Here is a 56786-nt window from a genome sequence, read left to right on the forward strand (position 1 = left end):
GGATCCAGGAGCCACGAAGAAGGTAACGGGGGGGGAGGGGCCGTCGTCGGGAAGCGGTCGCCGCCTAGACTGAGGGGCATGTCTGCCCTCCGTGCCGCCGCCGCCCTGGCCGGAGTGCGCCGTCGGCCGCGCATGGTGGCCACGGACCTGGACGGCACGGTGATCGGCTACGCACACACGCGCACCGGGTGGCTCTCCCCGCGGACCATAGGGGCGTTGCAGGCCGCCCACGACGCCGGGATCACCGTGGTGTTCGTGACCGGCCGGCCGCTGCGCTGGCTGGGCCCGCTGCGGGAGCAGCTGGGCACCGTCGGCCCGGTGATCTGCTCCAACGGCGCCGTGGTGGTGGACCCCGCCACGGAGGAGGTGCTGCTCTCCCACGGGATGGAGCGGGCCGCCGTGGTGGAGGCGATGGCGCGGCTGCGGGCCGAGGACGAGTCCGCCAGCTTCGGTGCCGAGACCCTGGAGGGCTTCGTGTGGGAGCCGGCCTTCGGCAAGCGGGCCGAGGGCGTCGCCGGGGCGGCCACCGGGGCGTCCCACCGGCTTGAGCGGCTGCTGGATGAGGATGCCACCGTGGTGAAGCTGATGGCCCGTTCCGCCCGGCACGGCGCGGACGAGCTGCTCCTCCGGGCCCGCGCCCTCGTGGCGGACATCGTCTCCGTGACCCACTCAGCGCCGGACCTGCCGCTGGTGGAGATGGCGCAGCACGGGGTGCACAAGGCCGCCACCCTGGAGGAGTATGCGGAACAGCGGGGGATCGCCGCCGCGGACGTGGTCGCCTTCGGGGACATGCCCAATGACATGGAGATGCTCCAGTGGGCCGGCCTCGGCCTGGCCGTGGCCTCCGGCCATCCTGAGCTGGTGGCCGCCGCGGACGCGGTGGTCGGCACCTGTGACGACGACGGCGTGGCCGAGGCGATCGAGCACCTGCTCACCCTGCCCGAATGAGCGGCGCCCGGCCTCAGTCCAGCGACCGGGACAGGTCCGCCTCCTCGTAGCGGACCATGCGGGACGCCGTACCGGTGACCAGGCGGTGCACCAGCCACAGCCCCAGGAACAGCGGCAGTCCGATGTACGCGGTGGCCGCGGCCAGCAGATCCACGCCGCCGGAGCCGGTGAAGGCCTCCACGTTCTGCCCGAGGATCACCACGGCGCACAGCACCAGGGCGACGATCGGGCCGACCGGGAACAGGGCCGCCCGGTACGGCAGCTCCTTCGGGTCACGGCCCTGCGCCACGAACGCCCTGCGGAAGCGGTAGTGGCTCCACGCGATGCCCATCCACACGATGAACCCGGCCAGGCCGGAGGCGGAGACGAGCCAGACGTAGGCGGCGCCGTCCCCGATCAGGGTGGTCAGGAAGCAGCCGGCGCCCACCACGGTGGTCATGATCAGCGCGTTCATCGGCACGCCGCGGCGGTTCACCTTCGCCAGCACGGCCGGCGCCTTCCCGGAGGCGGCGAGGGCGTAGAGCATGCGGGTGGAGGCATAGAGCCCGGAGTTGCCTGCGGACAGGATGGCGGTGAGGATCACCGCGTTCATCACGGAGGCGGCGGCCAGCACACCGGCGTTCTCGAACACCAGGGTGAACGGGGAGATGGAGATGTCCTCCACCTCGGAGCCCAGCAGGTGGGGGCTGGTGTAGGGGATGAGGAAGCCGACGACCGCGATCGCACCCACGTAGAACAGCAGGATGCGCACGAACACGGTGCGGATGGCGGTCGGCACGGTCTTCTCCGGGTTCTCGGCCTCGCCGGCGGCCACGCCGACCAGCTCGGTGCCCTGGAAGGAGAAGCCGGCCACCAGGAAGATCGCCAGGATGCCGGCCCCGCCGTCCACGAACGGGGCCTCGCCGGTGGTCCAGTTCTCGAAGCCCGGGGAGCCGCCGCCGATGATGCCCAGGATCATCAGCACGCCCAGGACCAGGAACACCACCACGGTGAGCACCTTGATCAGGGAGAACCAGAACTCGGACTCGCCGTAGGCCCGCGTGGACAGGGCGTTCAGCCCGAAGAGCAGGGCCAGGAAGAGCGCGGACCACACCCAGGAGGGCACCTCCGGCAGCCAGTACCGCATCACCAGTGCGGCGGCCACGAGCTCGGCGGCCACGGTGATCGCCCAGTTGTACCAGTAGTTCCAGCCGATGGCGAAGCCGAACGAGGGGCTCACGAAGCGGGTCGCGTACTCCTCGAACGCGCCGGAGACCGGCAGGTAGGTGGCCATCTCGCCGAGGGACTGCATGAGCAGGAACACCATGAACCCGATGACCACGTAGGCCAGCAGCGCACCGCCCGGACCGGCCGTGGCGATCGTGTTGCCGGAGGCCACGAACAGGCCGGTGCCGATCGCACCGCCCATCGCGATCATCGTCAGGTGGCGGGAGGCCAGGGAGCGGCGCAGGCCGTTCTGCTCGGCCCCGCGGCCGGGGTCGGAGGAGGCGGCGGTGGCGGAGCTCGGCGTCGGCTCGGTGGGGGCCACGGCGGGACCTTTCGGGAAGAGGGAACGTTGCCGTCCCGGCCTCCGCGCATGCGCGCTGCGCAGGGGGCGTGGGGACCACACGTCCCGAGCGGGCTCCCTCGGGACGTCGGCCCCCGAGCATAGCCCCGTCCTCTGAACGGGGAGGATTCACCGTGTCATGTCTCACCCGGGCGGCGCCGGCGCGGCGCTCAGAGGAACTCGAACGGGTCGAAGTCCTCGATGTCGATCACGCGCATGCGCGGCAGCGGGGCGTCGAAGGCCTGGACGTCGTGCTCCATGTCCCAGACCTCCACGCCCGGGATCTCCCGCAGCCCGCCGGCGATGAACTCGTTGAAGCCCATGAGGGCCACGCGCCGGTCCTCGTCCTCGGCGAGGGCGGTCATCTGGGGGAGGAAGTCGACGTCGTGGCTGGCCAGGACCACGTCCCCGTCCCGTTCGGTGAGGGCCTCGGCGGTGCGCTGGATGCCGATGTCCACCACCTTGCCGGCGCCGCGCAGCATGACCGGCTGGTACCCCATCGCCAGGAGCGCCTGCACGAAGGCCAGCGGGACCTCCCCGTCGATCGCGAGGAAGAACAGCGCCGTGACCGGCTGCTCCCATTCGTCCTCGATGAACTCGCGCACCCGGTTCCAGCGCGGCCGCTCCTCCGGGTGGGGGCGCCGCTGGAGGATGGAGGTGCCGAGGGTGGCGTCGATGTTCTCGCCGTCGACGAGCAGGTAGGTCTGGCGTTCAGTCACGCCGTCGAGCCTACCGCCGGGTGCGCGGGGCGGGGCAGGGCCCCGGCACCGCTTCCCGACGACGCCCCTCGCCTCCGCCGGCCCGCCCACCGGGCGCGCGGGGCGGGGTCGGGCGTGGCGATGGGGCGTCGGCCGTCCACCGAGGCAGTGGACCGAGGCAGCCCCGCGGGGCGGTGGGGCGCGTCGTAGGCTCGTGCCGTGAGCCTGACCTCCCGCCTGACCTCCGGACTGTCCTCCGCCCGTGACGCCGCCGGGCGGGTCCGCGCGTCGGTGCAGCGCGCCGTCGAGCGTTCCCGCCGCACCCCGCCGCCGTATCTCACGGACTCGCTGCCGGCCCGGAACGGCTGGCCGGTGGGGTTTGCGCACCGCGGCGCGGACGTCCGCCGGGAGAACACGCTGGCCGCCTTCGAGGCCGCCGTAGACGCCGGGTTCGGGCACCTCGAGCTGGACGTGCGCACCACGGCGGACGGCGAGCTCGTCGTGTTCCACGACGACACTCTGGACCGCGTCAGCACGGGCCGCGGCCGGCTGCGCGACCACACGTGGGAGCAGCTGGCGGACGTCACGGTCGGCGGGGAGCCGCTGCTGCGCTTCGCCGAGCTGCTCACGGCGCTGCCCGAGGCACGCCTGAACGTGGACCTCAAGGACCGCGCCTCAGCCCCGGCCCTGGCCCGCATCCTCGCCGAGCACGACGCCTGGGACCGCGTGCTGGTCGCGTCGTTCCACGACTCGCGGCGCCGCCTCTTCCGGCGCGCCCTCGCCGACCTCGGCCACCCCGACCGGGCGTACGGGCCGGAGCAGGTGGCGACGTCGGGCGGGGCGGCCGCCATCGCGGCGCTCGTGCTGCTGGGTCCGCTGGGACTGACCGGCTGGCTGCGCCGGTACGCCCTCGACGTCGACTGCGTGCAGGTGCCCGTCCGGCACGGCCTCGTCCCCGTGGCCACCGCCGACTTCGTGCGCCGCTGCCGTGCGGCGGGCCTGCCGGTGCACGTATGGGTCGTGGACGAGCCCGATCAGATGGAGCGGCTGCTGGAGATGGGCGTGGACGGCATCATGACCGACCGTGCCGACGTGCTCGCCGAGGTCTTCACCCGCCGCGGGATCTGGCCGCAGCGCTGACCCGGCCCCGTACACGACGCGACGACGGCCGCCCGCGGTGGGCGGCCGTCGTCGTGAAGGGGGGCGGGTTTGGGCTCAGAGCATCTTCGGCAGGGCCTTGCGCTTGAACCAGGTGTACGGCGGGTAGGCCACCTTCAAGGTGTCCACCTGGTCGGTCTTCGCCAGGGACGGGCGCATGTGGGAGAACGTCTCGAAGCCGGTCTCCCCGTGGTACGCGCCGATGCCGGAGGCCCCGATCCCGCCGAACGGCAGGGTGGTCAGGCCCGCGTGCAGCAGGGTCACGTCCGTGCACACGGCGCCGGCCTGCACCTGCTCCTCGAACGCCCGGTGGAAGCGCGGACGGTCCGTGAACAGGTAGGCGGCCAGCGGATGCGGGCGCGCGGTGATGAAGTCCAGGGCCTGCTGGAACGTCTCCACCTTCAGGATCGGCAGGACGGGCCCGAAGAGCTCCTCCTGCATCAGCGCGTGGTCGGCGCGGACACCGGTCACCACGGTGGGCGCCATGTAGCGGTGGTGGGCGTCCACCCGGCCGCCGACCAGCAGCTGAGCCCCGTCCTGCAGGTCCGCGGCCAGCATGTCCTGCAGGCGGGCGGCGTGCTCCTCGGAGATGAGCCGGCCGTAGTCGTTGGAGGTGCGCGGGTCCTCGCCGTAGAACTCGCGGATCACCTCCGGCAGGGCCTTCACCAGCTGCTCGTGGGCGGCGTCGCCGACGGCCAGCACGTAGTCCGGGGCCACGCAGGTCTGGCCGGCGTTGGTGAACTTGCCGAACGCGATGCGCCGGGCCATCGCCATGACGTTGCGGGACTCGGTGACCACCACGGGGGACTTGCCGCCGAGCTCCAGGGTGACCGGGGTGAGGGTCTTCGCCGCCGCCTCGTAGACGATGCGGCCGACGCGCTCGCCACCGGTGTAGAGGATGTGGTCGAACGGGTGGGTGAGCAGCTCGGTGTTGCAGTCCTTGCCGCCGGCCACCACGGAGATCAGCGCGGAGTCCAGGTACTTCGGCAGCAGATCGCGCAGCACGGCGGCGGTGGCCGGGGCCTTCTCGGACGGGCTGACGATCACCGTGTTGCCCGCCGCCACAGCGGCCACGAGCGGAGCCAGCGTCAGCTGCACCGGGTAGTTCCAGGCGCCGATGATCAGCACCAGGCCCTTCGGCCGCGCCTGCACCTCGGCGGTCGCCGGCTTCAGGGACAGCGGGGTCCTCACCGGACGCTTGTCCATCCAGTCCGTCAGGTGCAGCAGCGCGTGGTCGATCTCCGCGCGCACCGGCATCAGCTCGGTCAGCAGGCCCTCGGTGGGGGACTTGCCGAGGTCGTGGCCGAGGGCGTCCAGGAAACGCGACTCGTTCTCCTCCAGCATGCGCTTCATGGCGCGCAGCTGGTGCACGCGCATGCGGCGCGGATGGGCGGCACGGGACCTCGCCGCGGCGCGCAGGCGCTCCACGGCGGCGGTCGGGTTCTCCGCCCGCGGGCCGATCGGCATGATCGGCAGCATGGACGTGTCCGCGGGGACGTGGAGGTCGGCGTACTCCTGCTCGTCGGCGTCGTCGAGGGGCTGCTCGTGGAAGGTCATGGCACCACCGTAGTCTGCGCAGGTCTCCGCCGCCTCTGTACTTTCGGCGGGCGCCCGCGGGCGTCGGCCCGGAGCTGTGCGACGACGTCTGGGCCGCCCCGTCCGCCACGGCGCCACGCCTTCCCGTCCCCACGCGAAGGCCCCCCACCCGCGAAGGGTGAGGGCGGAGAGGGCGCCCAGGGAGGCTGTGGCGCGGGAAGGCCCCCCGCGGAGGGTGAGGGCCGTCGTCGGGAACCGGCGGCGCCGGTCAGCCGATGACCGCGTCCACGATCCTCTGGGCCTCCGCCTGCACCTGCGCGAGGTGGTCGGCGCCGAGGAAGGACTCGGCGTAGATCTTGTAGACGTCCTCGGTGCCGGAGGGACGGGCGGCGAACCAGGCGTTCTGGGTGACCACCTTCAGGCCGCCGATGGGCGCGCTGTTGCCCGGGGCGTTGGTGAGCGCGGCGAGGATCGTCTCCCCGGCGAGCTCGGTGACCGTCACGTCCTCCGGGGACAGCTCCTTGAGGCGGGCCTTCTGCTCGGCGGTGGCCGGGGCGTCGATGCGCGCGTAGACCGGGGAACCGTGGAGGGCCTCGAGGTCCCGGTACAGCTCGGAGGGGGAGCGGCCGGTGACCGCGATGATCTCCGCCGCCAGCAGGCACAGCAGCATGCCGTCCTTGTCCGTGGTCCACGGCTCGCCGTCCAGGGTGACGAAGCTGGCGCCGGCGGACTCCTCGCCGCCGAACACGCCGGAGCCGGTGAGCAGGCCGGGGACGAACCACTTGAAGCCGACCGGCACCTCCACCAGTTCGCGGTCGAGGGACTCGGCCACGCGGTCGATCATGGAGGAGGACACCAGGGTCTTGCCCACGCCGGCGGCCTGCGGCCAGTGGCTCCGTTTCCGGTACAGGTAGTCGATGGCCACGGCGAGGAAGTGGTTCGGATTCATCAGCCCGCCGTCCGGGGTGACGATGCCGTGGCGGTCCGCGTCGGCGTCGTTGCCGGTGGCCACGTCGAACGGGGCGTTCCCCTCGGCATCCGGGGTCATCCGCTCGATCAGGGAGGCCATGGCGTTCGGGGAGGAGCAGTCCATGCGGATCTTGCCGTCCCAGTCCAGGGTCATGAAGCCGAACCGCGGGTCCACCTCCGGGTTCACCACGGTCAGCTCCAGGCCGTGGCGGGCGCCGATCTCCGCCCAGTAGTCCACGGAGGCCCCGCCCATGGGGTCCGCGCCGATGCGCACGCCGGCCTCGCGGATGGCGTCCATGTCCAGGACCTTCGGCAGGTCCGAGACGTAGCGGTCCAGGAAGTCGAAGCCGTCCAGCCTCGGGTGGCCCTCGACCTCCTCCGGGGCCAGGCGCCGCACACCGTCCAGGCGTGCGGTCAGCAGCTCGTTGGCGCGGCGGGCGATCCAGCCGGTGGCGTCCGTGTCCGCGGGGCCGCCGTGCGGCGGGTTGTACTTGAGGCCGCCGTCCGACGGCGGGTTGTGGGACGGCGTGATGACGATGCCGTCCGCCAGGCCGGCGTTGTCCCCGTCCGCGGAGAAGCCGGCGGGGGTGAGGTCGCGGCCGGCGTTCAGGTGCAGGATCGCGTGGGACACCGCCGGGGTGGGGGTGTAGCCGCCGCGGGAGTCCACCATCACGGGCACGTCGTTGGCGAGCAGGACCTGCACGCAGGTGTCCTGGGCCGGGGCGGACAGCGCGTGGGTGTCCTTGCCGACCAGCACGGGGCCGGTGATGCCCTGCGTGGCGCGGTACTCCACGATCGCCTGGGTGATCGCCGCGATGTGCGCGTCGTTGAAGCTGGTCTTGAGCGAGCTGCCGCGGTGGCCGGAGGTGCCGAACACCACCTTCTGCGCGGGGTCCGACGGGTCCGGGACGCGGTCGGTGTACGCGGCGAGCAGGGCGTCGACGTCGATGAGGTCTTCCGGCAGGGCGGGCGTGCCGGGGCGTTGGGCGGCAGGGACGGCGGGCGTGTGCATGGTCTCGCTCATGCCCCTACTCTTCCACTCCCGCATGATCGCGGGAAGACCGGGGGGTTCCGCGGTGGTGCGGGAGTGTGGGGTGTGGGGCGGGGTGGGGTGAGGTGCGGGGGGATGAGGGGCGGGGCGGGATCGTCTGTGTGCCACGGGTCGGAATCGGCGCCGTGGGGGCCGGAGTTCCGACGCTGCGGATACAGAAGGTCGGTCACCTCCGGCATCGGGGACGCCACGGGACAGTGGACGCCTTGGGACGGTGGACGCCATGTCGCCTTGGCATCGCCGGTCACCTCCGGCAGTCGGCGCGTCACCCACGACGACGGCCACGCACCCCCGGTGCGTGGCGCACCGGGGCGGGTGTCGTCGTCGGGAATCCGCCGGACCTGGCGGAGAGAGCGGGTCGGCGTCCCCGCCAGACCAGGCGGAACGAGCGGGGACGGCACCGTCCCCGCCGGACCCGGCGGAACGAACGGGGGCCGGCACCGTCCCCGCCAGACCCGGCGGAAAGAACGAGGGCGGGGTCCGACCGGAACGCGCAGCGAACTCCGGTCGAACCCCGCCCCCGAACCCCTTCAGGGAGGGGTCAGCGGATCAGCCGGTCACTTCCGGTTCTTCCGCTGCACGTCGTAGCGGTCGGCGTCCATGATCTTGGTCCACGCCTTGACGAAGTCCTTGACGAACTTCTCCTTGGCGTCGTCTGCGGCGTACACCTCGGACACGGTGCGCAGCTCGGAGTTCGAGCCGAAGACCAGGTCGTTGCGGGTGCCGAAGAGCTCCTTGCCGTCGGCGGTGACGCCCTTGTAGTGGCCCTCGGACACCTTCTCCCACTGGGTGTCGATGTCCGTGACGGCCTGCAGGAAGTCGTTGGACAGCACGCCCACGTTCTCGGTCCACACGCCGTCCTTCGAGTCCCCGTAGTTGGCGCCGAGCACGCGCAGGCCGGCCACCAGCACGGTCATCTCCGGGGCGGAGAGTCCGAGCAGGTTGGCGCGGTCCACGAGGGCGAACTCGGCCGGGAACTCCTTGTTGGAGCGCGGGTCGTAGTTGCGGAAGCCGTCCACCTTCGGCTCGAGGTAGCCGAAGGACTCCACGTCGGTCTGCTCCTGCGAGGAGTCGCCGCGGCCCGGGGTGAAGGGCACCTGGACGGGCACGCCGCCGTCGGCGGCGGCCTTCTCGATCGCCCAGTTGCCGGCCAGGACCAGGGTGTCCGCGAAGGACACGCCCTGCTCGGCGGCGATCTTCTCCAGGGCCTCGATGACCGGGCCGGTGACGGCCGGCTCGTTGACCTCCCAGGAGCGCTGCGGCTCGAGGCGGATGCGGCCGCCGTTGGCGCCGCCGCGGAAGTCGGAGCCGCGGTAGGTGGAGGCGGCGGCCCAGACGGTCTTCACCACGGCCGGGACGGAGAGGCCAGCAGCGGCCACGGCGTCCTTGACCGCCTTGACCTCCGCGTCGCCGGGCACGGAGGCCGGGGCCGGGATCGGATCCATCCAGACGAGCTCCTCGGTGGGCACCTCGGGGCCGTAGTGGCGGGAGATCGGGCCCATGTCACGGTGGGTCAGCTTGAACCAGGCGCGGGAGTAGGCGTCGTGGAAGGCCTCGAAGTCGTCCTTGAAGCGACGGGCGATCTTGTCGTACTCGGGGTCGAAGCGCAGGGCGAGGTCCGAGGTCAGCATGCGCGGCTCGCGGCGGCCGCTGCCGTCCGCCTCGGGCACCATGTCCGAGCCGCCGCCGTTGACCGGGCGCCACTGGTTGGCACCGGCCGGGGACTGGAACAGCTCCCACTCGTAGGCGTAGAGGATGTGGAAGAACTCGTTGTCCCAGCGGGTCGGGTGGTAGGTCCAGGTGACCTCGAGGCCGGAGCCGATGGTGTCGATGCCCTTGCCGGACTTGTAGGAGGACTTCCAGCCCAGGCCCATCTGCTCCATCGGGGCGCCCTCGGGCTCCGGGCCGACGTGCTCCGGGACGGTGCCGGCGCCGTGGGTCTTGCCGAAGGTGTGGCCGCCGCCGATGAGGGCGACGGTCTCCTCGTCGTTCATGCCCATGCGCTTGAAGGTCTCGCGGATGTCGCGGGCGGACTTGACCGGGTCCGGCTCGCCCTCCGGGCCCTCCGGGTTCACGTAGATCAGGCCCATCTCCACGGCGGCGAGGGGGTTGTCCAGCTCGCGGTCGCCCCTGTAGCGCTCGGCGCCGCCGTTGGTCCACTCGGTCTCCGGGCCCCAGTACACGTCGTCCTCGGGCTCGTAGGCGTCGATGCGGCCGCCGGAGAAGCCGTAGGTCGGCATGCCCATGATCTCGTGGGCGACGTTGCCGGTGAGGATCATCAGGTCCGCCCAGGAGAGGTTCTGGCCGTACTTCTTCTTGACCGGCCACAGCAGGCGGCGGGCCTTGTCCAGGGAGACGTTGTCCGGCCAGGAGTTCAGGGGGGCGAACCGCTGCTGGCCGGTGCCGCCGCCGCCGCGGCCGTCCTGGGAGCGGTAGGTGCCGGCGGCGTGCCAGGCCATGCGGATCATGAACGGGCCGTAGTTGCCGAAGTCGGCAGGCCACCAGTCCTTGGAGGTGGTGAGCACCTCGGCGATGTCCTTCTTCACCTCGGCCAGGTCGAGGGTCTCGAAGGCGGCCGGGTAGTCGAAGTCCGGGTCATGCGGGTTGATGACCGGCTGCTCCTTGGCGAGGATCTTCAGGTTCAGACGGTTCTTCCACCACTGCTGGTTCGCGTCGCCGGAGGCGGGATGCGGCAGGGAGGCGCCGTGGGCGACCGGGCAGCCGCCCTGGGTCGCGTCCTCGCTCACCTGGCCGAGGGTGGTGGTCTCGTCATGCTGGGAGGCCATGATCGTCCTTTCGTCAGAGGGTGGAGTGGGGGAGGGTGGTGTCCTCGGCCGCACAGGCGGGGCAGCGGCCCCAGTAGTAGACCTCGGCCTCGTCGATCGCGAAGCCGTGGTCCTCGGGCGCGCTCAGGCACGGCGCGGATCCGGTGTGGCAGGGGACGTCCACGAGGGCGCCGCAGCCGCGGCACACCAGGTGGTGGTGGTTGTCATGAGCGTCGAGCTCATAGCGTGCGGTGGAGCCCGCCGGCTGCAGGGACCGCACGAGCCGCGCCTCGGTCAGGGTGTGCAGGGAGTCGTACACGGCCTGGTGGGAGACGGTGGGCTGGCCCTCGCGGACGGCGGTGAGCACGTCGGCGGCATCCGCGTGCGGGTGCTCGCGCAGTGCGGCGAGCACACCGAGGCGGGGGCGCGTGACGCGCAGGCCGGCCGCGCGCAGCAGGGCTGCGTCGTCCGAGGCCTCCTTCAGTGCTGTGCTCATGGTCACCACCCAACCGCCTTTTCTTGAGTCAGTCAAGAAAACGTCGGGTCCGTGTCCGGTGGCCGGACGGTGACGCCGGGGCGTCCGCCCGGTGCCCCGCCCCCGTTTCCCGACGACGGCCCCTCGCCGCGGCCGTCCGCCGCGCGCGGGCCGTTCCCTCTGGTCAGCCCAGGGCCCTACAGTCGCAGTCTCGGGCCGTGCACCTGCGGCCCCCGACGTCGTCTCCAGGAGGCTCGCCATGCCCGTGCACCGGGTCCGTTTCGCATCCGTCCGCTCACAGCGTGATCCGTCCGCGCCCGCCCCGTCCGTCGACGCCCGCGAGGCCGCTGAGGAGCGGCTGCTGGAGGCGCTCGCCGAGGCCGCCGGTGCGGACGAGCCTGTGACCGCGTTGGCCGCCATCCTCGAGGACGCGGACCCGGCGGAGCTGCCGCTGACCGGAGCCGGGCGCACCCGAGCCCAGTGGGAGATCCTCGCGACCCTCGGTGCCCGCAGCCTGGCGGCCGCCCGGGTGTTGGAGCCGCACCTGGACGCCCTCTCGATCCTGGCGCAGGCCGACGTGCCGGCCCCGTCGGGCCTGCTGGGCGTGTATGCGTCCGAGTCCGGCGGCGTGACCCTCACCGCCACCCGGCTCACCAAGCACGACGACGGCTCGGACACCTGGCGCCTGGACGGCACGAAGCCGTGGTGCTCGCTGGCGGCGGACTGCACCTCCGCCGTGGTGACCGCCCGGCGGCAGGACGACGGACGTCCGCAGGCGTTCCTGGTGGACCTGCGCCACCCCGGTGTGGACGTGGGGGAGCCGGCCTGGCCGGCCCTGGGCCTGCGGGCCGTGACCACCGGTCCAGTGGCCTTCGATGCCGTCCCGGCCGTGGAGGTCGGGGGTCCCGAGTGGTATCTGCAGCGCCCCGGCTTCGCCTGGGGCGGCATCGGGGTGGCGGCCTGCTGGTTCGGCGGCGCCGTGCATGCGGCACGCACCCTGCGTGCCCAGCTGCACCGCCGGCAGGCGCGAGCGGACGAGGGCCGCGGCACGGGACCGGACCAGATCGGGCAGGCCGCGTACGGCCGGGTGGACCGGCTGCTGCGCGCAGCCGCCGTGGTGCTGGGCGCCGCCGCGGACGCCGTGGATGCCGGGGAGCTGGACCACGCCTGCGGCATGGTGGAGGCGGACCGCGTCCGCGGGACCGTGGCGCAGGTCTGCACCGAGGTCCTGCAGACGGTGGGCGAGGCCACCGGTCCGGGGCCACTGACCCAGGACGCCGGGCACGCCCAGATGGTGGCGGACCTTCAGGTCTACCTGCGCCAGCACCACGGAGACCGGGACGACGCCCGCCTCGGCGCCGCCCTGCTCGAGGACGAGCACACCGGAGCCGAGGCGTGGTGGTGAGCTTCTCGCATCTGGACGACGGCACCGCCGAGTCCGCGTGGGAGGAGGCCGGGATCGCCGACCTGCCACTGCTGCGTCTGCCCCCGCTCGACCGCACCTGGCTCGTGGTGGTGGCGGTCGCCCATCCGGACGACGAGACCCTCGGCGCCACGGGATTGATCCGCACTTCCCTGCGCGCCGGTGCACGGGTGGAGCTGGTGGTGGCCACCGCCGGCGAGGCCTCCCATCCGGACTCGCCCACGCACATCCCGGAGCGGCTGCGCGCCCTGCGCGGTCCGGAGCTCGAGCACGCCGCCGACGCCTTGGGCGGGGACGCCCGGGACCGGCTCCGCGTCCGTCGCCTGGACCTGCCGGACTCGCAGGTGGCAGCCCATGAGGCAGAGCTCCGAGGCGCCGTGGCGGACCTGGTCGCGGCGCATCGGCCCGGCCCGGTCCTGCTCGTGGCCCATGACCGCACGGACGGCCACGCGGACCACGACGCCGTCGGCCGGGCCGTCGGGGCGCTCGCCGCGCAGGAGCATCTGCCGCTGTGCGAGTTCCCGCTGTGGTTCTGGCACTGGGGAGCGCCGGAGGCCCTGCCCTCCCGCCGCTACCGCCGCCTGCCCCTGAGCGACCAGGACCGGCGGGCCCGCCGGGACGCCCTGGCCGCGCACGCCTCCCAGGTGGCACCGCTCTCGGACGCCCCTGGCGACGAGGCGATCCTGTCCCCGCAGATGCTCACGCACTTCGACCGCGCATTCGACTGCGCCCGCTATTCCGGCCCGGACGAGCACGACGCCTACCGCGCCGAGGCCGTGTTCGACCGCCTCTACGCCGGCGCCGAGGACCCGTGGCGCTACCTCTCCAGCCCCTATGAGCGGCGCAAGCGGGCGCTCACCCTTGCCCTGCTGACGCGCCCCCGGTATGGGCGGGTCATGGAAGCCGGCGCCTCGATCGGTGTGCTCACCGCCGAGCTCGCCGACCGGGCGGACGAGGTCGTGGGGCTGGAAGCCTCCCCACTGGCCGTCGAGCGGGCGCAGGCCCGGCTCGACGGACTGCCGCACGCGGAGGTCCGTCGGGCGGTGCTGCCGGAGCAGTGGCCGCAGGAGCCCGCACCGCTCGACCTCGCCGTGGTCTCCGAGATCGGCTACTTCCTGCAGCCGGAGGAGCTCGACGAGCTCGTCGACTGCATCGACCGGGACATGGCACTGGATGGCGAGGTGCTGGCCTGCCACTGGCGTCAGCCCGTGCAGGGCTGGCCCCTGGACGGTGACGACGTCCACGCCCGTCTCGCTGCGGACCCCCGCTGGCGGATGGTCGCCGAGCACCTCGAGGCGGACGTCCGCCTGGCCCTGCTGGCCCGCGCCCACACGGCTGACCATGCCGTCGTGGTGGTCCCCGCGAAGGACGAGGAGGCGGACCTGCCGGACTGCCTGGAGGCCCTCACCGCCACGGTGGACCGCTGGGAGGAGCAGCACGCGCAGGGGTCCGCGGCCGTCGTCGTGGTGGCGGACCGGTGTACGGATCGGACGGTGGAGATCGCCCGCGCGAAGGCGCAGGAGGACCCCCGGTTCCATGTTCTCGAGCTGGGCGCGGACACCCCGGGGCGGCCGAGCGTGGGCCGTGCCCGTGATGTGGGTGCCCGGCACGGCCGCAGCCTGTTCCCGGACGTGCCGGGCGAGCGGCTGTGGGTCGCATCCACGGACGCGGACACCCGCGTGCCCCCCGGCTGGCTCACGGGGCTGGCCGTGCTCGGCACCGGCGTGGACGTGGAGGATCCGCGCGGGGCCCTCGTGCTGGGCACCGTGGACCTCGCCGGCGCCGACCCCGCGCTGCGGCAGGCCTGGGCCGCCGAGTACGAGCACCGCGAGGGACACGGCCACGTGCACGGGGCCAACATGGGCCTGACCTGGGCGCAGTACGAGGCGCTCGGCGGTGTATCGCACTGCGCTGAGCACGAGGACGTCCGCCTGGCCGAGGCCGCGCGGGCGCACGGCGTGCCGGTGGTGGCGACGGACCGGGTACGGGTGGCGACGTCCGCGCGCCTGGACGGGCGCTCGCCCGGCGGGTTCGCCGGCTACCTCGCCGCCCTGCCCGTGGACTGAGCCCCGTCCTACCTTCCCGACGACGGCCCCGCGCCGCGGCCGTCCGCCGCGCCCGGGCCGTCGGGCGTCAGGCGCGTGCGGCCTCCAGCTGGGCGGCAAGGGTGAGCAGCTGGGTCTCGGCCCCGGGGCGGCCGATCACCTGCACGGACCAGCTCAGTCCCTCCTCGCTCCGCAGCACGGGCACGGAGGCCGCCGGCAGTCCGAGCACGTTGACCATGGACGTGTACGGGGTGAACCTGCACTGCTCCGCGTAGTTCTCCTCCGGTTCCAGGGCGGTGAAGTGGCCGATCTCCGGGGGTGCGAAGGCGAGCACAGGGGTGAGGACCACGTCGTACGCGGCGAACTGGCCGCGCACGTGCCGCGCCCAGGCCGTCAGCCGGTCCACCGCGGCCTCGGTCTCCTCCTGCGGCCGTGCGCTCGCGGTGGCCAGGAAGTCGGCGGCCAGCGGGCCGAGGTGGGCCGCGGCGCCCTCCGGGAGCTCGGCCTTGAGCAGGTTGGAGGTCCACACGGCACGGAAGTCCTGGTGGTAGTCCTCGCCGTACTCCGGGGTGAACTCCTCCACGCTGTGGCCGAGCCCGGCCAGGGCGGTTGCGGCGCGGGTCATGGCGGTCAGGGCGGAATTGGCCAGGCGGATCTCCAGGGAGGGCCCGAACGGGGAGGCCGTCGTCAGCCCGAGGCGCAGGGGCCGCGGGCGCTCGCCGGCGGCAAGGGACGCGGCGTCCGCCTGCACGTCCGGCAGGGTGCGGCCGGCCAGGCCCTCGGCCGAGGTCATCACGTCGAAGAGCAGGGCGGCGTCCTCGGCGGTGTGCGCCAGCGGGCCGGCGCAGGTCAGGTTGGTGACCGTGTCCTCTGCCCGGTCCGAGGGGACGGTGCCGCGGCCGGGCTTGAGCCCGACGAGGCCGCAGGCGGCGGCCGGGATCCGGATGGAGCCGCCGCCGTCGCTGCCCGGGGCGAACGGCAGGATCCCGGCGGCCACCGCCGCGGCTGCGCCGCCGGACGAGCCGCCTGCAGAGCGCGTGAGGTCGAAGGGATTGCGGGCCGCCCCGCCGAGAGGGTTCTCCGAGTGGGAGTCCAGGCCGAACTCGGGGACGGTGGTCTTGCCCAGGGTCACGGAGCCGGCCGCGCGCAGCCGGGCCACCAGCGGGTCGTCCTGGGTGGGCACCGGCGCGGCGGCGGTGAGTGCGGAGCCGTGGCGGGTGGGCAGTCCGGCCACGTCCAGCAGGTCCTTGTAGGCCAGCGGCATGCCGATCAGCTGCCGGCGGTCGTCCTCGTCGCTGCGGAGGGCCGCGTCCGCGGCGGCGGCCTGCTCCCGGGCGCCCTCGGCGTCCAGGAGGGCGAAGGCGCCGAGGTCCGCGTTGCGCTCCGCGGCGGTCAGGGCGGCCTCGACGGTCTCGGCGGCGGTGAGGGCTCCGGAGGCGAGGTCGTCGCGCAGCTGCACGGCAGAGCGGTCCATCAGGCGGGCGAGGCGATCGGGTGTGGTTGCCATGGGACCCAGCGTAGAAGGTCCCGCCGTCAGTCCGCGGCGAGCAGCCCGGCGGGGGAAGCCGCTGAGGACCTCTGTGGGGGAGGGGACGGGGCGCTGCGCGGCCGCCTGACGGCCGGTCTCCGAGACGCCCGCCGCCTGTGGCCACCGCGGCGGCGGGCCCGGCTACCCTGGCCCCATGAGCATGTTCGAGACCGTCACCGTTGACCAGATCCCCGCCGACGCCGCGATCCTGGACGTCCGTGAGGAGGACGAGTTCGCCCTCGGCCGCGCCGCCGGCGCCCAGCACATCCCGCTCGGCCAGCTGCCCGAGCGCATCGACGACCTGGACCCGGACACGGACTACTACGTAATCTGCCGCACCGGCGGCCGCTCCGCCCGCGCCGCCGAGTTCCTGGTCGGCCGCGGCTACTCGGCCCTCAACGTGGCCGGCGGTTCCGACGCCTGGCTGGAGGCCGGCAAGCCGATGGAGGCCGACGGCGACGCCGAGCCGACCGTCAAGTGATCGCGCCTCTGCCGCCCGTCTCGTCTGAGGCGGGTCGGGCGCGCGCCCGCTTCACCTTCCTCGGACCCGAGGGCACCTTCACCGAGGCGGCGCTGCGGCAGATCCCCGAGGTCGCCGAGTCGGACGTGACCCCGTCGTCGTCGGTGATCTCCGCGCTGGCCGCCGTGCGCGCCGGCGACGCCGACTACGCGATGGTGCCGATCGAGAACTCCGTGGAGGGCGGCGTCTCCGCCACCCTGGACGACGTGGCCTCCGGAGACGACCTGCAGATCCTCGCCGAGGTCCTCGTGCCCATCAGCTTCGTGCTGGTCGGCCGGGAGGGCATCGGCCTGGACGAGGTCCGCCGCATCACCACCCACACCCACGCCTGGGCGCAGGTCCGCGGCTGGGCGGACGCGCACCTGCCGTCCGCCGAGTTCACGCCGGCCTCCTCCACGGCGGCCGGAGCCCGCCTGTTGCTGCCGCAGGCCCACGACGACGGCACGGCCGCCCCCGCCTTCGACGCGGCGGTCTGTGCCCCGCTGGTGGCGGAGCAGGCCGGGCTGCCCGTGTTGGCCGAGCGCATCGAGGACACCGCCGGCGCGGTGACCCGGTTCGTGCTGGTGGGCCGCCCGGGCCCGCTGCCGGAGCCGACCGGCTCGGACAAGACCACGCTGACCGTGCCGCTGCCGGACGACCACCCGGGTGCACTGCTGGAGATCCTGGAGCAGTTCTCCACGCGCGGGATCAACCTCTCCCGCATCGAGTCCCGGCCGACCGGCTCGGGGCTGGGGCAGTACTTCTTCTCGATCGACCTGGAGGGGCACCTGGCCGAGGAGCGGGTGCAGGCGGCCCTGGCCGCGCTGCACCGGATCTTCCCGGGTGTCCGGTTCCTGGGCTCCTACCCGCGCGCGGTCGAGCGCGTGGTGCAGGTGCCGACCCACATGAGCGATGCGGCCTACCGCTCCGGTCGGGAGTGGGTGGCAGGGCTGCTGCAGCGCTGAGCGTCAGCGGCGCAGGGCGGGGGTCTGGGCGGCCGTCTCACACGGGGGTGCAGACGTTTCTGGCCTCGGCCGATGGAGGTGGGGAAGAGTGGACTTTCGTTGGTGGAGTGGAGTCCCTAGCCTGTGGTGAAGCAAAGATCACTCCACGGGTAGGGAGAGGCGTGCGCATCAAGCAAAGCTTCATTGCGATGGCGATATCTGTGATGTTGCTCTTCTCGGTCGTTTCGCCATCGACGGCCGTCGCGGCAGATCGTGCAAGTAGCCAAGGAGCACCGGCAGAGACGATGCTCTGGGAGGCGCGTCACGAACGTCCTACCACTCGTGACCTGCGGGTGAACGCCGGTGATATGACCGCTCAGCTGGCCACAGGCGGGCAGGCCGAGACCCAAGGGCTGAAGAGTGAAGTGGTCAAGGTCGCTCTGCGGGGTGTCGCCGGTGCGATGCGAGGTGGCGGACAGAAGTTCGTCACCATGGCGGACGGGTTTCTGGATAAGAGGGCCGCCGACGTGATCCGACGGGACAGCGTCCGGATCGCCGATGCCATCGACGATGTGGCGAACATCCCCGATGTCGCCACGCATCAGGTCCGGTCAGAGGTATACAAACGCTTGAGCGCCATCATGGATGACGGGACCGCGAACGTCATCGCCAATGCCGTCGAGGGGGTCCTATGGGTTCTGCTGTGACAACTGAGGACGTTGCGCGTCTGGAGGCGCGTGTCGAGAGGCTCGAAGAGAAGCTGTCCGAGGCAATGGGTCTCATTCAGTCTCTCGTGGTGAGTGTCGAGTTCAACGACAAGGAGCCATTCGCTAGAGAGTGTGCCGTGCACTTTATCTCAGGCGTGAAGCAAGCGGCCGTCCAGATGCAAATCGCCATCATGGAGACTCGGATGAGGGGGCAGCCGGTCGATACATACCCGGACACGATGTTCGGGCAGTTCCCGTCTGTGGTTGCCGCCAAGCGTCAAGAGTTCTCCAGTATGGACGACATGGCCGAGTCGTTGGCGCCGCTGGTGGGCAGTCGGGAGTTGGCCAAGAAACTCGTCGTCGCCTACCGGCAGCGTGGGCTCGGCCAGCAGTGAGCGTCAGCGGCGCAGGGCGTCAGCCACGGGAAGACGGGTGGCCTTCCACGCCGGCAGCGCCGACCCCAGTGCCGCTGTGAGTGCGGCTGCCGACAGTCCGAGTCCGAAGGCCTCCCAGGGGACCGCCGGAAGGCGGTGGGCGCCGCCGTCGGGCAGCCAGAGCGGCGCGGCCAGGTGCATGAGGCCGATGACCAGGCCCACGGCCACCACGGTCACGATCACCGCGAGCAGCAGGGACGACCCCATCACCTGGACGAACAGGTGGCGTCGCTGGGCCCCGAGTGCCCGGCGGACCACCAGTTCGCGGGAGCGCTCGGCGATCGAGGCCAGGCCGATGTTCAGCAGGCCCAGGGCGGAGACCAGCAGTGCCGCCGCCGCCACGGCGGAGAACACCGCCTGCATGAAGGACAGCGAGTCCCGCAGTTCACCGACGCGATCCACGCGCACAGGCTGTTCCGCACCGGGATCCACGCCCGCCGCGGCGGCGGCCGCCGTCACGGCGGCTGCAGCATCGGCGCCCTTCTCCGGCGGCACCACGAAGCGCAGCAGCGTCTGGGTGGAGGCCAGATCAGGCGGCTGCTGGAGTTCCCAGAGTGCCAGCGGCGCCCACATCCGCGGGGAGGCGTGGCCGTCGTCGACGATCCCGGACACCGTCAGGCGGGTGGGGGTGCCGCCGTCGGCCAGCGGGGTCCACACGGAGTCCCCGGGCTGCAGGCCGACCTCGGCCGCCGCCGCGTTGAGGATCACCACGGCCGGCAGGCCGGGGCCCAGGTCCGGTGAGCCGGCCAGGACCGGGTAGCGGTGGAAGTCGGTGAGACTCCCGGACGTCCAGAGCGTCTCCACGGAGCGCAGGTCCGGGTCCGGAGCGTCATGGGCGCTGAGCATGAGCGGGTTCGTGGTGGAGACCTCAAGGCGTGCGGGGGCGCCCCCGAGCCGGTGGTGAGTCAGCTCTGCGGCGTCCAAAGCCTGCGTGGCAGTGGCCGGCGGGAGCGTGAGCACGTGACTGCCGGCGATGCCGTCCTGCTGTTCGGCGGAGGCCACGAAGACATCGTCCACCACCGCGCTGGCTGCGCTGATGCCGACCACCACGAGCACGCCGACGAGCATGCTCAGGCCGGTCAGGACGGAGCGGAGGCGTTGGGCGCGCAGGTCCGCCCAGAGTGTGCCGATCATGGGCGGTCTTCCTCACGCAGCGTCCCCTCGCCGAGGCGGAACACACGGTCCATGGCGCCGGCGACGGCATCGTCATGCGTCACCACCACCAGGCAGCGTCCTTCATGCCGGGCCGTGGCCACGAGCATGTCCAGCACGCGGGCACCGGTCTGTTCGTCCAGAGCTCCGGTGGGCTCGTCAGCGAGCACCACGGCCGGCTCCAGCAGCAGAGCGCGGGCGATCGCCACCCGCTGCTGCTCTCCCCCGGACAGACGCAGGGGCAGGTCCTGGCCGCGTCCGCCCAGTCCGACGGCGTCCAGCAGCTCTTCTGCCCGGCGCCGGGCCCTGGCGCGCCGGCCGCCGGACACGTCCCGCGGCGCATACGTGGCCGGCACCAGGACGTTGTCCAGGACGCTCAGATGGGGAATGAGGGAGTAGTTCTGGAAGACGAAGCCGATGTGACGGTTCCGCAGGCGGGCGGCGTCCGCATCGGAGAGGGAGGAGACGTCCCTGCCGGCCAGCGTGATCGTGCCGTGTTCGGGGCGCTGCATGAGGCCCAGCAGCGTGAGCAGGGTGGTCTTGCCGGAGCCGGACCTGCCCAGGATCGCGGCCGTCTCACCGCCTCCCACCGTCAGATCCACGTCCGTGAACAGAGTTCTCCGCCCCTGCCCCGACGGGAAGGACGCGGAGAGGCCGCGCAGCTCCAGGACGGGGACGCTCATCCGAACCCGGGCGCGGCCACGGTGACCTCGTCGCCCTCAGCGAGGCCCTCGGTGATCTCGATCAGCGTGCCGTCCGAGACGCCGAGTCCCACGGGCCGGCGTTCCACGGTGCCGTCCTCGGCCATCACGGCCACCTCGCCGCTGCCCTGGCGGCCGCTGACGGCGGAGAGCGGCAGGGTCAGCACATCCTCACGCGTCTCCAGCTGCAGCCCGACGCGGGCGGGGAGCCCGGGAACGGCCTCGGTGTCCAGGGGCAGCAGGCACAGGGCCGAGTACGGCGTGGCGGAATCCTCCTGACCCTGCCCGGCCTCCTCCGGCGCGGACACCGTTCCGGCCAGAGTGCACTCCAGCCCGCCGGGGCCGCCGTCGATGGTGGTCTTGGCCGAGGTGGGGGCCGTGGCCACCCGGTAGGCCTGCTCCGCGGGCACCTGGATCTGGACGGCGAGTCCGCCATGGCGGACGACGGCGGCGGTCGCACCGCGGCCGACCCGGGTCCCCTCCGCCGCCGGCAGGTCCGCGACGATGCCGTCATGCGGTGCGGTCAGGGGGACATCGCCGACGCGCACCACCGGGGAACCGCCGGCCGTCACCGGCTCGTCCGGGGAGGTGTTGCCCAGGGAGAGGGTTCCGGCCTTCGGTGCGGCCAGGGCGTACTCCGGGCGGTCCACCACCGTTCCGGGGACGACCAGGACGGAGGAGAGGTCGCCGCGCTCGACGGTGAGGGTCTGCGGCGCTGCTTGTGCGGGGGGACCGGCAACGGGCGGATCCGACGCCGGGGTGCAGCCCGACACCGCGACTGCACAGGCGAGCGCGGTGAGAAAGAGGCCAGTCTTGCCGTTCATCACGCCGTGTCCCTCACGACCCTTCGGGGCAGTTCGCCGCGACTTCCTGGCGGAACTTCGTGAGATCGCCGAGCCGGGCCTCGTCCAGGGCCTCACGCTCCGGGTTGCCGACGGAGTACTTGATCATCGGGTCCTTCAGGCCGTCCGCGAGTCGTCCCTCGGCACGGTCCCGCCGCGGGACGTCCCCGTCGTCATGGGCGCGGAGGTACTCACGTGTCCAGAAGCACGTGTAGTAGGACAGCGCCAGAACGCGGCCAGCGTCGACTCCGTACTCAGTCGGTTCCTCCGGCGGCCTCAGCTCGCCATAGGAGTCACCCTCGGGAAGCGGCAGGCGCTCGGCGTAGTCGTGGAACTCCTGCTCATAGGCGGCGAAGTCCACATACCCGTCGTCCGAGTCATCAGCGCAGCCGGTGAGGCCCACCAGAACGAGCGGCAGAAGAAGCAACGCGGTGGTGCGTGCTGTCCGCGTGGTGTCGCGGCCTGTGCGCATTCCGCCCCCTCCCAGAATCTGTGTCGAAGATATGAGGAGAGTATTCATCAGGGGGGGGCGTGGCAACTGCACTGGGCCGCCCGAGGTCGGTGGGCGCAGGGCGAAGGTGTGGCGCACCCCGGACAGGCACGTGCCCCCGCACCGACTTCTCGGTGGTGACGGGGGCACGGGAGGTGAGGGGCCGTCGTCGGCAAGCGGTGCCCTGTGCGGTCCTGGGGAGGGTCAGCGCGGCAGCATCACGGTGAGGGAGTCCGCCACCAGGCGGGCGTCGATGCCGACGACTTCTCCGGTGGAGTCGCCGTCCAGCTGGGAGACGATCGGTTTGTCGAAGCGGGCCTGCACGCGGGTGCCCTGCAGGGTCTCCATCACGGGGATCTTCACGCGGTGGCCCACCAGAGTGTTCGCGGCGATGCGCGCCCAGTCCAGCACGTGCCGCGGGGAGAGGACCATGACGTCCAGCAGGCCGTCGTCCAGCTGCGCGTCCGGCAGCAGCTCCAGACCGCCCTGCAGGGTGCCGCAGTTGGCCACCAGCACGGAGCGGACCTTGTAGCGGCGCGGGGAGCCTCCGTCCATGGCGATGGTGGCGTCCTGGCGGTCGCCAGGCAGGTGGCGCAGGCCCGCCTCGCCGTAGGCGATCCAGCCGGCCTTGGCCTTCAGGTCGTCACGGGTGTCCCCCATGACCTCGGCGTCCAGGCCCACGCCGCCGATCACCACGGCGGTGTGGCGGTGGCGCTCGCCGTCCTCGCCCTCGAGGCGCACGTCCAGGGTGTCGATCGTCTTGGTGGTGCCGTTCAGAGCGGCGGCGATGCAGGCCCCGAAGTCCGTGATGGGCAGGTCCAGGTTGCGGGCCAGCAGGTTGCCAGTGCCCATCGGGACGATGCCCAGGCGGACGTCCGTGCCCACGAGCTGCTCGGCCACGGTGCGGACCGTGCCGTCGCCGCCGGCGGCGATGACCACCCTCACGCCGGCCGCCTTCGCATCCGCGGCCATCTGGGTGCCCGGGTCCTCCTCAGTGGTCTCCAGGACCAGCACCTCACCCATGCCCATGTCCCGGGCGGCGGCCAGCACCTGCTTGCGGACCTCGTCCGCGCGGTTCTTCACCGGGTTGATCACGAGGGCGACCTCGTGCCGTCCGGCGGCGTCCCCGGACTGCTCGTCCACCTGAGTCTTCAGCTGGTCCACCCGGTCCACCAGCAACTGGCGCTCAGAGCGCAGCCGCTCGACCTGCTTGCTCAGCCGCCGGACGCGCACGTGGTTCCACACGAGCACCAGGCAGACCGCCGCCACGGCGATCAGCGCGATGACGGCGAGGACCATCTCCAGGGGGGTCTCACTGTTCATATCTCGATTCTAGGAAGCCGTGCTGTGGGCAGGGCGTCCTGCCCGGCCACCGCTAGTCTGGAGGGGTGATCGACGTCAAGCACCTCATCGAGAACCCGGACCAGTACCGCTCCTCCCAGGAAGCCCGCGGGGCGGACGCCGCAGCCGTGGACCGCATGATCGAGGCGGACAGCTCCCGCCGCGCCTCCATCGCGAGGTACGAGGAGCTGCGTGCCGAGCAGAAGTCCTTCGGCAAGAAGGTCGCGCAGGCGCAGGGCGATCAGAAGCAGGCCCTGCTGGCCGAGGTGAAGGAGCTGGCCGCCCAGGTGAAGGCCGCCGAGGCCGCCGCCGGCGAGGCCGAGGCCGCTCTGGCGGAGGAGCAGCGTTCCTTCCCGAACCTGATCGTGGAGGGCATCCCGTCCGGCGGCGAGGACGACTTCGCCGTGCTCAAGGAGGTCGGCACCCCGCGCGACTTCGCCGCGGAGGGCTTCGAGCCCCGCGACCACCTGGAGATCGGCGAGCTGATCGGCGGCATCGACATGGAGCGCGGCGCCAAGGTCTCCGGCGCCCGGTTCTCCTTCCTCAAGGGCGTGGTGGCGCGGCTGGAGCTGGCCCTGATGCAGATGGGCCTGGACCTGGCGGTCGAGCACGGCTTCACCATGGTCATCCCGCCGACCCTCGTGCGTCCGGAGACCATGCAGGGCACCGGCTTCGACGTCCAGCACGACGACGAGATCTACCGTCTCGAGCGCGACGACCTGTACCTGGTCGGCACCTCCGAGGTGGCCCTGGCCGGCTACCACGCGGACGAGATCCTCGACCTCTCCGACGGCCCGATCCGCTACGCCGGCTGGTCCACCTGCTACCGCCGCGAGGCCGGCTCCGCGGGCAAGGACACCCGCGGCATCATCCGCGTCCACCAGTTCAACAAACTGGAGATGTTCGTCTACACCACCGTGGAGGAGGCCGAGGCCGAGCATCAGCGGCTCCTCGAGTGGGAGGAGCAGATGCTCGCGAAGATCGAGGTCCCCTACCGCGTGATCGACACCGCCGCCGGCGACCTCGGCCTCTCCGCCGCCCGCAAGTTCGACTGCGAGGCCTGGGTCCCCACCCAGGGCACCTACCGCGAGCTGACCTCCACCTCCAACTGCACCACCTTCCAGGCCCGCCGCCTGAACACCCGCGAGCGTGTGGTGAAGGATGACGGCTCCAAGGGCGGCACCCGCATGGTCGCCACCCTCAACGGCACCCTGGCCACCACCCGCTGGATCGTGGCGATCCTGGAGAACCACCAGAACCAGGACGGCTCCGTGACCGTGCCGGAGGCCCTGCGCCCGTACCTGGGCGGGATGGAGCGGTTCGAGCTCGTCTGAGCCCGCGTCGAGCCGGCGTGTCCCGCAGAGTTCACCGGTGCGCCACCGGCGCTTCCGCCGCGAGCGGCGTGCTGTCCGCCGGACCTGATTGGATGGGGGACATGATCACGAAGATGGTGTGCCTGGATGTGGACGGAACGCTCGTGGACCATGACGGGCGGATGCATGACCGCGTGCGGGAGTCTGCGAAGGCCGTGGTGGCCGCTGGCCACCACGTGGTGATCGCGACCGGCCGCTCCCGCGGCGCCACCCTCCCGGTGGCCGAGACGCTCGGCATCGACCGTGGCTACGTGGTGTGCTCCAACGGCGGCGTCACCCTGCGCCTGGACCCGGAGCTGGAGGAGGGCTACGAGGTCACGGACCTGCGCACCTTCGATCCGCGCTCTGTGTTGCGGAGGCTGCGGGAGCGCCTGCCCGCGTCCAAGTACGCGATCGAGCTGCCGGACGGCTCGTTCCTCGGCACCGAGCGGTTCCAGGACATGTCCTTCGGCGTACGCTCTGAGGGGGTCCCCTTCGACCGGCTGCTGGATCAGACGGCCGTGCGCCTGGTGGTGTTCTCCACGGACTCCTCCGCCGAGGAGTTCGGCCGGGCAGTGGAGGGCATCGGCCTGTCCGGGGTGGCCTACTCGGTGGGCTGGACCGCCTGGCTGGACATCGCCGCCGCCGGCGTCACCAAGGCCTCCGGGCTGGAAGCGCTGCGCACCGTGCTGGGCGTGTCCCAGGAGGACACCGTGGCGGTGGGCGACGGCCGCAATGACGTGGAGATGCTCCGCTGGGCCGGCCGCGGCGTGGCCATGGGTCAGGCACCCGAGGAGGTCGTGGCCGCCGCGGACGAGGTCACCGGCCACGTGGACGACGACGGCCTGGCCGACGTCCTCGACTCCCTCCTCTGAACCCCACCCGGACGTTTTCGTTCGGGAAACAGTCGAGTCCCCGCGCACTTTCGTGCGGGAGACCGTCGGGTTACCGCGCGGAAGACGTTCGCTCGGAACACGTTCGCCCGGGACCCGGGCCGGTCGAGAGCGCCCCTCGGGGGTCAGACGGCCGCCGGCTCCCACATCCGCCCCGGCACCTCAGCCCGCCTCCGGCAGGGCGACCTCGTCCGCGAGCGCGAGCAGGCGGGCGGCGGCCGGCCGGCAGGCGTGCTCCTCTGTCCAGAAGGAGCGCTGCACGGCCTGGGAGACGGCCTGGGTGGTGATGCCCAGCTCGGCGGCCACGAGCTTCTGCTGACCGCGCACACCGGGGACCATCAGGTCCAGCACGCGCCACTCGGCGTCCGTGCGGGTCCACACCAGCTGACCGATCAGCCGCAGCACGGCCTCGGCCTCGGCCGCGGCCTCCGCGTTCCGGGCTGACACGGCCACCGGGATGCGCTGGCCGTGGGCGGCGGCCTCCACCGCCTGGCGGGCGGCCACCAGGCCCGGGCCGGTGACGTCCTCGAGGTCCTGTGAGTCCGGAAGACCCGGGGTGCCGTCTGCGGCCAGCAGCGGTCCGACCCCCACGCCGACGTTCCAGCGCCGCTCCCGCACCGCCCGCAGCGCCACGTCCACGGCAGTGTGCGGGTCCGCGACCACACCGATCAGCTCGTCCCCCACGGAGCGCTGGAACGGCAGCAGGGTGTCCACGTGGCGGAGCCGGCGGATCAGCTCGTCCACCATGTCTCCGACCTCGCGGGAGTCACGCTGGTTCACGGTCAGGACGTACATGCCCTCCATCCTGCCAGCCGGCTCGACTCCCGCCGGGGAACCCGGCCGTCTGCCCCACGCAGACGACCGCCCGGCCCCACAGTGGACGGTGTGGGGCCGGGCGGTCGTTGCCGGGGGTGCTGTCAGGCGCCGCGCCGGCCGGCCAGGATGATGCCTCCGCCGGCCAGGGCGATCACGCCGAGCCCGCCGATGGCCCACGGCAGGATCCCACCGATGCCGCCGGAGTCCTGGGACTCGGCCGCCTGCACGTCCGCCTCGGTGTCCTTGTCCTTCTGCTCATCGGTTCCCGACGACGGCTCCTCGCCGTCCTCGGATCCTCCCGCCTCGGACGGGGACGGCTCGGATTCGTCGGTCTCCTCCGCCTCGTCCGAGGACTCGGCGCTCTCCTCTGCCTCGTCCGAGAGGTCCGAGGACTCGGCGTCGTCCTCACGGTCGGTGTTTTCCGACTCGTCCGCGTCCTCGCGGTTGGTGTCTTCCTCACGGTCGGTGTCGTCCGACTCGTCCGCGTCGTCCCGCTCGGTGTCCTCCTCGCGCTCGGTCTCGTCCTCGCGGTCGGCGCCTTCCTCGCGCCCGGTGTCACTGTCCTCACCGAACGCCTCGGTGTACTCGGCGCTGGTGGTGATGAACTCGCCGGCCTCCTCCTCGGCCTCACCGCGCACGTCCACGGTCAGCTCGAAGGACTGGGGGACGTCTGCGGCAGAGGGGTCGTACTCCCGCTGGACCTTGATGTACTGGCCCCCGGGGACGGAGTAGGCCTCGGCCCCGCCGCTGGAGATCCGTCGGTTCGGGTGGATGTGCTCCTCCAGCACGCCGTTGGCGTACGAGCCCTCTCCGGGGCCGATGATCGACAGGTCGCCGGTGCCGTTCACTCCGCTTCCCCCAGCGTCGGGGTCGGACATGAAGGACATGTGCTCACGCAGCGGGTTGTAGGCGAGGGCCCAGATCATGAGGTTGTCCTCTGCGTCCGAGGTGATGTCCACTCGGGCGGCCAGGGTCTGGTTGGTCGCGGCGTCGATCTTGAAGTACTTCGCCTCGCCGGGGACCAGCGTATCGGTGATGGTCTGTCCGGACTCGATCGGTGTGGCGTCGTTGAAGGAGCCGCCGCCGGCGACCTGCTCTGCCTTGGCGGTCTTGACGTCCTTGAACTTCGGGCTCGGTGCCGGGGAGCCGGAGGCCTTCTCCTGCTTGGCGTAGGCCACCATCAGCTCCAGGGGGATCTCCTCGTCCGAGGCGGTGTCGGCGGCGTGGACGACCTCGACGACCACCTCGTCGTCCTTGGTCAGGCAGTTATCCCGGGTGTCCTCGCTCAGCTCCTTGCTGAAGGAGTCATGCTCGAACCAGTGGACGGTCGCGTGCATGCCGCTGCCGTGCGGCGGGACCACCGTGTCCCTCAGCGAGCTGCAGGTCTCGTAGGGGCGTTCGGACAGGTCCACGGGCCGGATCCAGACATCGCTGTTGCCCAGCATCTCGTGGGTCTCGCGGTCCTTGACCACCGTGGCTGTGACCACCGGGGTGTAGCCCTCGTGGTAGGGGATCCGGTAGTAGCGGCGGCCGGCAGAGTCGTCACCGTCGTCCTCGTTGCCCTTCTGGGTGGCGATGGTGTCCGTGAACTGCCCGGCGCTCATGCGGGGCGCGTCCTCGGCGCTTCTGCCGCCTTCCACGGGGGTGCCGGCGGTCTGGTAGCCCTGCAGGGCGCGGGTGGTCTGGGTGGTCAGGGTCTCGGTGAGCTGCTCGGCGTCGTCGGCGGAGGAGTAGGTGCCGCCGGTGGCCTCGGCGATGCACTCCAGGGTCTCCTGGGCCTTGGTGTTGCCCTGCAGGCGGAAGCCGATGGTGTGCACGGTCAGGTCGATGCCGTCCTCGGCCAGCTGCTGGGCGATCTCGCAGGCCGGGGGCTCGTCACAGGTGGGCTCGCCGTCGGAGACCAGGACGATGGACTTCTCGCCTTCGACGTCCTTCAGTTCGTCCGCGGCGTGCTGCAGGGACTGGCCGATCGGGGTGCCGCCCTGGGCGTCCAGGGCGTCGACCTTCTTCGTCAGCTTCTTGGCGTCGACCTTCGCGACCTTCTGCAGGGTCTCGATCTTCGTGCAGGTCTTCCGGTCCGCGTGGCCGAAGGCGACCATGCCGAGCTTGGCGTCCTCGGGGGTCTTCTCGATCAGGTCTTTGGTGGCGTCCTTGGCTGCGTCGATGCGGGCGGTGCCGTTCTCATCGGCGTCCTTCTCCAGCATGGACTCGGAGTAGTCCATGACCACGACGACCGGCTGCTGAGAGGTGCCCGGAGCCTGGGCCTGCTCGTTCTGCTGCTCGGCCAGTGCGGGGGCGGCGGTCAGCGAGGCCAGGCCGAGCAGGCCTGCGGTGGTCGCGGCGGCGAGGACCGGACGACGCCCGGTACGTGTGCGGTCGGTCTGTGCGGCGGCGTTGGCCTGGTGCTGCATGATGTCGATCCTCCAGGTGTTCTGCGGCCGCCCCGTCGACGACCACTCCCTTGCGTTTGCTGTTGCAAACATACCCGACGTGATCGCAAATGCAAACGCCAGGCGCGAAGGATTCTCGTCCACTGCGGCGACGATTCGGTGAACTTCCGCTCGACTGCAGATGAAACGCCAGGTCAGAGCCGCCTTCCCCGCTCGGCATCCTGACGCGCCGCACATCACGACGACGGCCGCCCGCCTCCGCCGGACCCCGCACCCTCCGGTGCGGTTCGGTTGAAGGCGAGCGGCCGTCGTCGGTCAAGCACCGGCGGGAGCACAGGTCCCGGCGGCGCTCAGAAGGCGCGGATCACTCCTGCTCGGTGGCCGGCTCGGCGGCCTCGGTGTCCACGTCGCGGCCCTGCGGCTCGTCCGACTCGGAGTGCTCGCCGGCGGCCTCGAAGCGCTTGATGGAGGCCTCGAGCTCGGCCTCGGCGGCCGCGCGGCCCTCCCAGCCCTCGGCCTTGACCCACTTGCCCGGCTCCAGGTCCTTGTAGCGGGTGAAGAAGTGCTCCAGCTCCTTCTTCAGCCACTCGTCGATGTCCTCGAGCTCCTGGATGTGGTCGAAGCGCTTGTCCGCCGGGACGCACAGGATCTTGGCGTCGCCGCCGCCGTCGTCGGTCATGTTGAACACGCCGACCGGGCGGGCCTCCACCACCACGCCGGGGAGCAGGTCGAAGCCCGGCAGGAACACCATCGCGTCCAGCGGATCGCCGTCCTCGCCCAGGGTGTTCTCGAAGAAGCCGTAGTGGGTCGGGTACTCCATCGAGGTGAACAGCACGCGGTCCAGGCGCAGGCGGCCGGTCTCGTGGTCGAACTCGTACTTGACGCGCGAGCCGGCGGGGATCTCGATCGTGACGTCGTGCTCCATGACGCTCCTCAGGTAGGAAATGGGGGTTGGTCTGGGACCACAGTACCGGCGCAGTGGCAGGCATCCGCCATGATGGGACGTATGGGTCAGGTCATCGCAGGGCGTTTCGAGCTGCTCGCCCCGATCGCTCGCGGAGGGCAGGGGACGGTGTGGCTGGCGGTCGACCGCCGCATCGGACGCCGCTGTGCCGCCAAGGTGCTGGACCAGGCCGACTCCGCCTCCCTGCTGCGCTTCGTCCGCGAGCAGGGTGTGCAGGTGGACCACGCGCACCTCGCCTCGCCCTACGGCTGGGCCGCCGAGGACCACGAGGTGGCCATCGCCATGCCGCTCGTGGCCGGCGGGTCGCTCGAGGGCGCCCTCTCCGACTGGGGTGCACTCGGGGAGTCGCTGACCGCCGCGCTGCTGCTGCAGCTGCTGGACGGGCTGGCCGAGCTGCACGGCTCCGGCTGGATCCACCGGGACGTCAAACCCGCGAACGTGCTGCTCGACGCCAGCGGCTCCGGCGCGCCCCATCTGCGGCTCGGGGACATGGGCCTGGCCATGCGCGACGACGACCCCCGCCTCACCAGCCTCGGGCACCTGCACGGCACGCCCGGCTACGTGCCCCCGGAGGCCTACACGGAGGCGGCCCCGGCCCCGGCGCAGGACCTCTTCGCCGCCGGCGTGACCGCATTGCGCATGCTCGACCCCGGCTGCCGACCGCGGGACGTCGGCGAGATCGCACGGGTGCTCGCCGGCGTGCAGGACGCCGGGCTGCGGCAGGTGCTGACCGGACTGGTCGCCGACGACCCCGACGCCAGGGTGCGCGCCGCCGCGCAGGCGCCTACCCGGCTGGCCGTGGTGGCGGCCGCGGGCCCCGGCGGTGGATACGTCACCGCCTCCGGGGAGCCGTTCGAGGTGTTCGACCAGCTCGAGGGGCTGGACGAGGAGTTCGGCAGTGCGGCAGCGGAGGACGGTGCGCCGGGGCCCGCACCGGCCGAGCCGGAGACCGAGACGCGGACCGTGGACCTGTCCCCGGAGCGGCCGACGAGCGTCCTGTCCGCCCCCGGGCGTGTGGAGGCGAGCGCCGCACCCGCGCCGCGGCCGATCGCCGCCGAGGCAGCCCCGCCCCAGGCAGCCCCGCCCCAGGGCGCGCATGCCCGTGCAGCGGCGGTCGGGGCCGGTGCCTCCGGCCCGGGTGCCGCTGGACGCGGCCGCTCCCCCCTGCTGGCCTGGACCCTGGTGGGCGCCGGGGTGCTCGCCGTGGTCGTCGCGGTCGTGATGCTCCTCGGCGGCGGAGGAGGGGACGACCCCGGGGACCAGGCGCCCTCGCCGACGTCCTCGACCGCTCCGGCGACCGACGCGTCGGCGACCGACGCGCCGTCCTCCGCCGAACCGTCCTCCGACGTCGCGAGCTCGGAGCCGACGGCAGACGTCGAGACCTCCGCCGAGCCGACCGACGGCTCGGGCGCGGCGTCGTCGGAAGGCGAGGAGCCGTCGTCGGGTAGCGACGAGTCCACCCCACCGGCCACGGGACAGCCGAGCCCCGACGCGCCGGCGACCCCGCGCTCCACGGGGCGACCGAACCTGAGCAGTTCGGTGCGCGAAGGGCAGGGATGCATCCCCGCCGAGCACGGCACCGAGGTGATCGGCCTGGACGAGAAGCACCTGATGTGCACCTGGACCGACGGCGCCTACAGCTGGACCGTGGTCCAGGACTGAGCCGTCCGGCGCGACGGGCCAGAGGTTTCGCGTCTGCAAACACCTTTGGGATCATGGAGCGCATGACCGCCACACACGACTACGCAGAACAGCAGCGCGCCCTCTACGGCGCCCCTCTGGGCGAGCGCTTCGGCGTGGTCCTGAAAGAGTACGGCATCAGCCAGCGCACGCTCGCCGCCACGCTCGGCCTCTCCGCACCGATGCTCTCCCAGCTCGCCAACGCCCAGCGCATCAAGATCGGCAACCCCGCCGTCTACGCCCGCCTGGTCATGCTCGAGGAGCGCATCCAGGAGGAGGACAAGGCCGCCGTCCTCGCCGAGGTGCGCGAGTCCGACCCCGTCCTCACCACCCAGGTGCGGCACACCTCCTCTCAGAACGCCGACGACGGCACCGCACCCGGGCACGACCGCCTCGCCTCCGCCCTGGCCTCCCTCGGCCGTCCGGCCGAGCTCACCTCCGCAGCTGAGGCCGCCGGAGAAGGACCGCTCGCCTCCGTGCTGCGCCGGGCCGCCGAGCTGGCCGAGGGCCGCCGGTGAAGACCTCCCTGTTCGCCGCGGCGGCGGCCGCGCTGCTGGCCGCGTCGCCGATCGTCCAGCCCCATCCCGGGGGCATCGGCCCGCTCGAGGGCGACCCGGCCCCGGCGGCGGTGCGGCAGATCGCGGAGGATGCGGCCACCGCGCCGATCCCCACGGAGGACGAGGTCGCCTCCGTCCTGGCCGGGCCGCTCGCCGAACATCCGGGCACCGCGCACGTGTCCGTCCGGGACGCGGTCACCGGGGAAGAGCTCTACGGGCAGAACCAGGACGCAGGGGTCGCCCCGGCCTCCGCGCTGAAGCTGCTCACCGCCGCCACCGCGCTGCGCACCCTGGGCTCCGAACGGCAGTTCCGCACCCGCACCGTGCTGGTGGACCCGGCCCGCTCCGCGGTGCACACCCAGCCGCAGCCGGCGAGCACCTGGCAGCCCGCGGCCCCCGCCCAGCCCGCGCCGGCGGCGACCGCGCAGCCCGCGCCGGCGGCGACCACGCAGCCGCAGCCCTCCTCCTGGACGCCGCAGCCGACTCCGAGCTCCACCTGGCAGCCCCAGCCCAGCTCAAGCTGGGCCCCGAGTTCCTCGTCCTGGACCCCGAGCCCGTCGTCCACGTGGCAGCCGAGCCCGTCCCCCTCCGGGACGCCCTCGCCCACACCGACGCAGAGCCCCGTACCGACACCGGAGCCGACCCCTTCGCCGAGCGACGCCCCGGCCCCGAGCCCCACGCCCGAGCCGAGCAAGAGTGCCGAGCCGAGCAAGAGCGGCGAGCCGAGCCAGAGCCCGTCCTCGGCGAGCCCCTCGGAGGGCGAGTCGGACGGCGAGGGCGTGCCGCCGTCGTCGTCCCCGAAGCCCTCCGGTCCGAAGCAGCTGGTGCTGGTCGGCGGCGGCGACGTCATGCTCGGCACCGGCGCCTCGGACGCCTCCCGCGTGGACGGCCGTGCCGGCCTGGCGACCCTCGCCGAGCAGACCGTGAAGGGCCTCGAGGAGCAGGGCGTCACCGGCGAGGTCGAGCTGTCCCTGGACCTGCGCCTCTACGCCGGCGACGGCGTGAACCCCGGCTGGAGCGAGGGCCTGCTGGAGGAGGGGTACATCTCCCGGGTCCAGCCCCTGGCGACCTTCGGCGGCCGCCCGCAGGCCGGCACCGCCGAGGAGCGCGTGGCCGACCCGGCCCAGTTCGCCGCACAGCGCTTCCAGTCCATGCTGAAGGAGGAGATCGCTGAGTCCGGCGCGGACCTGCAGCTGCAGGTCCGTGAGGACATCCCGCAGACCACGGTCCCGCGTGAGATGGTCGAGGAGGCCGACTCCGTGGGCGAGGTGCGCTCCGCCCCGGTGCGCGAACAGGTGGACTACATGCTGGCGCACTCGGACAACCAGCTCGCCGAGGCCCTCGCCCGCAACGCCGCCTACGCGGTCGGCCGCGTCCCGGACCACCACGGTGCCGCCGGCCTGATGACGGACGTGGCGGCGGACCTCGGCGTGGACACCGGGGGGATGGACCTGAAGGACGCCTGCGGGCTCAGCGGGCAGAACCGCATCAGCGCGTCCGCGCTCACCGGCGTCCTCGCCGCGTCCGCGGAGATGCCGCTGCTCAGCGCGGCGCTGGAGGGCCTGCCGAAACCCGGCAGCGACTCCACGCTCTCCGAACGGCTGGTGGGCACCGCGGCGGAGGAGGTCACCGCGGCCAAGACCGGCACCCTGCTCGAGTCCGTGTCCCTCACCGGACGCGTGGTGACCCCCCGGGGGCGGGTGCTCGTCTTCTCCGTGGTCCTCTCCGGCATCGACTCCCAGGTCGGCGAGGCCCGCGCCGCCACCGACCGGGCCGTGGTGGCGCTAGCCCAGCTCTGAGCGAAGCCTCCTGCACAGCGACCCTCAAGCCGCCCGCCGCCCGGGACCGTGTGGTGGACTGGGCGCATGACCGATTCCACCGCCGCCATCGCCCCGGCCGGCTCCGACGCCCCCGGCCCCTCTGCCGACGCCGTCCGCCGCGATCCCATCGACTGGGCCGTGGCTGCCCGCACCGCCGGGGCCCTCGTTCCACCGGGTCCCCGGCTCTCCGCGCGGCAGGCGAAGGCCGAGGCCGAGGGACTGCGCCGCGCCGCGGACGCCTCCGTGGAGCACGTCCACCGGCTCACAGGCCTCGAGGCCGCCCGCGACCTGCGGGACTCTCAGGTGCTGATCGTGGACCGCGCGACCTGGGCCACGGCGAACACACGGTCCTTCAAGGCGCTGCTCGCCCCGACCTTCGCGCACCTGGCCGCCACCCGCCCGCAGGAGTACGCCGTCTCCACCACCCCGGTCGCCACCGCTGCCACCGGAGCCGAGCTCGGCGCGATCCTCGCGTTCCTCGGCTCCAAGGTGCTCGGCCAGTATGACCCCTTCGCCGCCCTCTCCGGCAACGGCGGACGCCTCATGCTGGTGGCCCCCAACGTGGCCGCTGTGCGCGCCGAGATCAACGTGGTCCCCGAGGACTTCCGGCTCTGGGTGTGCCTGCACGAGCAGACCCACCGCGTGCAGTTCGCTGCCGCCGGCTGGCTGGCCGCGCACCTGCAGGAGAAGCTCACGGAGCTCTCCTCCGCCCTGTTCGACAAGTCGGACTCCCTGCCCGAGCGCCTCCGCGCAGCATTCGCCGCCGCGCTGCCCGGCAAGAGCAACGACGACGGCCCCACCGGACGTCCGGCCGTCTCGGCCGATCCCGCGGTCACCGCCGTGGGGGAGGACCCGGCGCACGGCGCCGGGGGCGCCTCCGCCGAGGGGGAGGCCGCGGTGACCCTGCAGACGGGGGCGGGAGCCGCCGTCGGGAAGGGCGGTGCCGAGGGGCCGGGCGGTGCCGAGGGGCCGGGCGGGCTGCTGGGGGCCCTGCAGGACGACGAGGACCGGGCTCGCCTGTCCCACCTGACCGCCGTGATGTCCCTGCTCGAGGGGCACGCCAACGTGGTCATGGACGCGGTGGACGCCGAGGTGGTGGAGACCGTGAAGACCATCCGCCGCCGGTTCAACGCCCGCGGCGACCGGCGCAGCCCGCTGGAGAGGTTCGTGCGCCGGCTGATCGGCATGGACGCCAAGATGCGGCAGTACGCGGACGGGCAGAGGTTCGTGGACGCAGCGGTCGCCGAACTCGGCATGGACGGGTTCAACGTGGTCTGGGACGACCCTGCGCTGTTGCCCACTGAGGCCGAGATCCACGCGCCGGACCTGTGGGTCGCCCGCATGCGCCGCGAGGCATGAACGCGATGACCGGCGGGGGAGCGGACGCCGCGATGCCGGCTCTGGGGCAGTGGCCCCCGCGCACCCGATGGCCGGACGCCGTGCACCGTGGGATCGCCGCGCTGAAGGGTGTCCTTCAAGGTCAGCGGCCGGCCCTCCTGGCCGTCTCAGGCGGGGCGGACTCGCTCGCGCTCGCCGTGCTCGCCGCCGTCCTGACCGGCACGCGGGAGGGCGCTGGACTCAGGATCGGGGCCGCGGTGGTGGACCACGGGCTGCAGCCGGGATCCGCCGAGGTCGCTGCGGCGGCCGCCCAGGTGTGCCGTCGCCTCGGGATGAAACCGACCTGCGTGGAGACGGTCCGCGTCGAGGACCGCGGCGACGGCCCCGAGGCCGCCGCCCGTGCGGCACGGATGACGGCGCTGGCCGAGGCCGCGCGCCGGACCGGGGCAGGGCTGGTGGTCACCGCCCACACCGCCGACGACCAGGCCGAACAGGTCCTCCTCGCCCTCGCCCGGGGCTCCGGCACCCGTTCCCTCGCCGGGATGCCGGCCCGGCGCAGGCTGCTCCCGGCGACGCAGGCCGGCGACGCAGAAGGGGCGGGCACGACGGACGGGGCCGACGGTGGGGGCGTGGAGCTGGTGCGTCCGCTGCTCGGGCTGACCCGCGCCGACACCGAGGCGATCTGCGCCTGGGCGGGTGCGACCTGGTGGACCGATCCCATGAACGCCGAACCCGACATCCGCCGGGTGAGGGTGCGTGAGCACCTGCTGCCGCTGCTCGAAGACGAGGAGCGTGGCCTCGGCGCCGGAGTGCGCGCCGGGCTCGTCCGCTCCGCGGCCATCGCGGCCGAGGACGCCGCCGCCCTCGACGCCTGGGCCGGCCGGGAGCTGGCCCGACTGCGGCGGGACGTGGAGGACACGGCCGCCACCTCGTCGCCTCGCCCGCTCGCGCTCGACCTGGATGGCCTGGCCGCCCTCCCCGCCGCCGTCCGGCACCGGATCTACGCCCGCGCCGCCACCCTGACCGGGGCCGAGCCCACCACCCGCGAACGCCTCCTGGCGGTGGACGCCCTCGTCACGCAGGCGCGCCGCGGCGGCACCTCGGCGGGCCCCGTGCAACTGGGCGGGGGCACCCGGGTGAGGCGCCGTCGTCGGGAAGCCGCCGGAGGCGGAGAGCGCCCGGGCGCGGGCGCGCGCACATGTGCAAGACTGGAGTTCCACCCCGACCCCGCGGTCGACTGAACGCGTCCGCCGCAGGCCTGCCCGCCACCCGGGCCGCCCCGACCGGACGCCTCCCACCTGTCACCACACACCCCTACAGGAGCGGCTCAGCATGGATGCCAACGACGTCCGGGACGACCTTCTTCACGTTCTCATGACCAAGGAGGAGGTGCAGGAGACCATCGAGTCCCTCGCCGCCCGCATCGACGAGGACTACAAGGGCAAGGACCTGCTGATCGTGGCGGTCCTCAAGGGCGCCGTCATGGTGGTCGCCGACCTCACCCGCGCGCTGAAGTCCCACGTGGAGCTGGACTTCATGGCCGTCTCCTCCTACGGCTCCGGCACCAAGTCCTCCGGCGTCGTGCGGATCGTCAAGGACCTGGACACGGATCTGATGGGCCGCGACGTGCTGATCGTGGAGGACATCATCGACTCCGGCCTCACGCTGTCCTGGCTGAAGACCAACCTCGAGTCCCGCAACCCGAACTCGGTGGAGATCTGCACCCTGCTCCGCAAGCCGGACGCCATGAAGGTCGAGATCGACGTGAAGTACGTGGGCAAGGACATCCCGAACGAGTTCGTGGTCGGCTACGGACTCGACTACGCCGAGAAGTACCGCAACCTGGACTTCGTGGGCACCCTCGCCCCGCACGTGTACTCCTGAGCCGCGGTGCCGGGGGTGCTGGTTGGTGCGGCGGTGCGTGCCGGGCGGGGGTGCCGGTTGGTGCGCTGGTAGGGCCGAGGGTGCAGACCGGGGGCGGCGGAGATCTACGCCACGTCTCGCGGACATCTACTCTGAGTCTGTATCGGCTGCGTCGGAAAAGCGGTCGAATCTGCGGCGATTCCGACCCGTGGCACACAGTCAGCAGGTCATCGACATGATGGCTCCACGGCGGACAGGTGCGAGCCGACCCGTTCTCCGTCCGTCTGCGCTCACGGACTCGGCCAGAGACGCCTGACCTCACGGATCACCCGCGCATAGGCGTTGTCCGCATCCCGTGCAGTGACGACGATGTTGCGGTAGCCGTGGCGCTCGAAGGCGGCGTTGCGCAGCACGTCCTTGTTCAGCTGCCGCTCTCTGCCGTGGTGTTTGCCGTCGTAGTGGATGGCGATCAGCTGCCTGCGGTATCCGAGATCCGCACTGGCCGGGTACGTCGGATGGAACTCCCGGTCGACGACGGTGATCTGCAGATCCGGGTCTGGAAGGCCGGCGTCCACGAGCGCGAGCCGCAGCTCCGTCTCCTTCGGGGAGTCTGCTCCGATGCGGATCTGCGCGGCGCACTCGCGGAGCAACCGCCGGTGGCGGCGGCCGGCCCGGCCTTCCACGGCCGCCGTGAGGCGAGACAGGAAGAAGACTCCACCGTCGCCTCCGTCGAAGCGCACGGCGCGTCGGGCCAGGTGGTCGCCGAAGGCGATGAGCTCGTTGCGCTCCAGCAGCGCGGCCATGTCCAGCCACGTCCGAATCGGATCGGTGACCTGCCATTCCCGTCCCAGAAGCTGGCTCACGACGAGTTCCTCGGCACCGATGCGACTGCGGTGGGTTGCGAACCCCCGGGCGCGGGGGACGCCGGCGCGCGGGTCGCGTGTGAGATGGAGACGCGGGTCGTCCATGACCCGTGCCGGCAGCCACAGTCCCTGGACCCGGGCGGCGGTGACATGGGAGAGGACCACGCTCTCACGCAGGTGGAGGAGGTGATCCAGGCGCCTCATCTCCTCCATGTCCAGATGACGGGTCCAGGTGTAGGGCTGTTCGTCGGACAGGCGTGAGCCACCGTCCACGCCGGTGGTGGACTGTCCGGACGGAGGGTTCTCCGTCTGTGCGGGGCCGGGCGGTGTGGGTCCGTCGCCCTCGAGGCCGATCCAGCGGTAGACGCCCCGGCCGATCCGCTGGACGTCCCGGCGTCGGAGGCGCTCCTTGCTGACACCGGCTTTCTCTGCATCCCTGAGGGTGAAGGCGCGGGAGCGCAGGGAGGAGGGGAACGGGGCGGGGTGTCTCATCGACACCAGCGTGGATGAGGCGTGGGAGCTGTGGGGTGTCCGCGGGGAATCTGTGGATAACCGCATGCGGGGGAGCGATCCTCCTTCCGACGTCGGTGGCGGGACGATGACGTGGGTGCCGGGCTGACGGAGAGGAGCGTTACGCGCCGTCTGTATCCCCTGCGTCGGAACTCGCGCTGCTGAGCAGGGGCATTCCGACCCGTGGCACACAGCGAAGGGCGGTGACGCCGCCACGACGGTGACGACGACGCCAGACTGCCCCGCGCTCACGCCCTCGCCCACGCCTCGCCCGCTGAGCTGGCCGCCGTCGACCGCCAGACTGCTCCCGCCCACACGTCCCCACGCCGCCCACGCCTCGCCCGCTGTCCACCTGCGGCGAACTCTCCGCCGCCCGCCAGCATCCCGTCGGCCCCGGCCGGTAACGTAGGCCCCCGGACCAGTGCACCCGGCCGGCAGGCCGTGTTTCAGGACAGGAGCGTGGCCACGTGGCGGACAAGAACGCCGGCTCGAAGGACAGGCCTTCGGGTCTGAAGAAGTTCCTCCAGGGACCCTTCTTCTGGATCCTGCTCGCTCTGGTGGTGCTGGGCTTCGTGATCCCCTCCGTGATGCAGCCGCAGCGCGAGGCGGTGGACACGAACGTCGGCATGACGCTCCTGAAGGAGAACAAGGCTGCCGAGGCCCTCATCTCCGACGGCGACCAGCGCGTGGACCTCACCCTCCGCGAGAACTACAAGCAGGAGGGGAAGGACTTCGGCAAGGAGGTCTACTTCTACTACTCGGAGGCGCGCGCCGAGAACGTCGTCGCGGCGATCGACGAGTCCTCCCTGGACGGCTACCAGGACGAGCCGGAGCGCTCGAACTGGTTCCTGTCCATGCTCGGCCTGGTCCTGCCGTTCATCATCATCCTGGGCCTGTTCTGGTTCCTCATGGGCCGCATGGGCGGCGGCAACTCCAAGGTCATGCAGTTCGGCAAGTCCCGGGCGAAGCTGATCAACAAGGACAACCCGGACGTGCTGTTCAAGGACGTCGCCGGCGCGGACGAGGCCGTCGAGGAGCTCCACGAGATCAAGGAGTTCCTGACCCAGCCGCAGCGCTTTCATGCCGTGGGCGCGAAGATCCCGAAGGGCGTCCTGTTGTACGGCCCTCCCGGCACCGGCAAGACCCTGCTCGCCAAGGCCGTCGCCGGCGAGGCGAACGTCCCGTTCTACTCCATCTCCGGCTCGGACTTCGTGGAGATGTTCGTGGGCGTGGGCGCCTCGCGTGTCCGTGACCTGTTCGAGCAGGCGAAGCAGAACGCTCCGGCGATCATCTTCGTGGACGAGATCGATGCGGTCGGCCGCTCCCGCGGCGCGGGCATCGGCGGCGGCAATGACGAGCGCGAGCAGACCCTGAACCAGATGCTCGTGGAGATGGACGGCTTCGACGCCTCCACCAACGTCATCATGATCGCGGCCACCAACCGGCCGGACGTCCTGGACCCGGCCCTGCTGCGCCCGGGCCGCTTCGACCGGCAAATCCCGGTGGAGGCCCCGGACCTGGACGGCCGCGCGAAGATCCTCGAGGTGCACGCCACGGGCAAGCCGATCGCCCTGGATGTGGACCTGCGCACCATCGCCAAGCGCACCCCGGGCTTCACCGGTGCAGACCTGGCGAACGTCATCAACGAGGCCGCTCTCCTCACGGCCCGTTCGAACAACAACGTCATCGACGCCACCGCCTTCGACGAGGCCGTGGACCGCGTGATGGCCGGCCCGCAGAAGCGCACGCGCCTGATGAACGAGCACGAGCGCAAGGTCACCGCCTACCACGAGGGCGGCCACGCCCTGGTGGCCGCGGGCCTGCGCCATTCGGCGCCGGTCACGAAGATCACGATCCTGCCCCGCGGCCGGGCGCTCGGCTACACGATGGTGGTCCCGGAGAACGACAAGTACTCCATCACCCGCAACGAGCTGCTGGACCAGCTGGCCTACGCCATGGGCGGCCGGGTGGCCGAGGAGATCGTCTTCCACGATCCCTCCACCGGCGCCGCGAACGACATCCAGAAGGCCACCGAGACGGCGCAGAAGATGGTCACCCAGTACGGCATGTCCTCCAAGGTGGGCGCTGTGAAGCTGGGCGGCGAGAACTCGGAGGCGTTCGGCCACGGCAGCGCAGGCTCCGGCCGCGGCTACTCGGAGGAGCTCGCCTACCTCGTGGACGCCGAGGTCCGTCAGCTGATGGACCAGGCGCACGCGGAGGCCCACTGGGTGCTCACTCAGAATCGAGACGTCCTGGACCGCCTGGCCTACGAGCTCCTCGAGCGGGAGACGCTCAACCAGGAGGAGGTCGCGGAGATCTTCAAGGACGTGCGCAAGCGCGAGCCTCGCCCGGTCTGGCTGGCTGCGGACGACCGCCCGCAGCAGGATCTGCCCCCGGTGCTGTCCCCGCAGGAGCGCCGTTCGCGCCTCGGAGATGGCGAGCAGGAGCCGATCGGCGTGGAGTCGACCACCGTCCCCGGCCACGCGCCGGACGCCCCGCCCACCACGGCCGGACCGGACCGGGGCTCGGCGCCCGGTGACGGCGGCCCCGACCTGCCCGGAGCCGGCCATGACCCGATCCACTGACCACCATGACCAGCCCGGCAGCAACCAGCCCGGCAGCAACCAGCCCGGCCGTGACCAGCCCGGCCGCGACCACGCCGGCAGCAACCAGCCCGGCCGCGAGCACGCCGGCCGTGACGCCTGGCCGGAGGACTGGATGGACGGCGGCGCGTCGCCTGCGGTCTGGGACCCGTCGGCGCAGGAGTCGGTGGTGACGTCGGCGGACACGGATCCCGTGCTCGTCTCCTCGGCGCCGCAGGCGCAGCGTCCCGACGACGGCGCCGGCACCTCCGCCTGGCACGGCACCTCCCCGGATCCCCACCGGGGCGCCCAGGATCCCCATCGGAACGCCCCGCAGGGGGAGGCGGCCGGCCGGGGTGACGGAGCCGACGTCGTGACGGGGGTGCCGGGCACCTTCGACCCGCAGCAGACCACCGTGGACCGGCCGCGCATCGAGCGGGCCGTCCGCGAGATCCTCGAGGCGATCGGGGAGGACCCGGACCGCGAGGGACTGCAGGACACCCCGAAGCGCGTGGCGAAGGCCTACGCGGAGTTCTTCGCGGGCCTGCACCAGTCCGCGGACCAGGTGCTGGGCACGACGTTCGACATCGCGCACGACGAGCTCGTGCTGGTGAAGGACATCCCGTTCTACTCGACCTGCGAGCACCACCTCGTCCCGTTCCACGGCACCGCGCACATCGGGTACATCCCGTCCGCGCAGGGCCGGGTGACCGGCCTGTCCAAGCTGGCCCGGCTGGTGGAGCTCTACGCACGCCGCCCTCAGGTCCAGGAGCGGCTGACCACACAGATCGTGGAGGCGCTCGTGGAGCATCTGCACCCGCGCGGGGCGATCGTGGTGATCCAGGCCGAGCACATGTGCATGTCCATGCGCGGGGTCCGCAAGCCCGGCGCGAAGACCGTCACCTCGGCGGTCCGCGGCCAGCTGCGCGACCCCTCCACCCGGGCCGAGGCGATGAGCCTGATCCTCAACGGCTGATGTCCGCCTCCCACGACTGCCGCCTCCGCCCCCGACCGTTCACCCAGGTGGACGTGTTCGGCGCCGGGCCGTTCGCGGGCAACCCGCTGGCGGTGGTGATGGACGGCGAGGGCCTGTCCGAGGAGCGGATGGCGGCGGTCGCGTCCTGGACGAACCTGTCCGAGACCACCGTGGTCCTGCCGCCCACGGACCCGGCCGCCGACTACCGCGTCCGCATCCTCACCCCCACCGGCGAGCTGCCGTTCGCCGGGCACCCCACGCTCGGGACCGCCGCGGCCTGGCTGCTGGCCGGCGGCCGTCCGCGCACGCTCGGGGTGGTGGTGCAGGAGTGTGCCGCCGGCCTCGTGGAGGTCCGGGTCGAGTCCGGCCCGCACCTGCGTCCCGACGACGGCCCCGTCGCCTTCGAGGGCTGCCTCACCGGTGGTGCGGGGTCGCCGCTGCGCCTGGCCTTCCGTGCGCCCGCCCTCACGCGGGACACGGAGCCTGATGGGGCCGAACTGGAGGCGGCCCTGCACGTGGCCGGCCTGGACGTGGAGGATGTGGTCGCCGCTCGCTGGACGGACAACGGCCCCGGCTGGCTGTCCCTGCTGCTGCGGGACGTGGAGACCCTGCGTGGGGTCCGCCCACGGCCGTCGGCGGACGGCTCGGCGGTGAAGGTCGGACTGTGCGCACTGACCGGCGCACGGACCGCCGCCGTCGCCCTCGAGGTCCGTGCCCTGCTCGCGGACTCGGGTGTGCGGGAGGACCCCGTGACCGGCAGCCTGAACGCCGGCCTGGCCTGCTGGCTCACCGGCGCGGACGCGCCGGACGGCGGCCACCGGCTGACGGTGCCGTTCGAGGCTGGGCAGGGTGCCGCCGTCGGGAGGGACGGGCGCGTGCGGGTGAGCGCGGACGAGGCCGGGGACCTCTGGATCGGCGGCGACGTCACCGTGGGCGTGCACGGGCAGATCCTGGCGTGAGCGCGGCATGGCCCCGACGCCCGGCCACGTCTGCCGACGCCCGGCCACGTCTGCCGGCGCCCGTGCCCGCTCTGACACAATGAACCCATGACCGCCGAGGACCAGACGCCCGCCCTTCTGCGCCGACTGCCGGCTGACCGCACGCTCGTCATGGGCGTCCTCAACGTCACCCCGGACTCCTTCTCGGACGGAGGCCTCCACGCCTCCGTCCCGGCCGCGATCGAGCACGGCCGCGCGCTGCTCGCCGCCGGGGCGGACATCGTGGACGTCGGCGGCGAGTCCACGCGGCCCGGCGCCGCGTTCGTCACCGAGGAGCAGGAGCAGGAGCGCATCCTCCCGGTGATCGAGCAGCTGCTCGCCGAGGGAGCAGTCCTCTCGGTGGACACCAGGCACACCGCCACCGCGCGCGCCGCGCTGGCCCTGGGGGATGTGATCGTCAACGACGTCTCCGGGCTGAACCACGAGCCGGACATGCCCGCGCTCATCGCCGCCACCGGCGCGCCGTACATCCTCATGCACAACCGCGGCACCCCCACCACCATGGACGCCCTCGCGGACTACGGGGACGTGGTGGAGGACGTGATCGCCGAGCTGATCGAGGTCCGCCAGCGCTTCTACGACGCCGGCGTCGCCCCGGAGCAGCTGATCCTGGACCCGGGCCTGGGCTTCGCCAAGGCCGGGGAGCAGAACTGGGAGCTGCTGCGCGGCCTCGACCGCCTCACCCCCCTCGGCCACCCCGTGCTGGTGGCCGCCTCCCGCAAGCGCTTCCTGGGCACCCTCCTTCAGGGCCAGCCCGGGCACACCCACGACGACGGCGCCTCGCCGTCCCCGACGCAGCGCGACGCCGCCACGGCCGCCGTGTCCGCCCTGTCCGCGCACCACGGCGCGTGGGCGGTCCGGGTGCACGACGTCCCCCCGACCGCGGACGCCGTCCGTGCCGCCGCCGCCTGGCGAGGCAAGGAGACCGTCTGATGTTCGCCCGCCACCAGAGCGCCTCCGGCCCGACCGCCGGCCGCGGCGTCCATTCCGAGCACACCGGCGCTGAGAGCGTCCGCCCGGTCCGTCCGGCCCGCCGAGACGTCATCCGCCTCATGGGCATCTCCGCCGTCGGCCACCACGGCGTCTTCGAGGAGGAGAAGCGCGAGGGACAGCCGTTCGCCGTGGACGTGGTCATGCACGTGGACGTCGCCGAGGCCGCCGCCACGGACGACCTGACGAAGACCGTGAACTACGCCGAGGTCGGGGACCTGGTGGCCGGGTTCATCATGGGCGAGCCCTTCGACCTCATCGAGACGCTGGCGGACCGCATCGTCGGCACGATCCTGCAGACCCAGCCGCTGGTGGAGACCGTGGAGGTCACCGTGCACAAGCCGCAGGCCCCGCTGCCGCACGAGTTCCACGACGTCCAGGTGACGGTCGTCCGCGACCGCGCCGACCTCGAGGCCTCCCGCTGATGTCGGACACCTCCACCCCCGCCCCCCCGTCCGGCGCCCCCGGCGCCGGGGGCACCCCCGCCCCGGGCGAGCCCGTCACGCGGGACTGGACCCACCCGGCACAGGGCCCGGCCCCCACGAAGACCCTGGGGGACAGGCCGAGCCGGCCGGCCGTCGTCGTGCTGGCGCTGGGCGCCAACCTGGGGGAGGCAGACCAGACGATGGACGCGGCCGTGGCCGCCCTGACGGTGATGCCCGGGTTCACGGACGTGCAGGCGTCCCCGCGTGCGCTCACGAAGCCGGTCGGCGGCCCGCCCGGACAGCCGGACTACCGGAACCAGGTGGTCACCGCGCGGACCACGCGCTCGCCGTGGGAGGTGCTGGGCACCGCGCACCTGCTGGAGCAGGAGCACCACCGCCGCCGGACCGTCCGCTGGGGCGCCCGCACCCTGGACGTGGACATCGTCGCCTACGGGGACCTCACCAGCGACCCCCCGGACCTGACCCTGCCGCATCCGCGCGCCGCCGAGCGCGCCTTCGTGCTGCTGCCGTGGCTCTGGCTGGACCCGGACGCCGCGCTCGCCGGGGTGCCGGTGGCCGAGCTCGCCGAGCGCGCCGAGGGTGCGGACACGGTCCGCCGCATGCCGCCGGAGCGCGTCCACCTGGACGGCGGGCCCGCCCGCCCGAAGCCCTCCCTTCCCGACGGCGGCCGCCTCTCCCCGGGTGCGTCGTCGGCCTCGCGCGGGGCCTCACGGCAGGAGGAGACTGCTCCCGGAGAGCGCATCGACTCGACGTGGAGGGACCGCACATGATCACGCTGCGCACCTGGTGGCTGCCCGGGATGGCGCTGCTGGCCGGCCTGCTGGGCTGGACGGTCGCGCTGCTCTCCCAGGGCGCCGGCCGGCTGACCCCGGTGCTGGGCCCTCCGGCCCTGATCACCCTGCTGGTGGTGGCCCTGATCAGCCTCGGCTTCGGCCTGCGCATCCGCCGGGACCGGGGCCGGAAGCCCGCCGAGCGGATGGACCCGCTCGCCGCCGCCCGCATCCTGGTGCTGGCCCAGGCGGGGGCGTTCGCCGGTGCCCTGTTCGGCGGCTGGCACGCCGGGGTGCTGGTGCAGGTGCTGACCCGGGCGGTCGCCGCCCGCGGCGTGCTCCTGGACGCGATCCTCATGGTGGTGGCCGGTGCCGTGATGGTGGTGATCGGCCTGCTGGTGGAGTCCTGGTGCCGCATCCGCGGCGACGATTCGGATCCCGAGGGCGGCCTCGGGCAGGATGGGCAGTCCGGCGGGCGGGGCGTCCGCCGTCCACCCGAGACGGAGGAGGGATACGCGCGTGCGCGCCATGGAGCTTGAGGGTGTGGAGTTCATGCCCGTGTCCGAGAAGGAGATCCCGGCCCAGCTGGTGACCGGCGTGGTGGGCACGCTGTTCTTCGTGGGCGTCACCGCCGTCCCGTTGATCCTCAAGCTCACCGGCGTCTGGGCGGGCCTCTGGGACTGGTTCGCCTGGGGTCTGCCCGGCGCGATGCTGCTGTGGGGTCTGATCGACCTCGCCCTGACCCCCCGCCAGGTGCGCGCCCGGGGCTATGCCGAGCGGGAGGACGACATCCTCTGGCGGGAGGGACTGATGTTCCGCTCCGTGAAGGCCGTGCCCTACGGGCGCCTGCAGTACGTGGACGTGGAGGAGGGGCCGATCCAGCGCCGCTTCGGCGTGCAGACGGTGACCCTGAAGACCGCCGGCGCGGACCTGGAGATGACCGGGCTGTCCAAGGCCGAGTCCGAGCGGCTGCGCGAGGTGCTCATGCAGCGCGGCCAGGCAAGGCTGGCGGGCCTGTGATCCCGGAGGACCGCATGCCGACGCCTCAGGACGACGACCGCCGCGACCTGCCCGGACCGCAGCCCCAGGGACAGGACCTCCCCGCCGATGACGCCCCCGCGGCGGAGACCGAGCGGCCCACAGACGCCGCCGAGGCCCCGGTGACGGACACCGGGCGTCCCACGGACGCCGAGGGCTGGACCCGCATGCACCCGCTGACCCCGTGGGTGAAGAGCTGGACCTTCCTGGCGGTGATGCTGTTCATCGTCGGCCGTGAGTTCGTGGAGGAGTGGGTGGACAGCGTCTTCGGCGCCGGCCGCCGCGGCGGGGACTCCGGTTCGGGCGGCTCCGGGCCGGACTCGATCATGGACTTGTTGCCGGCCATCGGCATCGCCGCCGGCGTGATCCTGCTGCTCGGCGTGGTCTTCTTCCTGTCCTGGTGGTTCAGGCGCTTCCGCCTCACGGACTCGGAGGTCCAGCTGCGCGAGGGCTGGCTGTTCCGGAAGAACCGGCAGATGCGCTATGACCGCCTGCAGGCCGTGGACCTGCAGCACCCCCTGATCCCGCGCCTGTTCGGGCTGGCCGCGGTGAAGGTCGAGGCCGCCGACGGCGGGGACACCGCCCTGGAGCTGTCCTTTCTGAAGAAGGACCGCGCCGAGCAGGTCCGCCGCGAGATCCTCGACCACGCCTCGGGCGTCGCCGACTACCGGGCCGAGCAGGCGCAGCCGGCAGACGGCCTGCCCGCGGAGGGCGCGTCCGCCCCCGGCCCCCTTCCCGACGACGGCACCGCACCCGCCGCTTCCGGCTCGCCGGACACGGTGGTCCCGGCCGGGCAGCCGATGCTGCGCGACCGGGACGAGGGCGTGCTCATGCTCAAGGTCCCGCCGGGGCGGCTGGTCGGCTCGGTGATGCTGTCCGATTCGGGCCCGCTGGCCACCCTCATCGGCTTCGCCGGGTTCCTGGGGGCCGCGGGACTGTTCGTCGGCCTCATGCCCGAGGCATGGCTGGGCGACGGGGAGACGCGGTGGTCCATCATCGGGCTCGGCGCGGCGGGCTTCGCGGTCCCGCTGCTGTTCGCGATCGTCACCAGCACCTGGTCCGGCCTGAACAAGGGCTGGGGCTTCACCGTCCGCCACTCGCGGGACGGGCTGAAGCTGCGCTACGGCCTGACGGAGACGAACTCCCAGACCGTCCCGCCCGGGCGCGTGCAGGGCGTGACCATCCGGCAGTCGCTGCTCTGGCGACCGCTGGGCTGGTACCAGGTGCGGGTGCAGGTGGCCGGCTACGGCACCGGTGTGGACTCCGAACGCTCGCTCGTGCTGCCGGTGGGCCCGTGGGAGGACGTGCTGCGCGTGCTGACCATCGTGTCCCCGGAGCCCGGCGTGGCCGAGGGCGCGGCCGCAGAGCTGAGTCCGGCGGAGTTGATGCACGTGGCCCTGCACGGCGACCTCACCGACGGCGGATTCACCCACATCCCGCGCCGCGCGCGGGCCTGGTTCACGTGGTTCACGTGGCGCCGCACCGGCTTCCTCACCACCTCCCGGCTGCTGCTGGTGCGCGGCGGACGCTTCGCCCGCCGCCTCGAGGTGGCCGAGCACGAGCGCATCCAGGACCTGCGGATCGATGCCGGACCCGTGCAGCGCCGTCTGCGCGTGGCGGACGTGGCCGTCCACCTGGCCGGCGGCAAGCAGGTCACCGTGAAGGCGCAGGACCGTGCGGCGGCCGAGAAGCTGTTCCAGCATGAGTCGCAGATCGCCGCCGTGGCCCGCCGCCTCAAGGACCGCGATCAGTGGATGACCCCCGAGGAGCTCGAGCGCTTCGAGCGGCAGCTGCAGCCTGCGGGGGCCGGTGCTGCGGCGCCCGCGCCGGCCGCACAGGACCCCGGCCGGCTGCCGAGCGCGCAGGCGGGCCCGACCCCCACGAAGGAGACACCGTGACCGGCGGACTGGACACCGCGATCGACCCCGCCCAGCGTCCGGGACGCCTGGGCGTCGGCGTGATCGGCGCAGGGAAGGTGGGTGCCGTGCTGGGCGCGGCCCTGCGCAGCGCCGGGCACACGGTGACCGGCGTGCACGCGGTGTCCGAGGCCTCGAAGACCCGGGCCGAGGCGCTGCTGCCGGACGTGCCGGTCCTGGAGATCCCGGAGATCCTGCGCCGTTCCGAGATGGTGCTGTTCGCCGTCCCGGACGACGTGCTCGGCGAGCTCGTGGACGGTCTCGTGCAGGCCGGCCACGTGCAGGCCGGGCATCTGCTGGTGCACACCTCCGGCCGCTACGGCGTGGGTGTGATGACGTCCGTCCGGGCGGTCGGTGCGATCCCGCTGGCCATCCACCCGGCCATGACCTTCACCGGGCTGTCCCTGGATCTGGACCGGCTCAAGGACTGCGTCTTCGGCGTCACCGCGGACCCGGTGGTGCTGCCGGTGGCGCAGGCGCTCGCCGTGGAGATGGGCGGTGAGCCGGTGGTGATCAAGGAGGCGGACCGGCCGGCCTATCACCTGGCCCTCTCCCACGGCTCGAACCATCTGGTGACCTTGACCGCACAGTCGGCGCAGCTGCTGGCGGAGATCGGCGTGACGGACACCGAGCGCCTGCTGCGGCCCCTGCTCTCGGCGTCCCTGGAGAACGCCCTGTCCAACGGGGATGCTGCGCTGACCGGCCCGGTGGCCCGCGGGGACGTGGAGACCGTCCGCGGCCACCGCGAGACCCTGGAGCAGATGGTGGAGGAGGGTATGCCCGCGGACATCCTCCACGCCTGGGAGGCCATGGCCCGCGCCACCGCAGACCGCGCCGAGGACCGCGGCGCCCTGCGCCCGGACGTGGCCGCCCGCATCCGCGCCGCCCTGGACGGCGCGGAGGAGTCGGGCGAGACAGGCAGCGAGACCGGCGGCGAGACCGGCGGGCTCTGACCCCTCCACGCCCCCGCTTTCTGGTCCCCCGCTTTCTGGTCCCCCGCTTACTGGTGAGGACTCACCCTCTCACGCCCTGCTTTCGGGTCCCGAGGGGGTGAGTCCTCACCAGTTGGTGGAAGGGGAGGAGGAACTCATTCCGCCCTGGCCGGCGCCTCAGCCTCCTAGCCGCACGGCGTGCTCCAGCGCCGCCTCGGCCTGCCGCCCGTACCCGCCGCCGAACAGCACGGCGTGCACCAGCAGGGGCACCGCCTGATAGGCGAGCACCCTCTCCTGCCACCCGTCGGCGAGTGGGAAGGCCTCCTCGTACGCCTCCCACGCCCCGGGCCCGAAACCGCCGAACAGGTCCATCATGGCCAGGTCCACCTCGCGGTGTCCGCGATGCGCGCACGGGTCGATCAGCCAGCTGCGCCCGGCGGCGTCGATCAGCCGGTTCCCGGCCCACAGGTCACCGTGGACCAACGACGACGGCTCCGCCCCTCCCAGCACCGCCGCACCCGGGTGCGTGTTCGGGGAGTCGGGGCCGAAGCCGGCCGTCAGCTCCGCCAGCGCGGCCGCCAGTTCTCGGACGCGCTCGGGGGCGCTGCCTGCGTCCACGGCCTGCTCGGCCAGCGGCACGATGCGTCGGACCACCCAGGACTCCGCCCAGGTGTCGCACGGGGTCAGGTCGATCGCGGCGGCGCCGAGCCAGGCCCGCACCGGCCCACGGTCGGATCCGGCGGGCCGGTGCGGGTGTCCGTCCACCGCGCCGAACCAGTCGGCACCTGCCTCCGGCGGTCGGGAGTCCCGGTGCAGGGCGGCCAACTCCCGGCCGAACGCCTCCTCTGTCTGCGGGGTGGCCCGGCCGGTGTCCTCGACCCACTCGATCTCGAGCAGGTCGTCCTCGGCCCGCAGCACGGCCGGCACCCGCGCGCCCGCACCGGCCAGGGCGCGCAGACCCCGGGCCTCGAAGGCGAGGAGCCCGGGGAGGGCGTCGGTCTTGCGGAAGGCGAGGGTGCCGTCGTCGTGGCGGACGCGGTGCGTGGAGCCGGTTCCCGCCATGCTCAGCGGTCCAGCAGGGAGGTGAAGCTGAAGAACATGAGCTGTGAGGACACCAGGAAGAACAGGGCGAAGAGGATGATGAACACCCGGACGCCGATCTGCACACCATGGCCGCGCATCCGCAGCTCCTGGCCGTCCTGGGGGGCGAGGAAGCGGGAGGGGTCCTGCGGGTCGTAGATGACGGTGACGAACATGCCGCCGCGGTCGGTGAGTCCGACGTCCGAATAGGTGGGGGAGGCGCGTACGGTGCGGCCGTCCAGGGTCATGAACTCGATGGTCTCCACGATGTAGGTCTGCCGGTTGTCCCCGGAGCCGCTCTGGCCCACGTAGGCGGTGATCACCTTGCCCTGCACGCGCTGCCCGACGCGGACGATGCGGTTCGCGTCCGCGCGGCGCCGGGCGACGGAGACCAGCCCCCATCCGGCGATGGCGATCATGAACAGCGGAACCGCCGCGAACATCAGCTGGAACGTGCTGAACCCTCCGGGCCCGAATCCGAGCAAGGTCCCCTCCTCTGCCTCCCGCGCCTTCCGGGAGTCCGTCTGTCCGGCGGCCTGTGGCCATCCCTGTCCGGGTGAGACGCTAGCGCATGGGCCCGGCCGGGGGAACGACCACCGTGATGGAATGGTGTCCATGACCGAGGATGCCGCGCAGAAGAACGCCCCGCACACCGACGCCGTCGCCCCGCTCACCGATGCGGAGGAGCAGTGGGTCCAGGACCGCCTCGGCTTCGCCCGTCAGGAGGGCGTGGACCACCTCGAGCTGGACCAGGTGAGCGCCTACGCGGACCGGCAGCTCGCGGCCGTGCAGGCCGGGGAGCTGGAGCCGGAGGTCGCCTCCGTGATGCTGGACGTGGTGGCCGTGCTGATCGGCGAGCACCTGGGCGCCGCGCACGGCCTGCAGTGGGTCACCGTGAAGGACGACGACGGCACGCACCTCGGCCTGCGGGACCCCTTCTCCTCTGCGGTGCTCTTCCCGCAGTCCACTGTGGGCACGCACTGGAATGAGGGGGCCACCGGGTGGGTCCCTGAGTTCGTCGAGTGGTTCGGCGGGCAGGTGCGTCAGGTGCGGGGGCAGGAGTGACATTGGTAGCGACTCTGTCGAGCACGGCAGGGACCGCGGGACGAGTCCGGAGGCCTGTGAATGTCCTTGCACAACGCGCGCTCGAGGGGGTGAGTGCCTGACGGCCCGAGGGTATTGACAACGTACAAATCGACGGCTATTCTCCCCTCATGTTCGGACTTTGTGACATTCATCACCTTATTTCGAGTAGGTGTGTGGGCGTAGCCGCTGCCATCGCTCTGCTCGGCGGAGCCATGGTTGCTGGGCCAAGTGCTATCGCCATGCCCTATCGATGCGACTCGGCAGATCCTGCGTCTCAGTCGATTGCTGTGTCGCCCGCCTCTCCCGCTGAAGAAGAGGGGTCTGTGGACTGTGCCGGCGCGGGCATGGCCGGTTTCACGTTCAGCCGAGGAGGGTCCACGTTCCTGCGCATGGACCTTTTCACGGGGAACAACACTTACAGGGCGGGGACTGGAAAGGCTCGAGGCTGGTCGCTGCACAAAGACACCGCCGGTCACGCAAACAAGGCGTGGAAGCTGAGGGATCGGGCCGGAAGTACTCGGGCGTCCATATATGCTGACGGGAAGTTCGCCTGTGACAGATACAGTCAGTGTGCCGTCTGATGGGTAGGCATGTACGGCAAATCGAGGCAACGGCGGCCACGGAAACGGTGCGCATTCTCACGGACGGCGGGGTCGTCGTCCTGCGCTGCGACCACGGAGGATCGGACGCGCTGCCGCGACTGACGCTGGAGGATCCGGGTCCGACGTTCGGCCTTGCCCTCAGCACACAGAGGTGCCCCAGCCCCGTCCCGGGGGTGCGGGTGGAGGTGCTGCGGTCGGGCCTGTGCGGCGACCTGTGCTCCGTCGGTGCCGCGTTGGTGCCGGACGGCGGCGGTGAGGTGGTCTGGCTGTCCGCGCCGGAGCGTTCCGATGCCGGGCAGATCCTGGCCGCCGCCGTCGAGGTCCTGCGTGCTGCGGCGCCGGCTGCGCAGGTCAGCGCACCGCCGGTGGCGGCACCGCGCGCACGGGTGGCACAGGTCAGCGCGTGGGACGCGGTGGTGGCCCCCAACGGTCTGGCCGGGGGCCTTCCGGACGGGGATCAACCAGCGCCGGTGCAGCGCGCCCTCGGCGGGGCCTGGAGCATCGTCGTGGACACTGCGCCGGACCGTCCCGTGGAGGCTCGGCTGTGGCTGGCCCATCGTGAGCAGGCCGCAGGGGACGAGGTGGTGCGCATGACGGCCACCTGGCACGGGCCGGGCGCGGACACGCCGTGGCATGTGGAGCTGCATGTCAGCCACCGGGTGGAGGAGGCGCAGACCGAGTTCCTTGTCATCGACGGCAGCACGTCCCAGGACTGGGTGATCGCGGACGCGGTCCACGTCCCGGGGACCCCGCTGACCTGGCGGGTGCATCCGGCGCCGCGGCCGGACGAGGCCTCCCGGACCGGCGAGGCCCTCTACGCGCTGATCACGGCGCTCGCCGAGGCACTGCCGGCGCAGGCGTGATGACGTCTCGCCGTCGGCGGAGGTCCTAGAGGTCTCCGGCCTTGATGGCCGCGACGACTCCCTCCACGCAGTCCTCGATCTGCTCGTACATGTCCACGAACACGTGCTTCGGGCGCTGCCAGGGGTCCGGGACCTCCAGGACGCCCTGGGTGTCCACGGAGGAGGCGAACTCGCCGAGCAGGTGCACCTTGTCCTCCGCGTCGCCGGGTCCGGCCAGGGCCAGGACGTCGTCATAGTTCGACTCGTCCATGACGAGGATCAGGTCCGCGTCGTCGATGTCCTCGCGAGTGAGCTGCGCGCCCACGGAGTCGAAGGTGTAGCCCCGTTCCCGGCCGACCTCGAGGGTCAGCGGGTAGGGCTGCTCGCCCACGTGGTAGTCCGCTGTCCCTGCCGAGCGCACCGAGACCTGGGAGTCCAGGCCGGAGCGCTGTAGGGCGCGTTTCAGCACGGCCTCGGCGGCGGGGGAGCGGCAGATGTTGCCCAGGCAGACGGTGATGATGCGCATGCCTCGATCCTTCCATGCGTTCGCACAGCCGTGCCAAGGGCGTCCGTGGGCGGACGGAAGGCTGGAGTTCTGGGAATGGGACGTCGCACTTCCTGCGCCAGAGGGGCACGACGGTGACCGTTGAGCTCCATCGCGGAGACGTGGTGTGGGCGGATGTGAACCCGACCCTGGGGAGGGAACAGGCCGGCCGGCGGCCGGTGTTGGTCGTGGCGAGCGACCTCTTCCTGGCCAAAGCTGACACACTGGCCATCGTGCTTCCCTGCACCACCGCCGACCGGGGCTGGCCCAACCATGTCCGCCTGACGGGCCCCCACCTGGAGCTGCCTCGGCCGACCTTCGTCCTGACGGAGCAGCCTCGGACGATCACGAGGGACAGGCTGGGATCCCTGCTCGGGCGGGTCGACGTCACGACGATGCGCGAGGTGGACGTCTGGCTTCGAGACTTCTTGGCCCTGCCCTGATCTGCACCTCCCGCTCCACCGGTTCCGTTCGCCGCGAAGCCGATTGACCCGCATCACACCCCGCGGATAGAACGGTTCTCATGAGTGAACCGCGCACGTCCTTCCACCACCTGACCGACTTCATCGCGCTGCCGCGCACCTCCGGCCTGACCCTGAGCCCGGACGGCACCCGGCTGGTCACCACGCTGGCCACACCGAACGCCAAGGGCACCGGCTACGCCTCCGCCCTGTGGGAGGTGGACCCGTCGGGCGAGCGGCCGGCGCACCGCCTGACCCGCTCCGTGGAGGGCGAGGCCGGTGCCGAGTTCGCGGCGGACGGCACCCTGTACTTCACCTCCAGCCGCCCTGCCCCGGGAGAGGAGGAGAAGTCCTCTGCGCTCTGGGCGCTGCCGGCCCAGGGCGGCGAGGCCCGCGTGGTGCTGACCCGCCCCGGTGGCGTCTCCTCCGTCTCCTGCGCCTCCGCGGCGGACACCGTGGTGCTCGGCGCCCCGCGCCTGCGCGGCGCCGCCACCGAGGCCGAGCATGCCGAGCTGGCGAAGGCCCGCAAGGACGCCGGCGTGGACGCCATCCTCCACACCGGCTACCCGGTCCGCTACTGGGACCACGACCTCGGCCCGGCCACGCCCGAGCTGTTCGTGCTCGCCGACGGCCCGGACCCGGACGCCCCGGCCGACCAGGACGACGCCTCCGCCGATCACCCCAGCGCCGCGACGATCGAGCAGGCCGGCGGCATCCCGGAGGAGGGCGAACACCATCTGCGCCACCTCACCGGCTTCGACCGCTCCCACGGCTTCGGCGTCTCCGCCCACGTGGCCCCGGACGGCTCCTTCGCCCTCGTCACGGCGTCCCGCGCCGGCGCGAAGGCGGACATGAGGGAGTGGATCGCCCGGGTGGACACCGCCACCGGCCAGGTCACCGCCCTCGTGGACGAGCCCGGCCAGGACGCCCACGCCGGGCCGATCAGCCATGACGGGACCCGCGCGGTGGTCGTCGTCGGCCCGCACACCACCCCCCAGTCCACCCAGGACCCGCACCTGTACCTGATGGACACCGCCACCGGGGAGCTCACCCCGCTGGCCCACGACTGGGACCGCTGGCCCCACGTGGTCGGCTGGCTGCCGGACGACTCCGCGGTCATCGCGGTGGCGGACCAGGACGGCCGCGCCCCCCTCTTCCGCATCGACGTCCCCTCCGGCGCCGTCACCCAGGTGACGCACCAGGACGAGGCGTGGTCCGACGTCGTCATCTCCCCGGACGGCACCACCCTGTACGGTGTGCGCTCCTCCTACCTGTTCCCACCGGAGGTGGCCCGCGTGGACCTCGCCACCGGCGAGGCCACGCGCCTGCAGAACCCGTCCGAGCGCCCGGCTGTGCCCGGCACGCTGGAGGACGTGGAGACCACCACGGAGGACGGCACCCGCGTCCGCGGCTGGCTCGCCCTGCCTGCCGGGAAGGCCCCCGAGGGCGGCCACCCGCTGCTGCTGTGGATCCACGGCGGCCCGGTGTCCTCCTGGAACGCCTGGTCCTGGCGCTGGAACCCGTGGCTCATGGTCGCCCAGGGCTACGCGGTGCTCCTGCCGGACCCGGCGCTGTCCACCGGCTACGGCCGCGACTTCGTGCAGCGCGGCTGGGGCCGCTGGGGCGCCGAGCCCTACACGGACCTGATGGCCATCACGGACGCCGTGGAGGCCCGGGCGGACATCGACGCCACCCGCACCGCCGCCATGGGCGGCTCCTTCGGCGGCTACATGGCCAACTGGGTGGCCGGCCACACGGACCGCTTCAAGGCGATCGTCACCCACGCCTCCCTCTGGGCGCTGGAGGGCTTCGGCCCGACGACGGACGCCTCCTTCTACTGGGACCGTGAGATGAGCCCGGAGATGATGGCCGCGAACTCCCCGCACCGGTTCGTGCAGGACATCGTCACCCCCATGCTCGTGATCCACGGGGACAAGGACTACCGCGTGCCGATCGGCGAGGGCCTGCGCCTCTGGTACGAGCTGCTCGCCACGTCCGGCCTGCCGGCGGGCGAGGACGGTTCCACCGAGCACCGGTTCCTGTACTTCCCGCAGGAGAACCACTGGATCCTCACCCCGCAGCACGCGAAGGTCTGGTACGAGGTGGTCCAGGCGTTCCTCGCCGAGAAGGTCCTCGGCGAGGAGGCCGCACCCCTGCCCAAGGAGCTCGGCCTGAACCCCTGACGGCCCTCCTGACGGCCCTGCCCGACGCCGGCCGCCCGCCTTCCCTACAGAAGGCGGGCGGCCGTCGTCGTGTCCGGGGAGGGGCACCGTCCAGGCCGCCGCCGAGCACGGCCGGCAAGGGCTCCAAGCGCGGCCTGACGGTGCGCTGACTGCGCGTCGGCCCGCGGCTCAGTCCTTGGACCAGATGCGCGTGTTGAGGCGGAAGTCCTCCACGAGGCCGAGGAACAGGACGAGGTCCTCGTAGATGTCCCGGCCCATGTCCTCGATGGTGCGCTCGTGCTGCCGGGCCAGGTCGAAGCCGAACCGGTTGGTGTCCAGTGCCGCACCGATGTTCATGCGCCCTCCCGTGAAGGACACGGCCATGTGCTCGGTGCCGAAGCGTTCGCGCAGCCGGTCGAGCGTGTCCATCAGCTCTGGGGTGATGAGGTAGCGCGCCTCGACCTGGTCCGAGGCCCACCCCTCGTACTGGCGCGTGATGCGCACGTCCTCCAGACGCAGCGGGGTGATTCCGCGCTCCCGGGCCGTGTCCTCGCTGAGTCCGCGGAACGCCTGGTGGTCCTTCCGGGGCAGCAGGTACACGGTGGAGGTGAAGTCCTTGTGGAAGTCCGCGGAGAAGAACACGAAGGACGGGCCCAGCATCGCGGTGTCCGTGGTGACCTGCTCCGCCCAGCCCTGGACGGAGGTGCGCAGGGACTTGGGCACCAGCGCGCTGAGGTCGCCCCCGCGCTCGAAGCGTGCCTCCAGTCTGGACAGTTCGTCCTGGCGGCGTCGCGAGTCCAGGGTGCCCCGGCGCTCCGAGTCCTGGAGGCGTTCCATGCGTCGGCGGTCCCGCGCCTCCTTCTCGGGGTCGGCCTCGGGGGCCGGCGGCCGCATCTGCTGCCACTTCAGGTCGGCCAGCACGAAGTCCGTCTCGCCCAGGGTCCCGGTGACGACGTCCTCCTGCAGGACGCTGGTGTCCATGATGAAGCCGGCCGAGCGCAGGCGGGGCTGCGGGACGCTGCCCTCCGGCTCGTACTCGGCGCGCAGGGCGGCGCCGTCGTGG

Annotated in this window: 50 protein-coding genes (1 of these 50 running past the window's edge); 30 read left to right on the forward strand and 20 right to left on the reverse strand. The window is 72.4% G+C overall.

Going from position 1 to position 56786, the window contains the following annotated elements; genetic code table 11:
* Positions 1 to 78 precede the first annotated feature (78 nt).
* Complete coding sequence (locus HMPREF2863_RS01095) at positions 79 to 948, forward strand: Cof-type HAD-IIB family hydrolase (RefSeq protein WP_070637351.1); 870 nt, start codon at positions 79 to 81, stop codon at positions 946 to 948.
* Positions 949 to 961: 13 nt separating this feature from the next.
* Here the strand turns inward: HMPREF2863_RS01095 and HMPREF2863_RS01100 are convergent, their stop codons facing one another.
* Both HMPREF2863_RS01100 and HMPREF2863_RS01105 read right to left on the reverse strand, forming a co-directional pair.
* Positions 962 to 2365 (reverse strand): amino acid permease, encoded by a 1404-nt coding sequence (locus HMPREF2863_RS01100; protein WP_141756338.1) that lies wholly within the window; start codon positions 2363 to 2365, stop codon positions 962 to 964.
* Between the two features lie 299 nt (positions 2366 to 2664).
* Positions 2665 to 3213: an NYN domain-containing protein gene (locus HMPREF2863_RS01105; RefSeq protein WP_070637356.1), complete on the reverse strand. Its 549-nt coding sequence runs from the start codon at positions 3211 to 3213 to the stop codon at positions 2665 to 2667.
* 270 nt (positions 3214 to 3483) lie between these two features.
* Here HMPREF2863_RS01105 and HMPREF2863_RS01110 point away from each other — a divergent pair, with 270 nt between their 5' ends.
* Complete coding sequence (locus HMPREF2863_RS01110) at positions 3484 to 4332, forward strand: glycerophosphodiester phosphodiesterase family protein (RefSeq protein ID WP_067191467.1); 849 nt, start codon at positions 3484 to 3486, stop codon at positions 4330 to 4332.
* A gap of 75 nt (positions 4333 to 4407) precedes the next feature.
* Here the strand turns inward: HMPREF2863_RS01110 and HMPREF2863_RS01115 are convergent, their stop codons facing one another.
* The 4 genes from HMPREF2863_RS01115 to HMPREF2863_RS01130 form a co-directional block, all read right to left on the reverse strand.
* Entirely contained in the window at positions 4408 to 5907 is a 1500-nt protein-coding gene (locus tag HMPREF2863_RS01115; protein ID WP_067191457.1) for an aldehyde dehydrogenase family protein, read from the reverse strand.
* 247 nt (positions 5908 to 6154) lie between these two features.
* Entirely contained in the window at positions 6155 to 7879 is a 1725-nt protein-coding gene (gene pgm, locus HMPREF2863_RS01120; protein ID WP_070637358.1) for a phosphoglucomutase (alpha-D-glucose-1,6-bisphosphate-dependent), read from the reverse strand.
* Positions 7880 to 8463: 584 nt separating this feature from the next.
* On the reverse strand, positions 8464 to 10692 hold the full coding sequence (gene katG / locus HMPREF2863_RS01125) for a catalase/peroxidase HPI (protein WP_070637360.1): 2229 nt from the start codon (positions 10690 to 10692) through the stop codon (positions 8464 to 8466).
* A 13-nt stretch (positions 10693 to 10705) separates the two neighbouring features.
* Entirely contained in the window at positions 10706 to 11167 is a 462-nt protein-coding gene (locus HMPREF2863_RS01130; RefSeq protein WP_067191714.1) for a Fur family transcriptional regulator, read from the reverse strand.
* Between the two features lie 238 nt (positions 11168 to 11405).
* Between HMPREF2863_RS01130 and HMPREF2863_RS01135 the strand changes: the two genes are divergently transcribed.
* Positions 11406 to 12551 carry an acyl-CoA dehydrogenase family protein gene (locus tag HMPREF2863_RS01135; RefSeq protein ID WP_070637365.1) on the forward strand — a complete coding sequence of 382 codons (1146 nt, stop codon included), beginning with the start codon at positions 11406 to 11408 and terminating at the stop codon, positions 12549 to 12551.
* Positions 12548 to 14635, forward strand: coding sequence for a PIG-L family deacetylase (locus HMPREF2863_RS01140; RefSeq protein WP_070637439.1), 2088 nt, complete (start codon positions 12548 to 12550; stop codon positions 14633 to 14635). Before HMPREF2863_RS01135 ends, HMPREF2863_RS01140 begins: the two co-directional genes overlap by 4 nt.
* A 67-nt stretch (positions 14636 to 14702) precedes the next feature.
* On the opposite strand, the gene HMPREF2863_RS01145 is transcribed toward HMPREF2863_RS01140, so the two are convergent.
* Positions 14703 to 16121 (reverse strand): amidase, encoded by a 1419-nt coding sequence (locus HMPREF2863_RS01145; protein ID WP_070637367.1) that lies wholly within the window; start codon positions 16119 to 16121, stop codon positions 14703 to 14705.
* Positions 16122 to 16296: 175 nt separating this feature from the next.
* Between HMPREF2863_RS01145 and HMPREF2863_RS01150 the strand changes: the two genes are divergently transcribed.
* The 4 genes from HMPREF2863_RS01150 (at position 16297) to HMPREF2863_RS01165 (ending at position 18687) form a co-directional block, all read left to right on the forward strand.
* Entirely contained in the window at positions 16297 to 16623 is a 327-nt protein-coding gene (locus HMPREF2863_RS01150; protein WP_070637370.1) for a rhodanese-like domain-containing protein, read from the forward strand.
* On the forward strand, positions 16620 to 17606 hold the full coding sequence (gene pheA, locus HMPREF2863_RS01155; protein WP_246828795.1) for a prephenate dehydratase: 987 nt from the start codon (positions 16620 to 16622) through the stop codon (positions 17604 to 17606). The genes HMPREF2863_RS01150 and pheA overlap by 4 nt, the downstream gene beginning before the upstream one ends.
* Before the next feature lie 161 nt (positions 17607 to 17767).
* Positions 17768 to 18292, forward strand: coding sequence for a hypothetical protein (locus HMPREF2863_RS11700; protein WP_141756332.1), 525 nt, complete (start codon positions 17768 to 17770; stop codon positions 18290 to 18292).
* Complete coding sequence (locus HMPREF2863_RS01165) at positions 18289 to 18687, forward strand: hypothetical protein (protein WP_070637374.1); 399 nt, start codon at positions 18289 to 18291, stop codon at positions 18685 to 18687. Before HMPREF2863_RS11700 ends, HMPREF2863_RS01165 begins: the two co-directional genes overlap by 4 nt.
* A gap of 3 nt (positions 18688 to 18690) precedes the next feature.
* Here HMPREF2863_RS01165 and HMPREF2863_RS01170 read toward each other — a convergent pair whose 3' ends face one another.
* From HMPREF2863_RS01170 to HMPREF2863_RS01190, 5 genes are all read right to left on the reverse strand, one after another.
* The gene (locus HMPREF2863_RS01170; protein ID WP_070637375.1) at positions 18691 to 19860 is read right to left on the reverse strand and encodes an ABC transporter permease; all 1170 of its coding nucleotides are present in this window, start codon (positions 19858 to 19860) and stop codon (positions 18691 to 18693) included.
* Positions 19857 to 20561, reverse strand: coding sequence for an ABC transporter ATP-binding protein (locus tag HMPREF2863_RS01175; protein ID WP_070637376.1), 705 nt, complete (start codon positions 20559 to 20561; stop codon positions 19857 to 19859). The genes HMPREF2863_RS01170 and HMPREF2863_RS01175 overlap by 4 nt, the downstream gene beginning before the upstream one ends.
* A complete protein-coding gene (locus HMPREF2863_RS01180) occupies positions 20558 to 21403 on the reverse strand; it encodes an efflux RND transporter periplasmic adaptor subunit (protein ID WP_070637378.1) in 846 nt (281 codons plus the stop codon). The genes HMPREF2863_RS01175 and HMPREF2863_RS01180 overlap by 4 nt, the downstream gene beginning before the upstream one ends.
* Before the next feature lie 13 nt (positions 21404 to 21416).
* Positions 21417 to 21893 carry a hypothetical protein gene (locus HMPREF2863_RS01185; protein WP_070637380.1) on the reverse strand — a complete coding sequence of 159 codons (477 nt, stop codon included), beginning with the start codon at positions 21891 to 21893 and terminating at the stop codon, positions 21417 to 21419.
* Between the two features lie 222 nt (positions 21894 to 22115).
* Positions 22116 to 23234 carry a diacylglycerol/lipid kinase family protein gene (locus tag HMPREF2863_RS01190; protein WP_141756333.1) on the reverse strand — a complete coding sequence of 373 codons (1119 nt, stop codon included), beginning with the start codon at positions 23232 to 23234 and terminating at the stop codon, positions 22116 to 22118.
* A gap of 65 nt (positions 23235 to 23299) precedes the next feature.
* Here HMPREF2863_RS01190 and serS point away from each other — a divergent pair, with 65 nt between their 5' ends.
* A complete protein-coding gene (gene serS, locus HMPREF2863_RS01195; protein ID WP_070637382.1) occupies positions 23300 to 24586 on the forward strand; it encodes a serine--tRNA ligase in 1287 nt (428 codons plus the stop codon).
* Between the two features lie 101 nt (positions 24587 to 24687).
* Positions 24688 to 25479 (forward strand): Cof-type HAD-IIB family hydrolase, encoded by a 792-nt coding sequence (locus HMPREF2863_RS01200; RefSeq protein WP_067191710.1) that lies wholly within the window; start codon positions 24688 to 24690, stop codon positions 25477 to 25479.
* A 180-nt stretch (positions 25480 to 25659) separates the two neighbouring features.
* Here the strand turns inward: HMPREF2863_RS01200 and HMPREF2863_RS01205 are convergent, their stop codons facing one another.
* From HMPREF2863_RS01205 to HMPREF2863_RS01215, 3 genes are all read right to left on the reverse strand, one after another.
* Entirely contained in the window at positions 25660 to 26292 is a 633-nt protein-coding gene (locus tag HMPREF2863_RS01205; protein ID WP_067191712.1) for a hypothetical protein, read from the reverse strand.
* A gap of 122 nt (positions 26293 to 26414) precedes the next feature.
* Positions 26415 to 28724 (reverse strand): VWA domain-containing protein, encoded by a 2310-nt coding sequence (locus tag HMPREF2863_RS01210; protein ID WP_070637388.1) that lies wholly within the window; start codon positions 28722 to 28724, stop codon positions 26415 to 26417.
* Positions 28725 to 29067: 343 nt separating this feature from the next.
* Positions 29068 to 29628, reverse strand: a complete 561-nt coding sequence (locus HMPREF2863_RS01215) for an inorganic diphosphatase (RefSeq protein WP_070637390.1) — start codon at positions 29626 to 29628, stop codon at positions 29068 to 29070.
* A gap of 69 nt (positions 29629 to 29697) precedes the next feature.
* Here HMPREF2863_RS01215 and HMPREF2863_RS01220 point away from each other — a divergent pair, with 69 nt between their 5' ends.
* The 6 genes from HMPREF2863_RS01220 (at position 29698) to hpt (ending at position 36946) form a co-directional block, all read left to right on the forward strand.
* On the forward strand, positions 29698 to 31329 hold the full coding sequence (locus HMPREF2863_RS01220; RefSeq protein WP_083315136.1) for a serine/threonine-protein kinase: 1632 nt from the start codon (positions 29698 to 29700) through the stop codon (positions 31327 to 31329).
* Between the two features lie 62 nt (positions 31330 to 31391).
* Positions 31392 to 31865: a hypothetical protein gene (locus HMPREF2863_RS01225; protein WP_070637395.1), complete on the forward strand. Its 474-nt coding sequence runs from the start codon at positions 31392 to 31394 to the stop codon at positions 31863 to 31865.
* Positions 31862 to 33703: a D-alanyl-D-alanine carboxypeptidase gene (locus HMPREF2863_RS01230; protein ID WP_070637397.1), complete on the forward strand. Its 1842-nt coding sequence runs from the start codon at positions 31862 to 31864 to the stop codon at positions 33701 to 33703. Before HMPREF2863_RS01225 ends, HMPREF2863_RS01230 begins: the two co-directional genes overlap by 4 nt.
* Positions 33704 to 33769: 66 nt before the next feature.
* Positions 33770 to 35083, forward strand: a complete 1314-nt coding sequence (locus HMPREF2863_RS01235) for a zinc-dependent metalloprotease (RefSeq protein ID WP_070637400.1) — start codon at positions 33770 to 33772, stop codon at positions 35081 to 35083.
* Positions 35080 to 36303 carry a tRNA lysidine(34) synthetase TilS gene (gene tilS, locus HMPREF2863_RS01240; RefSeq protein ID WP_102214182.1) on the forward strand — a complete coding sequence of 408 codons (1224 nt, stop codon included), beginning with the start codon at positions 35080 to 35082 and terminating at the stop codon, positions 36301 to 36303. Before HMPREF2863_RS01235 ends, tilS begins: the two co-directional genes overlap by 4 nt.
* Before the next feature lie 91 nt (positions 36304 to 36394).
* Positions 36395 to 36946: a hypoxanthine phosphoribosyltransferase gene (hpt, locus tag HMPREF2863_RS01245; RefSeq protein ID WP_067190043.1), complete on the forward strand. Its 552-nt coding sequence runs from the start codon at positions 36395 to 36397 to the stop codon at positions 36944 to 36946.
* 269 nt (positions 36947 to 37215) lie between these two features.
* On the opposite strand, the gene HMPREF2863_RS01250 is transcribed toward hpt, so the two are convergent.
* Positions 37216 to 38280: a type IV toxin-antitoxin system AbiEi family antitoxin domain-containing protein gene (locus HMPREF2863_RS01250; RefSeq protein WP_070637404.1), complete on the reverse strand. Its 1065-nt coding sequence runs from the start codon at positions 38278 to 38280 to the stop codon at positions 37216 to 37218.
* Between the two features lie 527 nt (positions 38281 to 38807).
* Here HMPREF2863_RS01250 and ftsH point away from each other — a divergent pair.
* The 10 genes from ftsH (at position 38808) to HMPREF2863_RS01300 (ending at position 48967) form a co-directional block, all read left to right on the forward strand.
* Positions 38808 to 40883: an ATP-dependent zinc metalloprotease FtsH gene (ftsH, locus tag HMPREF2863_RS01255; RefSeq protein WP_070637446.1), complete on the forward strand. Its 2076-nt coding sequence runs from the start codon at positions 38808 to 38810 to the stop codon at positions 40881 to 40883.
* Positions 40884 to 41253: 370 nt separating this feature from the next.
* Positions 41254 to 41856, forward strand: a complete 603-nt coding sequence (gene folE, locus HMPREF2863_RS01260; protein WP_067190102.1) for a GTP cyclohydrolase I FolE — start codon at positions 41254 to 41256, stop codon at positions 41854 to 41856.
* Positions 41856 to 42815 carry a PhzF family phenazine biosynthesis protein gene (locus tag HMPREF2863_RS01265; protein WP_070637406.1) on the forward strand — a complete coding sequence of 320 codons (960 nt, stop codon included), beginning with the start codon at positions 41856 to 41858 and terminating at the stop codon, positions 42813 to 42815. Before folE ends, HMPREF2863_RS01265 begins: the two co-directional genes overlap by 1 nt.
* An 87-nt stretch (positions 42816 to 42902) precedes the next feature.
* The gene (folP, locus tag HMPREF2863_RS01270; protein ID WP_070637408.1) at positions 42903 to 43787 is read left to right on the forward strand and encodes a dihydropteroate synthase; all 885 of its coding nucleotides are present in this window, start codon (positions 42903 to 42905) and stop codon (positions 43785 to 43787) included.
* Complete coding sequence (gene folB / locus HMPREF2863_RS01275; RefSeq protein WP_083315137.1) at positions 43787 to 44269, forward strand: dihydroneopterin aldolase; 483 nt, start codon at positions 43787 to 43789, stop codon at positions 44267 to 44269. The genes folP and folB overlap by 1 nt, the downstream gene beginning before the upstream one ends.
* Positions 44269 to 45060, forward strand: a complete 792-nt coding sequence (folK, locus tag HMPREF2863_RS01280; protein WP_070637410.1) for a 2-amino-4-hydroxy-6-hydroxymethyldihydropteridine diphosphokinase — start codon at positions 44269 to 44271, stop codon at positions 45058 to 45060. The genes folB and folK overlap by 1 nt, the downstream gene beginning before the upstream one ends.
* Positions 45057 to 45599 carry a DUF3180 domain-containing protein gene (locus HMPREF2863_RS01285; protein WP_070637451.1) on the forward strand — a complete coding sequence of 181 codons (543 nt, stop codon included), beginning with the start codon at positions 45057 to 45059 and terminating at the stop codon, positions 45597 to 45599. Before folK ends, HMPREF2863_RS01285 begins: the two co-directional genes overlap by 4 nt.
* Complete coding sequence (locus HMPREF2863_RS01290; RefSeq protein ID WP_070637449.1) at positions 45589 to 46080, forward strand: PH domain-containing protein; 492 nt, start codon at positions 45589 to 45591, stop codon at positions 46078 to 46080. Before HMPREF2863_RS01285 ends, HMPREF2863_RS01290 begins: the two co-directional genes overlap by 11 nt.
* A 14-nt stretch (positions 46081 to 46094) precedes the next feature.
* Complete coding sequence (locus HMPREF2863_RS01295) at positions 46095 to 47996, forward strand: PH domain-containing protein (RefSeq protein WP_141756335.1); 1902 nt, start codon at positions 46095 to 46097, stop codon at positions 47994 to 47996.
* Positions 47993 to 48967 (forward strand): Rossmann-like and DUF2520 domain-containing protein, encoded by a 975-nt coding sequence (locus HMPREF2863_RS01300; RefSeq protein ID WP_070637414.1) that lies wholly within the window; start codon positions 47993 to 47995, stop codon positions 48965 to 48967. The genes HMPREF2863_RS01295 and HMPREF2863_RS01300 overlap by 4 nt, the downstream gene beginning before the upstream one ends.
* 156 nt (positions 48968 to 49123) lie before the next feature.
* On the opposite strand, the gene HMPREF2863_RS01305 is transcribed toward HMPREF2863_RS01300, so the two are convergent.
* Together HMPREF2863_RS01305 and HMPREF2863_RS01310 are read right to left on the reverse strand one after the other, a co-directional pair.
* Entirely contained in the window at positions 49124 to 50008 is an 885-nt protein-coding gene (locus tag HMPREF2863_RS01305; RefSeq protein ID WP_070637416.1) for a fructosamine kinase family protein, read from the reverse strand.
* 2 nt (positions 50009 to 50010) lie between these two features.
* Positions 50011 to 50511: a DUF3592 domain-containing protein gene (locus HMPREF2863_RS01310; RefSeq protein WP_083315139.1), complete on the reverse strand. Its 501-nt coding sequence runs from the start codon at positions 50509 to 50511 to the stop codon at positions 50011 to 50013.
* A gap of 130 nt (positions 50512 to 50641) precedes the next feature.
* Here HMPREF2863_RS01310 and HMPREF2863_RS01315 point away from each other — a divergent pair, with 130 nt between their 5' ends.
* Complete coding sequence (locus HMPREF2863_RS01315; protein WP_070637455.1) at positions 50642 to 51091, forward strand: DUF3806 domain-containing protein; 450 nt, start codon at positions 50642 to 50644, stop codon at positions 51089 to 51091.
* An 802-nt stretch (positions 51092 to 51893) separates the two neighbouring features.
* Positions 51894 to 52577, forward strand: coding sequence for a hypothetical protein (locus HMPREF2863_RS01320; RefSeq protein WP_070637418.1), 684 nt, complete (start codon positions 51894 to 51896; stop codon positions 52575 to 52577).
* Between the two features lie 25 nt (positions 52578 to 52602).
* On the opposite strand, the gene HMPREF2863_RS01325 is transcribed toward HMPREF2863_RS01320, so the two are convergent.
* Positions 52603 to 53082 (reverse strand): low molecular weight protein-tyrosine-phosphatase, encoded by a 480-nt coding sequence (locus HMPREF2863_RS01325; protein WP_070637420.1) that lies wholly within the window; start codon positions 53080 to 53082, stop codon positions 52603 to 52605.
* Between the two features lie 143 nt (positions 53083 to 53225).
* Between HMPREF2863_RS01325 and HMPREF2863_RS01330 the strand changes: the two genes are divergently transcribed.
* Positions 53226 to 53543, forward strand: coding sequence for a type II toxin-antitoxin system PemK/MazF family toxin (locus HMPREF2863_RS01330; RefSeq protein ID WP_371327610.1), 318 nt, complete (start codon positions 53226 to 53228; stop codon positions 53541 to 53543).
* Between the two features lie 80 nt (positions 53544 to 53623).
* Entirely contained in the window at positions 53624 to 55744 is a 2121-nt protein-coding gene (locus tag HMPREF2863_RS01335) for a S9 family peptidase (protein ID WP_070637424.1), read from the forward strand.
* A 168-nt stretch (positions 55745 to 55912) separates the two neighbouring features.
* On the opposite strand, the gene HMPREF2863_RS01340 is transcribed toward HMPREF2863_RS01335, so the two are convergent.
* Positions 55913 to 56786, reverse strand: the 3' portion of a protein-coding gene (locus HMPREF2863_RS01340; RefSeq protein WP_067190065.1) for a DUF3137 domain-containing protein. 326 nt of this gene lie beyond the right edge of the window; only the last 874 of its 1200 coding nucleotides appear in the window; the start codon falls outside the window, past its right edge; it ends in the stop codon at positions 55913 to 55915.

Origin of the sequence: Micrococcus sp. HMSC067E09 (assembly GCF_001812555.1) — a bacterium.
GTDB classification, from domain to species: Bacteria; Actinomycetota; Actinomycetes; order Actinomycetales; family Micrococcaceae; genus Micrococcus; species Micrococcus lylae.

Coding starts and splice junctions, on each gene's coding strand:
- HMPREF2863_RS01150 (WP_070637370.1), top strand. CDS start 16,297: ATGAGCATGTTCGAGACCGTCACCGTTGACCAGATCCCCGCCGACGCC.
- HMPREF2863_RS01295 (WP_141756335.1), top strand. CDS start 46,095: ATGCCGACGCCTCAGGACGACGACCGCCGCGACCTGCCCGGACCGCAG.
- HMPREF2863_RS01220 (WP_083315136.1), top strand. CDS start 29,698: ATGATGGGACGTATGGGTCAGGTCATCGCAGGGCGTTTCGAGCTGCTC.
- HMPREF2863_RS01250 (WP_070637404.1), bottom strand. CDS start 38,280: ATGAGACACCCCGCCCCGTTCCCCTCCTCCCTGCGCTCCCGCGCCTTC.
- HMPREF2863_RS01290 (WP_070637449.1), top strand. CDS start 45,589: ATGGAGCTTGAGGGTGTGGAGTTCATGCCCGTGTCCGAGAAGGAGATC.
- HMPREF2863_RS01335 (WP_070637424.1), top strand. CDS start 53,624: ATGAGTGAACCGCGCACGTCCTTCCACCACCTGACCGACTTCATCGCG.
- HMPREF2863_RS01285 (WP_070637451.1), top strand. CDS start 45,057: ATGATCACGCTGCGCACCTGGTGGCTGCCCGGGATGGCGCTGCTGGCC.
- HMPREF2863_RS01115 (WP_067191457.1), bottom strand. CDS start 5,907: ATGACCTTCCACGAGCAGCCCCTCGACGACGCCGACGAGCAGGAGTAC.
- HMPREF2863_RS01200 (WP_067191710.1), top strand. CDS start 24,688: ATGATCACGAAGATGGTGTGCCTGGATGTGGACGGAACGCTCGTGGAC.
- folP (WP_070637408.1), top strand. CDS start 42,903: ATGACCGCCGAGGACCAGACGCCCGCCCTTCTGCGCCGACTGCCGGCT.
- HMPREF2863_RS01185 (WP_070637380.1), bottom strand. CDS start 21,893: ATGCGCACAGGCCGCGACACCACGCGGACAGCACGCACCACCGCGTTG.
- HMPREF2863_RS01145 (WP_070637367.1), bottom strand. CDS start 16,121: ATGGCAACCACACCCGATCGCCTCGCCCGCCTGATGGACCGCTCTGCC.
- HMPREF2863_RS01235 (WP_070637400.1), top strand. CDS start 33,770: ATGACCGATTCCACCGCCGCCATCGCCCCGGCCGGCTCCGACGCCCCC.
- folK (WP_070637410.1), top strand. CDS start 44,269: ATGTCGGACACCTCCACCCCCGCCCCCCCGTCCGGCGCCCCCGGCGCC.
- HMPREF2863_RS01265 (WP_070637406.1), top strand. CDS start 41,856: ATGTCCGCCTCCCACGACTGCCGCCTCCGCCCCCGACCGTTCACCCAG.
- HMPREF2863_RS01175 (WP_070637376.1), bottom strand. CDS start 20,561: ATGAGCGTCCCCGTCCTGGAGCTGCGCGGCCTCTCCGCGTCCTTCCCG.
- HMPREF2863_RS01130 (WP_067191714.1), bottom strand. CDS start 11,167: ATGAGCACAGCACTGAAGGAGGCCTCGGACGACGCAGCCCTGCTGCGC.
- tilS (WP_102214182.1), top strand. CDS start 35,080: ATGAACGCGATGACCGGCGGGGGAGCGGACGCCGCGATGCCGGCTCTG.
- HMPREF2863_RS01095 (WP_070637351.1), top strand. CDS start 79: ATGTCTGCCCTCCGTGCCGCCGCCGCCCTGGCCGGAGTGCGCCGTCGG.
- HMPREF2863_RS01190 (WP_141756333.1), bottom strand. CDS start 23,234: ATGAACAGTGAGACCCCCCTGGAGATGGTCCTCGCCGTCATCGCGCTG.
- katG (WP_070637360.1), bottom strand. CDS start 10,692: ATGGCCTCCCAGCATGACGAGACCACCACCCTCGGCCAGGTGAGCGAG.
- HMPREF2863_RS01135 (WP_070637365.1), top strand. CDS start 11,406: ATGCCCGTGCACCGGGTCCGTTTCGCATCCGTCCGCTCACAGCGTGAT.
- HMPREF2863_RS01215 (WP_070637390.1), bottom strand. CDS start 29,628: ATGGAGCACGACGTCACGATCGAGATCCCCGCCGGCTCGCGCGTCAAG.
- HMPREF2863_RS01210 (WP_070637388.1), bottom strand. CDS start 28,724: ATGCAGCACCAGGCCAACGCCGCCGCACAGACCGACCGCACACGTACC.
- pgm (WP_070637358.1), bottom strand. CDS start 7,879: ATGAGCGAGACCATGCACACGCCCGCCGTCCCTGCCGCCCAACGCCCC.
- HMPREF2863_RS01315 (WP_070637455.1), top strand. CDS start 50,642: ATGACCGAGGATGCCGCGCAGAAGAACGCCCCGCACACCGACGCCGTC.
- HMPREF2863_RS01225 (WP_070637395.1), top strand. CDS start 31,392: ATGACCGCCACACACGACTACGCAGAACAGCAGCGCGCCCTCTACGGC.
- HMPREF2863_RS01205 (WP_067191712.1), bottom strand. CDS start 26,292: ATGTACGTCCTGACCGTGAACCAGCGTGACTCCCGCGAGGTCGGAGAC.
- hpt (WP_067190043.1), top strand. CDS start 36,395: ATGGATGCCAACGACGTCCGGGACGACCTTCTTCACGTTCTCATGACC.
- HMPREF2863_RS01170 (WP_070637375.1), bottom strand. CDS start 19,860: ATGATCGGCACACTCTGGGCGGACCTGCGCGCCCAACGCCTCCGCTCC.
- HMPREF2863_RS01305 (WP_070637416.1), bottom strand. CDS start 50,008: ATGGCGGGAACCGGCTCCACGCACCGCGTCCGCCACGACGACGGCACC.
- HMPREF2863_RS01100 (WP_141756338.1), bottom strand. CDS start 2,365: ATGATCGCGATGGGCGGTGCGATCGGCACCGGCCTGTTCGTGGCCTCC.
- HMPREF2863_RS01325 (WP_070637420.1), bottom strand. CDS start 53,082: ATGCGCATCATCACCGTCTGCCTGGGCAACATCTGCCGCTCCCCCGCC.
- folB (WP_083315137.1), top strand. CDS start 43,787: ATGTTCGCCCGCCACCAGAGCGCCTCCGGCCCGACCGCCGGCCGCGGC.
- HMPREF2863_RS01180 (WP_070637378.1), bottom strand. CDS start 21,403: ATGAACGGCAAGACTGGCCTCTTTCTCACCGCGCTCGCCTGTGCAGTC.